General features: G+C 45.3%; 59 protein-coding genes (2 of these 59 cut by a window edge). 38 read left to right on the top strand and 21 right to left on the bottom strand.

What is annotated here, in order from left to right; translation table 11 throughout:
* The 3 genes in view from ACEPPX_RS00885 to glp are tightly spaced (each overlapping or abutting the next) and all read left to right on the top strand, a layout consistent with a single transcriptional unit that may run on beyond the window.
* Window positions 1–271: the 3' portion of a molybdenum cofactor biosynthesis protein MoaE gene (locus ACEPPX_RS00885; RefSeq protein ID WP_416622564.1), read on the top strand. The gene continues 197 nt to the left of window position 1, outside the view; only the last 271 of its 468 coding nucleotides appear in the window; its start codon lies beyond the left edge, outside the window; its stop codon occupies window positions 269–271.
* A complete protein-coding gene (gene mobA, locus ACEPPX_RS00880) occupies window positions 268–849 on the top strand; it encodes a molybdenum cofactor guanylyltransferase MobA (protein WP_416622563.1) in 582 nt (193 codons plus the stop codon). The genes ACEPPX_RS00885 and mobA overlap by 4 nt, the downstream gene beginning before the upstream one ends.
* Window positions 846–2,045 carry a gephyrin-like molybdotransferase Glp gene (gene glp / locus ACEPPX_RS00875; protein ID WP_416622562.1) on the top strand — a complete coding sequence of 400 codons (1,200 nt, stop codon included), beginning with the start codon at window positions 846–848 and terminating at the stop codon, window positions 2,043–2,045. Before mobA ends, glp begins: the two co-directional genes overlap by 4 nt.
* 127 nt (window positions 2,046–2,172) lie before the next feature.
* Here glp and ACEPPX_RS00870 read toward each other — a convergent pair whose 3' ends face one another.
* From ACEPPX_RS00870 to typA, 4 genes are all read right to left on the bottom strand, one after another.
* Window positions 2,173–2,325, bottom strand: coding sequence for a hypothetical protein (locus ACEPPX_RS00870; RefSeq protein WP_416622561.1), 153 nt, complete (start codon window positions 2,323–2,325; stop codon window positions 2,173–2,175).
* A gap of 385 nt (window positions 2,326–2,710) precedes the next feature.
* A complete protein-coding gene (gene bioC / locus ACEPPX_RS00865; RefSeq protein WP_047760151.1) occupies window positions 2,711–3,493 on the bottom strand; it encodes a malonyl-ACP O-methyltransferase BioC in 783 nt (260 codons plus the stop codon).
* Window positions 3,483–4,637, bottom strand: coding sequence for an 8-amino-7-oxononanoate synthase (bioF, locus tag ACEPPX_RS00860; protein WP_416622560.1), 1,155 nt, complete (start codon window positions 4,635–4,637; stop codon window positions 3,483–3,485). The genes bioC and bioF overlap by 11 nt, the downstream gene beginning before the upstream one ends.
* Before the next feature lie 240 nt (window positions 4,638–4,877).
* Complete coding sequence (gene typA, locus ACEPPX_RS00855; protein ID WP_416622559.1) at window positions 4,878–6,689, bottom strand: translational GTPase TypA; 1,812 nt, start codon at window positions 6,687–6,689, stop codon at window positions 4,878–4,880.
* Between the two features lie 398 nt (window positions 6,690–7,087).
* Here typA and bfr (ACEPPX_RS00850) point away from each other — a divergent pair, with 398 nt between their 5' ends.
* The 3 genes from bfr (ACEPPX_RS00850) to recD all read left to right on the top strand — a co-directional run bounded on the left by bfr (ACEPPX_RS00850) (window position 7,088) and on the right by recD (window position 10,044).
* Window positions 7,088–7,552: a bacterioferritin gene (bfr, locus tag ACEPPX_RS00850; RefSeq protein WP_047760148.1), complete on the top strand. Its 465-nt coding sequence runs from the start codon at window positions 7,088–7,090 to the stop codon at window positions 7,550–7,552.
* Between the two features lie 25 nt (window positions 7,553–7,577).
* Window positions 7,578–8,051, top strand: coding sequence for a bacterioferritin (bfr, locus tag ACEPPX_RS00845; RefSeq protein ID WP_416622558.1), 474 nt, complete (start codon window positions 7,578–7,580; stop codon window positions 8,049–8,051).
* A 259-nt stretch (window positions 8,052–8,310) separates the two neighbouring features.
* Window positions 8,311–10,044, top strand: a complete 1,734-nt coding sequence (recD, locus tag ACEPPX_RS00840) for an exodeoxyribonuclease V subunit alpha (protein ID WP_416622557.1) — start codon at window positions 8,311–8,313, stop codon at window positions 10,042–10,044.
* A 183-nt stretch (window positions 10,045–10,227) separates the two neighbouring features.
* Here the strand turns inward: recD and cueR are convergent, their stop codons facing one another.
* Genes cueR through ACEPPX_RS00825 form a run of 3 tightly spaced genes read right to left on the bottom strand, consistent with a single transcriptional unit; the run spans window position 10,228 to window position 12,056 of the window.
* Window positions 10,228–10,620, bottom strand: coding sequence for a Cu(I)-responsive transcriptional regulator (gene cueR, locus ACEPPX_RS00835; protein WP_075968067.1), 393 nt, complete (start codon window positions 10,618–10,620; stop codon window positions 10,228–10,230).
* Between the two features lie 9 nt (window positions 10,621–10,629).
* Window positions 10,630–11,397, bottom strand: a complete 768-nt coding sequence (locus ACEPPX_RS00830; protein ID WP_047760145.1) for a sulfite exporter TauE/SafE family protein — start codon at window positions 11,395–11,397, stop codon at window positions 10,630–10,632.
* 53 nt (window positions 11,398–11,450) lie between these two features.
* The gene (locus ACEPPX_RS00825) at window positions 11,451–12,056 is read right to left on the bottom strand and encodes a CNP1-like family protein (RefSeq protein ID WP_416622556.1); all 606 of its coding nucleotides are present in this window, start codon (window positions 12,054–12,056) and stop codon (window positions 11,451–11,453) included.
* Between the two features lie 155 nt (window positions 12,057–12,211).
* Between ACEPPX_RS00825 and ACEPPX_RS00820 the strand changes: the two genes are divergently transcribed.
* The 4 genes from ACEPPX_RS00820 to ACEPPX_RS00805 all read left to right on the top strand — a co-directional run bounded on the left by ACEPPX_RS00820 (window position 12,212) and on the right by ACEPPX_RS00805 (window position 14,865).
* Entirely contained in the window at window positions 12,212–12,436 is a 225-nt protein-coding gene (locus ACEPPX_RS00820) for a sulfurtransferase TusA family protein (protein WP_047760143.1), read from the top strand.
* 12 nt (window positions 12,437–12,448) lie between these two features.
* Window positions 12,449–13,042 carry an NMCC_0638 family (lipo)protein gene (locus ACEPPX_RS00815; RefSeq protein WP_416622555.1) on the top strand — a complete coding sequence of 198 codons (594 nt, stop codon included), beginning with the start codon at window positions 12,449–12,451 and terminating at the stop codon, window positions 13,040–13,042.
* Between the two features lie 34 nt (window positions 13,043–13,076).
* Window positions 13,077–14,120 carry a dihydroorotase gene (gene pyrC / locus ACEPPX_RS00810; protein WP_416622554.1) on the top strand — a complete coding sequence of 348 codons (1,044 nt, stop codon included), beginning with the start codon at window positions 13,077–13,079 and terminating at the stop codon, window positions 14,118–14,120.
* 127 nt (window positions 14,121–14,247) lie between these two features.
* Complete coding sequence (locus ACEPPX_RS00805) at window positions 14,248–14,865, top strand: lytic transglycosylase domain-containing protein (RefSeq protein ID WP_047760267.1); 618 nt, start codon at window positions 14,248–14,250, stop codon at window positions 14,863–14,865.
* A gap of 216 nt (window positions 14,866–15,081) precedes the next feature.
* On the opposite strand, the gene nadE is transcribed toward ACEPPX_RS00805, so the two are convergent.
* Window positions 15,082–15,873: an NAD(+) synthase gene (gene nadE / locus ACEPPX_RS00800; protein WP_416622553.1), complete on the bottom strand. Its 792-nt coding sequence runs from the start codon at window positions 15,871–15,873 to the stop codon at window positions 15,082–15,084.
* Between the two features lie 224 nt (window positions 15,874–16,097).
* Here nadE and ACEPPX_RS00795 point away from each other — a divergent pair, with 224 nt between their 5' ends.
* The 8 genes from ACEPPX_RS00795 (at window position 16,098) to rho (ending at window position 23,362) form a co-directional block, all read left to right on the top strand.
* Window positions 16,098–17,021, top strand: coding sequence for an AEC family transporter (locus tag ACEPPX_RS00795; protein WP_416622552.1), 924 nt, complete (start codon window positions 16,098–16,100; stop codon window positions 17,019–17,021).
* A 145-nt stretch (window positions 17,022–17,166) separates the two neighbouring features.
* Window positions 17,167–17,397 (top strand): cytochrome b6, encoded by a 231-nt coding sequence (locus ACEPPX_RS00790; RefSeq protein WP_416622551.1) that lies wholly within the window; start codon window positions 17,167–17,169, stop codon window positions 17,395–17,397.
* Window positions 17,394–17,726, top strand: coding sequence for a DMT family transporter (locus tag ACEPPX_RS00785; RefSeq protein ID WP_416622550.1), 333 nt, complete (start codon window positions 17,394–17,396; stop codon window positions 17,724–17,726). Before ACEPPX_RS00790 ends, ACEPPX_RS00785 begins: the two co-directional genes overlap by 4 nt.
* A gap of 2 nt (window positions 17,727–17,728) precedes the next feature.
* Entirely contained in the window at window positions 17,729–18,145 is a 417-nt protein-coding gene (locus tag ACEPPX_RS00780) for a gamma-butyrobetaine hydroxylase-like domain-containing protein (protein ID WP_416622549.1), read from the top strand.
* A gap of 29 nt (window positions 18,146–18,174) precedes the next feature.
* Complete coding sequence (gene ubiE, locus ACEPPX_RS00775; protein ID WP_416622548.1) at window positions 18,175–18,912, top strand: bifunctional demethylmenaquinone methyltransferase/2-methoxy-6-polyprenyl-1,4-benzoquinol methylase UbiE; 738 nt, start codon at window positions 18,175–18,177, stop codon at window positions 18,910–18,912.
* 146 nt (window positions 18,913–19,058) lie between these two features.
* Entirely contained in the window at window positions 19,059–19,883 is an 825-nt protein-coding gene (locus tag ACEPPX_RS00770; RefSeq protein ID WP_416622547.1) for a basic amino acid ABC transporter substrate-binding protein, read from the top strand.
* A 271-nt stretch (window positions 19,884–20,154) separates the two neighbouring features.
* Window positions 20,155–21,840, top strand: coding sequence for a glutamine--tRNA ligase/YqeY domain fusion protein (locus ACEPPX_RS00765; RefSeq protein ID WP_416622546.1), 1,686 nt, complete (start codon window positions 20,155–20,157; stop codon window positions 21,838–21,840).
* A 259-nt stretch (window positions 21,841–22,099) separates the two neighbouring features.
* Window positions 22,100–23,362, top strand: coding sequence for a transcription termination factor Rho (rho, locus tag ACEPPX_RS00760; protein ID WP_416622545.1), 1,263 nt, complete (start codon window positions 22,100–22,102; stop codon window positions 23,360–23,362).
* A gap of 249 nt (window positions 23,363–23,611) precedes the next feature.
* Here the strand turns inward: rho and ruvB are convergent, their stop codons facing one another.
* Window positions 23,612–24,649, bottom strand: coding sequence for a Holliday junction branch migration DNA helicase RuvB (ruvB, locus tag ACEPPX_RS00755; protein ID WP_416622544.1), 1,038 nt, complete (start codon window positions 24,647–24,649; stop codon window positions 23,612–23,614).
* A gap of 196 nt (window positions 24,650–24,845) precedes the next feature.
* Window positions 24,846–25,025, bottom strand: a complete 180-nt coding sequence (locus tag ACEPPX_RS00750) for a protein MIGRI (RefSeq protein WP_416622543.1) — start codon at window positions 25,023–25,025, stop codon at window positions 24,846–24,848.
* 107 nt (window positions 25,026–25,132) lie between these two features.
* Between ACEPPX_RS00750 and metX the strand changes: the two genes are divergently transcribed.
* The 4 genes from metX (at window position 25,133) to ACEPPX_RS00730 (ending at window position 29,729) form a co-directional block, all read left to right on the top strand.
* Entirely contained in the window at window positions 25,133–26,272 is a 1,140-nt protein-coding gene (gene metX, locus ACEPPX_RS00745) for a homoserine O-succinyltransferase MetX (protein WP_047760129.1), read from the top strand.
* On the top strand, window positions 26,269–26,850 hold the full coding sequence (metW, locus tag ACEPPX_RS00740) for a methionine biosynthesis protein MetW (RefSeq protein WP_416622542.1): 582 nt from the start codon (window positions 26,269–26,271) through the stop codon (window positions 26,848–26,850). The genes metX and metW overlap by 4 nt, the downstream gene beginning before the upstream one ends.
* Window positions 26,851–27,258: 408 nt before the next feature.
* Entirely contained in the window at window positions 27,259–28,974 is a 1,716-nt protein-coding gene (locus ACEPPX_RS00735; RefSeq protein ID WP_416622541.1) for a proline--tRNA ligase, read from the top strand.
* 104 nt (window positions 28,975–29,078) lie between these two features.
* The gene (locus tag ACEPPX_RS00730; RefSeq protein ID WP_047760126.1) at window positions 29,079–29,729 is read left to right on the top strand and encodes a fumarylacetoacetate hydrolase family protein; all 651 of its coding nucleotides are present in this window, start codon (window positions 29,079–29,081) and stop codon (window positions 29,727–29,729) included.
* 93 nt (window positions 29,730–29,822) lie between these two features.
* On the opposite strand, the gene ACEPPX_RS00725 is transcribed toward ACEPPX_RS00730, so the two are convergent.
* Entirely contained in the window at window positions 29,823–30,359 is a 537-nt protein-coding gene (locus ACEPPX_RS00725) for an RDD family protein (RefSeq protein WP_416622540.1), read from the bottom strand.
* Window positions 30,360–30,582: 223 nt separating this feature from the next.
* Between ACEPPX_RS00725 and pyrF the strand changes: the two genes are divergently transcribed.
* The 8 genes from pyrF to ACEPPX_RS00685 all read left to right on the top strand — a co-directional run bounded on the left by pyrF (window position 30,583) and on the right by ACEPPX_RS00685 (window position 38,378).
* A complete protein-coding gene (pyrF, locus tag ACEPPX_RS00720) occupies window positions 30,583–31,320 on the top strand; it encodes an orotidine-5'-phosphate decarboxylase (RefSeq protein WP_416622539.1) in 738 nt (245 codons plus the stop codon).
* A gap of 16 nt (window positions 31,321–31,336) precedes the next feature.
* Entirely contained in the window at window positions 31,337–32,299 is a 963-nt protein-coding gene (gene rfaE1, locus ACEPPX_RS00715; protein WP_416622538.1) for a D-glycero-beta-D-manno-heptose-7-phosphate kinase, read from the top strand.
* 56 nt (window positions 32,300–32,355) lie between these two features.
* On the top strand, window positions 32,356–33,357 hold the full coding sequence (gene rfaD / locus ACEPPX_RS00710) for an ADP-glyceromanno-heptose 6-epimerase (RefSeq protein ID WP_416622537.1): 1,002 nt from the start codon (window positions 32,356–32,358) through the stop codon (window positions 33,355–33,357).
* 142 nt (window positions 33,358–33,499) lie between these two features.
* Window positions 33,500–33,997: a ribonuclease E activity regulator RraA gene (gene rraA / locus ACEPPX_RS00705; protein WP_416622536.1), complete on the top strand. Its 498-nt coding sequence runs from the start codon at window positions 33,500–33,502 to the stop codon at window positions 33,995–33,997.
* Window positions 33,998–34,003: 6 nt separating this feature from the next.
* Window positions 34,004–34,420 carry an OsmC family protein gene (locus ACEPPX_RS00700; protein WP_416622535.1) on the top strand — a complete coding sequence of 139 codons (417 nt, stop codon included), beginning with the start codon at window positions 34,004–34,006 and terminating at the stop codon, window positions 34,418–34,420.
* A 242-nt stretch (window positions 34,421–34,662) separates the two neighbouring features.
* Window positions 34,663–35,370 carry a GntR family transcriptional regulator gene (locus ACEPPX_RS00695; protein WP_047760120.1) on the top strand — a complete coding sequence of 236 codons (708 nt, stop codon included), beginning with the start codon at window positions 34,663–34,665 and terminating at the stop codon, window positions 35,368–35,370.
* A gap of 656 nt (window positions 35,371–36,026) precedes the next feature.
* Window positions 36,027–37,280, top strand: coding sequence for a glutamyl-tRNA reductase (gene hemA / locus ACEPPX_RS00690; RefSeq protein ID WP_416622534.1), 1,254 nt, complete (start codon window positions 36,027–36,029; stop codon window positions 37,278–37,280).
* Between the two features lie 300 nt (window positions 37,281–37,580).
* Window positions 37,581–38,378 (top strand): YiiX/YebB-like N1pC/P60 family cysteine hydrolase, encoded by a 798-nt coding sequence (locus tag ACEPPX_RS00685; protein WP_416622533.1) that lies wholly within the window; start codon window positions 37,581–37,583, stop codon window positions 38,376–38,378.
* A gap of 44 nt (window positions 38,379–38,422) precedes the next feature.
* Here ACEPPX_RS00685 and ACEPPX_RS00680 read toward each other — a convergent pair whose 3' ends face one another.
* Together ACEPPX_RS00680 and ACEPPX_RS00675 are read right to left on the bottom strand one after the other, a co-directional pair.
* A complete protein-coding gene (locus ACEPPX_RS00680; protein ID WP_416622532.1) occupies window positions 38,423–38,956 on the bottom strand; it encodes a type IV secretion protein Rhs in 534 nt (177 codons plus the stop codon).
* Window positions 38,946–39,401 (bottom strand): DUF2062 domain-containing protein, encoded by a 456-nt coding sequence (locus ACEPPX_RS00675; protein ID WP_416622531.1) that lies wholly within the window; start codon window positions 39,399–39,401, stop codon window positions 38,946–38,948. Before ACEPPX_RS00675 ends, ACEPPX_RS00680 begins: the two co-directional genes overlap by 11 nt.
* 245 nt (window positions 39,402–39,646) lie before the next feature.
* Here ACEPPX_RS00675 and ACEPPX_RS00670 point away from each other — a divergent pair, with 245 nt between their 5' ends.
* Window positions 39,647–40,582, top strand: coding sequence for a glycosyltransferase family 2 protein (locus tag ACEPPX_RS00670; protein ID WP_416622530.1), 936 nt, complete (start codon window positions 39,647–39,649; stop codon window positions 40,580–40,582).
* A gap of 64 nt (window positions 40,583–40,646) precedes the next feature.
* On the opposite strand, the gene ACEPPX_RS00665 is transcribed toward ACEPPX_RS00670, so the two are convergent.
* The 4 genes from ACEPPX_RS00665 to ACEPPX_RS00650 all read right to left on the bottom strand — a co-directional run bounded on the left by ACEPPX_RS00665 (window position 40,647) and on the right by ACEPPX_RS00650 (window position 43,746).
* On the bottom strand, window positions 40,647–41,432 hold the full coding sequence (locus tag ACEPPX_RS00665) for a glycosyltransferase family 2 protein (protein WP_416622529.1): 786 nt from the start codon (window positions 41,430–41,432) through the stop codon (window positions 40,647–40,649).
* 55 nt (window positions 41,433–41,487) lie between these two features.
* Window positions 41,488–42,441, bottom strand: coding sequence for a nucleoside hydrolase (locus tag ACEPPX_RS00660; protein WP_047760114.1), 954 nt, complete (start codon window positions 42,439–42,441; stop codon window positions 41,488–41,490).
* A gap of 317 nt (window positions 42,442–42,758) precedes the next feature.
* Window positions 42,759–43,226, bottom strand: coding sequence for a type IV pilin protein (locus ACEPPX_RS00655; RefSeq protein ID WP_416622528.1), 468 nt, complete (start codon window positions 43,224–43,226; stop codon window positions 42,759–42,761).
* An 85-nt stretch (window positions 43,227–43,311) separates the two neighbouring features.
* Window positions 43,312–43,746, bottom strand: coding sequence for a type IV pilin protein (locus tag ACEPPX_RS00650; RefSeq protein ID WP_416622527.1), 435 nt, complete (start codon window positions 43,744–43,746; stop codon window positions 43,312–43,314).
* Between the two features lie 402 nt (window positions 43,747–44,148).
* Here ACEPPX_RS00650 and ACEPPX_RS00645 point away from each other — a divergent pair, with 402 nt between their 5' ends.
* The 3 genes from ACEPPX_RS00645 to ACEPPX_RS00635 all read left to right on the top strand — a co-directional run bounded on the left by ACEPPX_RS00645 (window position 44,149) and on the right by ACEPPX_RS00635 (window position 48,728).
* Window positions 44,149–45,318, top strand: a complete 1,170-nt coding sequence (locus tag ACEPPX_RS00645) for an efflux RND transporter periplasmic adaptor subunit (protein ID WP_416622526.1) — start codon at window positions 44,149–44,151, stop codon at window positions 45,316–45,318.
* Window positions 45,319–45,329: 11 nt separating this feature from the next.
* Window positions 45,330–47,267, top strand: coding sequence for a MacB family efflux pump subunit (locus ACEPPX_RS00640; RefSeq protein ID WP_416622525.1), 1,938 nt, complete (start codon window positions 45,330–45,332; stop codon window positions 47,265–47,267).
* Window positions 47,268–47,333: 66 nt separating this feature from the next.
* Entirely contained in the window at window positions 47,334–48,728 is a 1,395-nt protein-coding gene (locus tag ACEPPX_RS00635) for a TolC family protein (RefSeq protein ID WP_416622524.1), read from the top strand.
* An 80-nt stretch (window positions 48,729–48,808) separates the two neighbouring features.
* Here ACEPPX_RS00635 and ACEPPX_RS00630 read toward each other — a convergent pair whose 3' ends face one another.
* The 4 genes from ACEPPX_RS00630 to ACEPPX_RS00615 all read right to left on the bottom strand — a co-directional run bounded on the left by ACEPPX_RS00630 (window position 48,809) and on the right by ACEPPX_RS00615 (window position 53,452).
* Window positions 48,809–49,336, bottom strand: coding sequence for a PqiC family protein (locus ACEPPX_RS00630; RefSeq protein WP_416622523.1), 528 nt, complete (start codon window positions 49,334–49,336; stop codon window positions 48,809–48,811).
* A complete protein-coding gene (pqiB, locus tag ACEPPX_RS00625) occupies window positions 49,336–50,982 on the bottom strand; it encodes an intermembrane transport protein PqiB (protein ID WP_416622522.1) in 1,647 nt (548 codons plus the stop codon). Before pqiB ends, ACEPPX_RS00630 begins: the two co-directional genes overlap by 1 nt.
* Window positions 50,975–52,303 (bottom strand): paraquat-inducible protein A, encoded by a 1,329-nt coding sequence (locus tag ACEPPX_RS00620; protein ID WP_416622521.1) that lies wholly within the window; start codon window positions 52,301–52,303, stop codon window positions 50,975–50,977. Before ACEPPX_RS00620 ends, pqiB begins: the two co-directional genes overlap by 8 nt.
* 129 nt (window positions 52,304–52,432) lie before the next feature.
* Window positions 52,433–53,452, bottom strand: coding sequence for a threonine aldolase family protein (locus ACEPPX_RS00615; protein ID WP_416622520.1), 1,020 nt, complete (start codon window positions 53,450–53,452; stop codon window positions 52,433–52,435).
* Between the two features lie 269 nt (window positions 53,453–53,721).
* On the opposite strand from ACEPPX_RS00615, the gene modA reads away from it, so the two are divergent.
* The 4 genes from modA to ACEPPX_RS00595 all read left to right on the top strand — a co-directional run.
* A complete protein-coding gene (gene modA / locus ACEPPX_RS00610) occupies window positions 53,722–54,471 on the top strand; it encodes a molybdate ABC transporter substrate-binding protein (protein ID WP_416622519.1) in 750 nt (249 codons plus the stop codon).
* Between the two features lie 314 nt (window positions 54,472–54,785).
* A complete protein-coding gene (locus ACEPPX_RS00605; protein ID WP_416622518.1) occupies window positions 54,786–55,373 on the top strand; it encodes an acetyltransferase in 588 nt (195 codons plus the stop codon).
* Window positions 55,374–55,495: 122 nt separating this feature from the next.
* Window positions 55,496–56,185: a molybdate ABC transporter permease subunit gene (gene modB / locus ACEPPX_RS00600; protein ID WP_047760103.1), complete on the top strand. Its 690-nt coding sequence runs from the start codon at window positions 55,496–55,498 to the stop codon at window positions 56,183–56,185.
* On the top strand, window positions 56,175–56,494 hold the 5' portion of the coding sequence (locus tag ACEPPX_RS00595) for a sulfate/molybdate ABC transporter ATP-binding protein (protein WP_416622692.1). The gene runs 334 nt beyond the window's last position; 320 of the gene's 654 nt are visible here — the first part of the coding sequence; the start codon lies at window positions 56,175–56,177; its stop codon lies beyond the right edge, outside the window. The genes modB and ACEPPX_RS00595 overlap by 11 nt, the downstream gene beginning before the upstream one ends.

Here is a 56,494-nt window from a genome sequence, read left to right as displayed (position 1 = left end):
TGCCGATTCCGCCTTCAGCCGTTGGCCGCTTACCGCCTGTACCGTCATCCACAGGGTGGGAATGTTGGCGGCAGAAGAGCAAATAGTCTTGGTATTGGTTGCTTCCGAACACCGCAAAGCCGCATTTGCCGCTGCCGAATACCTGATGGATTACCTTAAAACAGAAGCCCCGTTTTGGAAGCAAGAGCATTTTTCAGACAGCCGTTCTCATTGGGTGGAAGCAAAAGTTACCGATGTGGAAGCCGCCCAAAGTTGGGAAAAGGCGCAATGAATATTACGGCATTGATTTTGGCAGGCGGACAAGGCAGCCGTATGGGGGGCGAAGACAAAGGCTTGATCGAATGGCAAGGCAAAGCTTTTATTGACCATGTGGTCGACTGCCTGCGTCCTCAAGTAAAACATATTGCCATCAGTGCCAACCGCAATTTGGAGCAATACGCACAACGCAGCCCGCATGTATTCTCCGATGCGCGGCGTTGGCAGATGATGGGCCCTTTGGCCGCATTGTGTACCGCTGCCAGCGATTTGCAATTGGCCAGTGCGGATTGGCTGTTAACCGTGCCTTGCGACACTCCCCATCTGCCGCAGGATTTGGTTGCCACATTTTCGGTGGCCGCCCGTAAATCCCCTTTGTGCCATGCGTTTTATGCGCAAACTTCCGCGCGTGCGCATTACAGCATTATGTTTGTCCGTCCGCAGCTTTTGCCTGCCGCAGTCACTTATCTGAATGCCGGTGCCCGTACCATTCGCGGTTGGCTGCAGCAACAGCGCGCCCGAGCAGTGATGTTTCCGCACGAGGCTGATTTCACTAATTACAACTCACCACAAGATATGGAATATCCGACATGATAGATTTCGAAACCGCCCGCCGGCAATTATTCGATACTCATAATTGTACGCTGGAATGCGTTAATCTTGCCTTAGGAGAAGCTGCCAACCGTGTATTGGCAGCTCCGCTGAATGCCCGATATCCAAGCCCTTTGTTTGATAATAGTGCGATGGACGGCTATGCCGTTTGCGATACCGAAGGGGGGGTGAAGCAATTTTCCGTAGTCAGCCGCATTCAAGCAGGGCAAACCGCCGATATGCCGTTATCTCACGGGCAGGCGGTACGGATTTTTACCGGTGCGCCGCTGCCGGCCAATACTACCGCCGTCGTACCGCAGGAGCAAACTACGATAGACGGCGATATTCTTTCGGTTGAGGCCGATATCCGTGCAGGACAGCATATGCGCCTGAAGGCTGAAGAAATCGATGCAGGGCAAGAGTTGTTGCCGGAAGGATGCACCCTGAATGCCGCTGCTTTGGGCTTGGCCGCTTCCCAGGGGTATAAGAATGTTCCCGTGTTTGCACGTTTGAAGGTTATCGTGTTTTCCAGCGGGAATGAATTGACCGAACCGGGCGATGCTTTGGGGGAAAGTAAAATTTATGATGCCAACCGTTACCAATTGATGGCATTGTTGCGCATGATTGGCGCCGAAGTTATGGACGGCGGTATTTTGCCCGATGATTTGGCGCGGACGGAAGCTGCTTTGGGCTTTGCCGCTAAAAAATTTGATGTAATTGTTACCAGCGGCGGTGCCTCCGTAGGGGAAGCCGATTATCTCAAACAGGCAATCGAAAATGTCGGCCATCTGACTACGCACACATTGGCCATCAAGCCCGGCAAGCCTTTCGCGTGGGGCAGTATCGCACGTACCAATGTATTTATCCTGCCGGGTAATCCTGTTGCGACATTTGTAACCGCACATATGTTGCTGTTGCCGGTACTAAACAAAATGATGGGTAAAAACCCCCGTCATTGGCAATTGCCCGTGATCACTGCCAAAGCGGCTTTCAATACTGCCAAACCGATTAAACGCAGGGAGTTTTTACGGGTAATGGTAGAAACAGATGAGGCTGGCGATACCGTGGCCCGTTTGTTACCGAATCAGGGTTCCGCCATGCTCAGTACTTGCGCGCGCGCGCATGCGTTTTGCGAAGTGCCTCCCGGAGAAACCATTTCCGAAGGGCAGAAGGTTAATATTCATTTATTGCCCGATTAATTTTCCTCGTAAAAATGCCGTCTGAAAAATGTGTGGTTTTCAGACGGCATTTTATTTTTGTAATAAAAACTTATAAAGCGCGGATCCGTTGGTTTCGTATGGTTGCCTGCTGGTGTTTTCTAAGCCGTTAGCGGGGAGGGTCAAAGCTTTCTATTTTGGGCAAGCGGCAGATTTTTCCGTGACGGTCGGGATGTGCTTTGCCATCCGTACCGCGTATTTCCAGCGCGCCGTTGCCTACAAAAAATACCATATTATGTGCTGCGGCATCTAATTCAATCATATCGTCTTTTTCCAAAGAAACCTTCCCCGCCTGATTTGCGGCAGCTCGCTTGCCACTCCGCCGACATAGCGGCTTTTGAAAACATAAATTCCCTATGGGCGGAGCGTTAGTTCGGCTTCAATGTAATCGCAGTCCGGTCAGGGCAATTCACCGCGATATAGGCCAGCCTATTGGCTGGCATCTTGGCGGGATACCGATTGTCAAGGTTGCTGGGCGGAGGTTTTTTGCCGTGGTTGGCCTGAACCAGGAGGAGAGCAGGCGGATAGTGCCGCGAGAAGGATGATGCAGCCTGCCGTTTTCCATTTTTGCGCTTTCATGACTTTTTTCCAAGTAATCTTGTTTGGTAATGGGAGGCCGTATCGAAAAATCAGCCATAGGTGTTTTCCTATAAGGCTTTTCGAGCGATAACGTAAACTACATGGTAATCAAGCGGTAGCAAGCCGTTTTCATCCCGCATGGCTTCATAGGCCGTCTGAAATTTCAGCCAACGCTGTTTGCCCGTCAGGCCGCGTTCAGTGCGCTCAAGTACATGATTGGCGCCGACGTGTTTCAAATCACCCAAAAGGCTTTTGAGATCAGGGAAGCGGCGGGTACAGGTTTCACTAAAAATTGTGCGGGTAGCAAAAATATCGAAAGCAGCGGTGATTTCCTCTTGCGGTAGAAAGCGGTTGGTGTGTGCGGCATGGTCTGCCGCTTGCCAAGCATGTGAAAGCTGGCTCAGGCTGCCTTGTGAGAGTGTGGCAACGGCCGCTATTCCGCCCGGTTTTAATACCCTCAGCATTTCTGCGGCGGTTTGAGGAAGATCGCACCATTGTACCGCAAGGCTGCTAAAGCAGATATCGAAACTGTTTTCGGTAAGAGGCAATGCTTCGGCATCGGCCAGGAGGCAGGCAGGGGCATCGGGTGTTTGGCGGATATGGCGCAACATGCCCTCGGCTAAGTCTAAAGCCAGCACGTTGGCGCCTTCTTCGGTGAGAATACGGCTGAAGTAGCCGCTGCCGGCACCGATATCGAGAATGTTTTTTCCGGTTAGTCCGTTTGCTTCAGTGCATTGCAAATATTGCAGCAGGGTATGGCCGACATGGCGTTGGAGTTCGGCCGCGCGGTCATATCCTTGGGCGGCTTGGCTGAATGCGCGGGCGATACGTATTTTTTGTTCAGACGGCATAGTGCAATCCTTGCAAAAGGGCGTCGATATGTTCTGCTTCATGAGCGGCAGTTAATGTAATGCGAAGGCGCGCCTGTCCTTGCGGTACGGTAGGTGGCCGGATAGCGGGTACATACAAACCTTGTGCCGATAGCTTTTCAGCGGCATCCAATGCGGCTTGATTGCTGCCGCATATAAGCGGCTGAATGGCGGTTTGAGAGGGGAGCAGGCGTTCTGCCATACCGAGTTGCCGAATCCCTGCTCGGAAACGGGTAATGTTTTGCTGCAGTTTCGCTCTTAATCCGTCTGCTTCCCGTATCCGTTGGAATGCGGTGCTGAGTGCAACGGCTTGGGCTGGCGGGATAGCCGTACTGTAAATCAGATGCCGGGCAAATTGGGTCAGGTACTCGGCAGTTTCATGGTTGCACAATACGGCGGCTCCCATTGAACCGACTGCCTTTCCGAATGTGATGATCAGGATGTCGGGATGTTCGCCTGCCGCTGCCGCACTGCCCCGGCCTTCTTCGCCGAGTATTCCGATACCGTGCGCATCGTCTAGGAGCAACAAGGCTCCGTAGCGGCGGGAGAGTGCGCATAATTGCGGGATATCGGCACAATCGCCGTCCATACTGAATACGCCTTCACTGGCGATTAAAACAGAGTTATCGGCGTATGTTTCGAGTTGTTGGGCAAGAATGTCGTAACGTTGATGGGTGAAACGGCGGTAAAGCGCCGGAGAGAGTGCGGCGGCTTCCTGCATGGAAGCATGGCAAAGTTTATCGGCCAGAAGAATATCATCTTGACGGAGCAGACCGAGTAATACGGCTTGATTCGCGCTGTATCCGCTGGAAAACAGTAAGGCGCGCTCATAGCCCAACCATTGTTGCAATTGCTGTTCTAGGGTCGCATGCGCTTCGGTATGGCCGCTAACTAGGGGCGAGCCTCCGCTGCCTATACCATAACAGGATAAGGCTTGCTGCCATGCGCAGATGATTTCGGGATCATGGCTAAGGCCAAGATAATCGTTTCCCCCGAAATTCAGGTAGCGTTTTCCGTTGCGCTCGAGGTAAGGCGGTTGAGTTGCACGGCGGGCGATGAGGCAGCGATAAGCCTGCTTGCGCTGTTGTTCGGCTAATGCCTGTTGAAAGCGGGCTGTCCAAGTCATAATGAAAACGGATATATAAAGGTGCTGCGAGTGTGCGTATTTTTAAACGTACTGTCAAATTTTATGAAGGGTTAACTGATATCCGGATAGGAAGAAAGGGATGGAGGGGTTGCAAATCAAATGTTTGCAAAATAAAAAATTTGATTACGGGTATTCCAGTGAATATCCGTAATTGATGGTTTTAATAAAAATGCCGTCTGAAAATATTTTCAGACGGCATTTTCACAAGATTAATGTTAATTAATCAAGTTTTTTGAAATGCTTGCGGCGCTCATGTTCTTGCAGGTAGCGTTTGCGCAAGCGGATGGATTGCGGAGTAATCTCGACCAGCTCGTCGTCATCGATAAATTCTACTGCGCTTTCCAAAGTCAGCTTGATCGGTGTGGTCAAGCGTACGGCTTCATCGGTACCGCTGGCGCGAACGTTGGTGAGCTTTTTACCTTTGAGAGGGTTAACCACCAAATCGTTATCGCGGCTGTGGATGCCGATAATCATACCTTCGTAGATTTTCTCGCCCGGAGATACAAACATACGGCCCCGGTCTTCAAGATTCCACAGGGCATAAGCTACGGCTTCACCGTTTTCTTGCGATACCAATACACCGTTATGACGGCCCGGCATATCCGGTTTTACGGGTGCATAGTCATCGAAAACGTGGCTCATCAAACCGGTACCGCGGGTCATGGTCATGAATTCGCCCTGGAAGCCGATCAGACCGCGTGCCGGAATATGGTATTCCAAACGTGTGCGGCCGTTTCCGTCGCTTTCCATATTGGTCAGCTCGCCGCGGCGGCGTCCCAGCTCTTCCATAACCGCCCCTTGGTTGTCGTCGGGCACGTCTACGGTCAGGTTTTCATACGGCTCGCATTTTTCACCGTTGATCTCACGATATACTACGCGCGGCTTGCCTACGGCCAGCTCATAACCCTCGCGGCGCATATTTTCAAGAAGGATAGTCAGGTGAAGCTCACCACGGCCGGATACGCGGAATACGTCGGCATCATCGGTATCTTCTACGCGCAGGGCTACGTTGGTCAGCAACTCTTTTTGCAAACGGTCGCGGATTTGGCGGGAGGTAACGAATTTACCTTCCGTGCCGGCCAGCGGGCTCGTGTTAACCATGAAGTCCATGGTGAGGGTAGGTTCGTCCACGCTTAACATGGGCAGGCCGACAGGGTTGTCTTTTTCGCAGATGGTTACGCCGATACCGATATCCTCGATACCGGAAATGATTACGATATCGCCCGCTTCGGCTTCTTCCAAAGGCACGCGCTCCAAGCCTTTAAAGCCCAAGAGTTGGTTGATGCGGCCTTGGGCGACTTGTTTGTCGTGATTCATTACGGAAACGACTTGGCCCGGTTTGATGCGGCCGTTAAGGATGCGGCCGATACCCAGGCGGCCGGTATAGTTGTCGTAATCGAGTTGTGAAATTTGCAGTTGCAGCGGTGCGTCCGCACTACCGCTGGGGGCGGGAGTATGTTTCAGAATGGTGTCGAAAAGCGGGCGCATGTTGTCGCTTTCGTCTTCTTCTTCCAATTTGGCAAAACCCGAAAGGCCCGAAGCGTAAACGATGGGGAAGTCCAGCTGCTCGTCTGTGGCTCCGAGATTGTCGAATAATTCGAAGGTTTGGTCGATTACCCAACTCGGACGTGCGCTCGGTTTGTCGATTTTATTGATGACAACAATCGGTTTCAGGCCGAGTGCGAGTGCTTTTTTGGTAACGAAGCGGGTTTGCGGCATGGGACCTTCTTGGGCGTCGACTAACAATACTACACAGTCGACCATGCCGAGTACACGTTCTACTTCACCACCGAAGTCGGCGTGTCCGGGCGTATCAACGATGTTGATATGGTAGCCTTCATATTCGATGGCTGTATTTTTGGCAAGAATGGTAATGCCGCGTTCTTTTTCAAGATCGTTGCTGTCCATTACGCGTTCGTCAACCTGCTGATTGGCGCGGAATGTACCGGATTGTCGCAGTAGTTGGTCAACCAAGGTGGTTTTACCGTGGTCAACGTGGGCGATAATGGCAATATTGCGAATTGCTTTCATGGCTTAAGGGCCTTTATAAATTTCTAAAAAGATAACTGCACATTATAACACGGTTTTTCAGCTAATTTGCGAATCGTTATATGTATGTAAATCTTGAAGGTGGCGGGTGTTGCAATGATATGGTCATTTTTTCGGGTTAATTTTTGTAAATTAACAGGCGGCGTGTGATAGATTATCAATATCATAATTGGTAAAAATCTAAAATAAACAAATATCTAAGCGGGAGTGTAATCATGGAGGTAATGTGGTTACATTTGATAATTGTTTGTATTTTAAATAGAAAGTTGAAAAATATAACCCGGTTGTTACAATGGCGCCATGAATAGAAACCGTGACATGCCGTCTGAATGGCTAGGGCGGTATGGCTGCATATTGTTAATACGGAAAGGAAAGACACAATGCAAGGCAACCCAGAAGTGATTGCTTATATGAACGAACTTTTAGCCGGTGAGCTTGCCGCGCGTGACCAATATTTTATCCATTCACGGATGTATGCCGAGTGGGGGTATAACAAACTCTTTGAGCGCTTGGGACATGAAATGGAAGAAGAAACCGAGCATGCAGAGGCTTTTATCCGCCGTATTTTGATGTTGGGCGGCACACCTAAAATGGTCCCCGCCGCTGTGAATATCGGTGAAGATGTTCCGGCCATGTTGCGCGCTGATTTGAATACGGAATATGAAGTACGCGATGCTTTGAAAAAAGGCATTAAGTTGTGCGAGGAAAAGCAGGACTATGTAACCCGTGAGCTGATGGTGGCACAGTTGAAAGATACCGAAGAAGACCATGCGCATTGGTTGGAACAGCAGCTGCGTTTGATTGAATTGATGGGTTTGCAAAACTATTTGCAAAGCCAACTGTAATCATCACGAAATTAAGGAGAGTGTGATGCAAGGCGACCGTATGGTGATTCGCGAACTGAATAAAAATCTGGGTTTGCTACTGGTAACCATCAACCAATATTTTCTACACGCCCGCATTTTGAAAAACTGGGGCTTGGAAGAATTAGGCGAGCATTTTTACAAACAGTCTATCGTAGAAATGAAATCAGCCGATGCTTTAATCGAGCGGATTTTGATGCTGGAAGGCCTGCCTAATTTACAAGAGTTGGGTAAATTGTTGATCGGCGAAAATACCGAAGAAATCATTGCCTGTGATTTGAACAAAGAGAATGAGAAACATCAAGCTTTAGCGGCGGCAATTGCTTTGTGTGAAGAGAAGCAGGACTATGTCAGCCGTGCGCTGCTTGAAAAGCAAAAAAATATCAACGAAGAACACATTGACTGGCTGGAAACCCAGCAAGAACTAATTGCCAGTTTGGGTTTGCCCAATTACCTGCAAACAGGGGCGCAGGAGAGCTGATACAAGACTCTTGCGCAATATACTTTGGCAGTTTTTCAGACGGCACACCTTATGGGCGTGCCGTTTTTATATGCTAACATTGCTTTTTCCGTATCGAGCAAGATTAGGGGTAGTTTACTGATCGGTTATTTGATTTTGCCGTTTGAAAATATATTTGGCCGGAATGAACGATTTGTTCGGCAGCTTTTTATCATACTGCCTTGCTTTTTGTCTTATTTTTAATATAAATCAATATATTATTTTAGAAATTAACTAAACGATGACAGGCGAAGTTTTACAGATAGACCCTAACCGCGCGGCAGCGGAAGCAGTAGCCGATTTACTGATGCGCCGCAGTCCCGAAATGGCCGGCAAAGTGTTGCCGTATCTGCCGCGTTTGTTTTCTGCGCTTTCAGACGGCCATGCTTTTATTTGGTTGAATGACGAGGAGGCGGAAGAGCTTTCCCTGGCATTTCCGATTGTGGGTAACAGCGGCAATACGCCGCTGATTTTGGAGGGGCGTCGGCTGTTTATCGGCAGAATCTGGCAGCTTGAATACGATTTGGCCAGAGAGATCGTACGTTTGGCTAAGTCTGAAATTGCGCCGGTAGATTGGATGCAAGCGGCACAATTGTTATCCGATTGGTTTATACGTCCGGGTAGTGAAGGGCAGAGAGACGCAGCTGCTTTGGCGTTGCTGAAGCCGTTTATGTTGATTAGCGGCGGCCCGGGTACGGGCAAAACCACTACGGTGGCAAAATTGTTGGGCTTGTTGTGCAGCGGTATTTCTGCTTTGCCGCGCATCGCATTGGCGGCGCCCACGGGTAAAGCCGCGGCACACATGGCGCGCGCTTTATACAGAGCTTTGGATGATTTCGATTTGTCGGAAAAAGTGCGTAATCATCTGCTTCAGTTAGAAGGCCAAACCGTACACCGTTTATTAAAATTGCGCCCTCCGCAGATGGCGCCGCAATTTAATGCCGACCAACCGCTGTCTTTGGATATTTTGGTTGTAGACGAAGCCTCTATGCTTGATATCGCTTTGTTGCGCCAGCTGTTGGCTGCTGTTCCCAGTGGTTGCCGTGTGATATTGTTAGGAGATGAAAACCAATTGCCTTCGGTAGGTGCAGGGGCCGTGTTGGCGCAGTTGGCACAACCCACCATATTAAGCGGCGAGACTGCACAACTATTGCAGAACATGTTGCCGCAACACGGTTTTCAGACGGCCTCTCAGCCGCAGCCTTTATCGGAAAATATCGCCCGCTTGTTGGTGAGCCACCGTTTTGGCGAAAACAGTGGAATCGGCAATTTGGCACGTTCGGTAGTGGCGGAAGATGCCGACAAAGCTTGGGCTCAGTTTGAACGTCATCCCGAAGTATTGTCGGCAAGGCAGGGGACGAGCCGTTTGCAAGCCGAAGAACTGTATGAATTACAGAAGGACTATTGGGCAGCTGTAGACGAAGGTAATGTGGCCAAAGCATTTGCCCGTCAAACCGATGCGGTTGTATTGGCTGCGTGGCGTGATGATGCGATCGAATTTAATGCAACCTATCGCCGCTGCTTGGCGAAATACGGGCGGGTGCGGACCGATACATCATGGTTTGCAGGGCAGATATTGATGGTGGAGCGCAATGATTACAGTTTGGGCGTGTTTAACGGTGATATCGGATTGGTGATGCCTGATGAAAATAATCGCTTAAGCGCTTGGTTTGCTTCGGCAGACGGATATCGTCAGATTGCCTTGAGCCGCTTGCCTGCAACCGTTGAAGCATTTGCGATGACGGTACATAAAAGCCAAGGTTCGGAATACCGCGATGTTTGGCTGCTGCCGCCTTCCGTAACTTTATTGTCCGAGAATGGGGCGGGGTTGAACAAAGCCTTGCTTTATACTGCTATTACACGGGCGCGTGAAAGATTTGTTTTTTGGGGAGAGGAGGCGGCCTTTAAGCGTGCTTGTGTTTTGAACGAACCGCGCCGTAGTGCTTTGCGTGAAATGATAGGGCGTTTGTATTGAAAATAAAATATGGATAAAGAAGAGGCCGTCTGAAAAGTTTCAGACGGCCTTGTATATTTTGTATTTAGGCCCGGGGTAATCATGGTGCTTGATGATTGCGACCAACCTTATGCTATGTTTGAAAACGGGGTTTATAAGTATTTTTATTTTGCAGTATATGCTTCCACGGCTTTTATATCTTTTTTATGTATGATTTGACAGCTGTTCGATAATCGGACAACAGGGATCAAGATTACCTTGGCAGCTGTCGTGCCAACTTTGTAAAGTGGACGTCATGCTTTGTAGGCGTTCGATTTTTTCGCGTAGGTCGAGAATATGCCGGGCAGTCAGCTGTTTTACCTCTGCACTGGTGCGTTGGGGGTTATTTTTCAGCTCAAGCAGGGTTTTGATTTGCGCAAGCGAGAAACCCACATCTCGCGCGTGTTTGATAAAGTGCAGAGCTTCCAGGTCGGCATCGGTATAGCGGCGGTAACCTGATTGGTTGCGTTCCGCTTGAGCGATCAGCCCCATTTTTTCATAATCGCGGATCATTTTTCCGGAAAGCCCTGTACGTTTGGCCGCTTCGCTGATGTTCACGGTTTTTCCTTAAGCATTGAATAAATCCCAGCCGAAACGGCCTATCATAATTACCAGTAAAACCATAAAGCCGTAGCGCAAAAAGCGGCTGCCGCCTTTCAGTGCAACCTGTGCGCCGATAAGGCCCCCCGAAAGATTTGCGGCGGCAAGCGGTAATGCCCATGCCCAGACGATATGGCCATTAGGAATAAAAAAGGTGAGTGCGGCCAAGTTGGTCGTAAGGTTGATCACTTTGGCCGATGCGTTGGCGGTTAGAAAATCATAGGCGAAAAACCTTACGAATATGAAAGCCAGCAGGCTACCTGTTCCGGGGCCGAAAATGCCGTCATAAAAACCGATAAGTGCGCCGAAACCCAAGCCTATATAGTTTTCTTTGCGGCTAAGTGCGGTGGTGCGTACGGTTTGCCCCAAATCTTTTTTGGCGAAGGTGTAAATAAACATAGCCACCATAATCACCAACATAACGGGCTTGATGTATTGCACGGGCAGATAAGCGATTAGTTTGGCTCCGCAATAGGAGGCGGCAAAAGCAGCCGCAGCAGCAGGAAGCAACATTTTCCACGGTACGGCTATGCTGCGTACCAACCGGCCGGTAGCCATGGAGGTTCCGCAAAATGATGCGAATTTATTGATGCCCATTAACGAGGCTACCGGTGTAGAGGAGGGAAGGAAATTGAACAAGCCGGGAATTTGCAGCAATCCGCCGCCGCCGACGGCGGCATCCATCAGGCCGGCTAAAAAGCCGATAATAAGCAGCAGAATAAAATGTTCGTCCATAAAGGGGAGAGTCGTTAAAGAGGCCGTCTGAATATTTCAGACGGCCTGTAAGGTTATTTGGCGGTATTGGTAAGGGTATCGGCATAACGGCCGCTGCGTTGGCGTATGCGTTGTTTCAAGCCTTCTTCGGTACCGGGAACGCCGTCAATACAGAACGCACGGTAAATGACGCTGCGTATGGGGTCGGCCGTATTCAAAATTGCACCGATGGGTTTCCACTCTGCATTACGCGGCCGTATCCAGCGTTGGTTAACAGTATCTGCATAAGCAAAAGTTTTAAAGCTGGAGCGGTTTTTTTCATCTGCAGCCAACGATGTACCCGCGCAGTAAAAGCCTTCTGCGCTCAGGTTGTCGTAATCTTGTGCCGAGCGGGTGTTCAATATATAACGCACACTGCCGTCGGGAGCCAGGCTCAAACTATCCAGAAGTAATAGCGGACTTTTGTTGAAATCATTGTTGATATGGAGTTCGAACCACTCGCCTGTGCGAGTATCCGGTACGGGAGGTAAATCTACTTCGGCTTCTTTAAAACCATTTGCGGCGCGTTCGGCCGCGCTTTCTACATAGCGCGTGTTAACCAGCGTGTCTTTATCGTGGCGGGATGCCGCGACAACCTGGGCGCTTGCGATAATCATAGCCAGCAAACATAAACGGCGCATAGTGTTCTCCAATTGATTTGCGTGCACTATTGTAGGGATTTCGTTTCGGCCGTGCAATATAGGTTAAGGAAAAGGCCGGGTGCAGGCATCCTGTCCGTATTGGTGATTCATTTTATTTGGTTATATAATTAAAAATTATTTAAAGAAGAATATTTATGGATACGCAATTATTGGATGTGACGGGTTTGAAGTGTCCGTTGCCGATTTTGAAAGCCAAAAAAGCACTGGCTGCTATGCAGGCGGGGGAAGTTTTGACCGTATTGGCGACCGATGCCGGTGCTCCTGACGATTTTGCTGCGTTTTGTAAGCAAACCGGACATGTTTTGCTGGAATCCTCAGAAGAAGACGGTACTTACCGCTTAGTCGTTAAGCATAAATAAGGCCGTCTGAAAGTGAAAACATACGGTGTTTTGGGAACAGTATTAACCGTTTCCCTGCTTTCTGCCTGCAACCGGACGGATGAGGCCGGAGCCAATTTGATGCGGCACAATGCGACGACGGCAATTGCTTTTTTTGCCGAAGCCTGTATCGGAACAGGTGCCGATTTGCAAGGCATGGCTGCTTGGGCCCGGCAAAAAGGCTGGCATAAGCTGGAAAAAGCCGAATTGGCCGCTCAGCCGTTCGGATTATTAGCCGCAGATGCAAAAAACGTATGGCTGTTCAGGCCGGATAAAGACACAGCGTATTATTTGAGTGGAGACGGAAACTGCCGTATACAAGTTACCCGTGCCGATGCGGATATCCTGCAGGAGAGCTTCGCCAAGTTGGCTTTACAGGGGCGTAACGGTGTACAGGCGGCTTTGCGTGCGGAAAATTATACTTCGACTCCGTTTCCTTTCACCCAGAAAGTCTATTCTTGGTGGCGCCCCGGGAGTGGAAGCGAAGTGTTATTAACCGCAAATACCTCGGTATCTGATTTTCTGCCTGCACAGGCCGCTTTGGATTATCGGGAAGAGCAGCTCGGAAAAGTAGTCATTAATCATTAACTTAGCTCCATACAAATATCTATAAAGGAATATTATGCAAACACTTACTATAATCCGGCCGGATGATATGCATTTGCACGTACGCGACGGCGAAGCCATGCAGACGGTAGTGCCGTTTACCGCAAGGCAGATGGGACGTGCGCTGATTATGCCGAATTTGAAACCACCCGTAACTTCAGTCGAAGAGGCTTTGGCATATAAACAGCGTATTTTGGCTGCGGTACCGGAAGGAGTAGGTTTTGAGCCTTTGATGACACTATATCTCACCGACCGTACCACACCGGAGTTGGTGCGCGAAGCCAAAGCCGCGGGTATCGTTGCTTTCAAACTTTATCCGGCGGGCGCGACTACTAATTCAGATTCCGGCGTAACCGATTTGTTCAAGCTGATTCCAGTGTTGGAAGAGATGGCCCGGCAGGAAATTTTATTTTTGGTACATGGTGAAGTGACCGATCCGGAAATTGATATTTTCGACCGTGAGGCAGTCTTTATCGAACGCGTGATGAAGCCTGTTTTAGAAAAAGTGCCTAATCTCAAGGTGGTATTTGAGCACATTACCACGGCGGAAGCCGCCCGTTTGGTGTGTGAAGCGGGCGAAAATGTCGCCGCAACGGTAACGCCGCAGCATTTGTTGCTGAATCGTAATGATTTGTTGGTCGGCGGTGTTCGTCCGCATCATTACTGTTTGCCCGTATTGAAACGCGAAAGCCACCGCCAAGCATTGGTTGCGGCTGTAACAGGTGAAAAATCACATAAATTCTTTTTGGGAACGGACAGTGCGCCGCATGCCCAAACCGCAAAAGAAAATGCTTGCGGCTGTGCGGGGATGTTTAGTGCCGTTACCGCTATCGAGCTTTATGCCGAAGTATTCGAACAGGCTGGCGCATTAGATAAACTCGAAGCCTTTGCATCAAAAAATGGCGCCCGTTTCTACGGGCTGCCTGAAAATCCGGGTACGTTAACTTTGCACAAACAAGCCCAACAAGTGCCTGAAAGCTTGCCTTTCGGTAACGGTGAAAAGATAGTACCGATGCGAGCCGGTGCAACGGTTGCTTGGAGTGTGCAATACGAATATTAATTTAAGCGTATTAAATCCAATAGGCCGTCTGAAATACCCCATAAATATCGTTAAGGTTTTTCAGACGGCTTTTAGCGGTATATTTTCAAAAAATCTAATAATGATTATTCACGATACGGAAAAAGAAATGTTTCTACCTCACTTAGATTTCCCCATTGGTCGCCGCCGCCTGTTATTGGCGGGATCTGCGCTTTTATTGCCGGCTTGGGCTCAGGCAGGGGCGCAACGCGAGGAAACCCTTTCGGATGACGTTGCTTCGGTGATGCGCAGTTCGATTAATAATGTCAATCCGCCCCGACTGGTTTTTGCCCGTGCAGAGGATGGTCGGCGCTGGTTGGGTGATATGTCGGCACGGTTGGCCCGTTTTGTACCCGACGAAGGCGAACGCCGCCGCCTGTTGGTTAATATCCAATATGAGTCGGTGCGTGCCGGCTTGGATACGCAGGTTATTTTGGGTTTGATAGAGGTAGAGAGTGCGTTTCGCCAATATGCCATCAGCAGTGTGGGTGCCCGAGGTTTGATGCAGGTTATGCCGTTCTGGAAACGATATATCGGCAAGCCTGAGCACAACCTTTTCGATATCCGCACGAATCTTCGTTACGGTTGCACAATCTTACGGCATTACAATAATGTCGAACGCGGTAATCTTTCCCGCGCACTGGCACGTTTTAACGGTAGTTTGGGTAGCAATAAATACCCGAATGCGGTGCTGGGAGCATGGCGTAACCGCTGGCAGTGGGGTTGATTTGATTAACTAATCTTCGGCTTAATTCTATTGCTTAGTCTGGTAGAAACATTACAGAAGATATGGATAAATATTTAATGCCGTCTGAAAGTTTCAGACGGCATTTTTTATGATAATGCTAGGCTGCTATTCTCAAACGTAAGGTTCTTAATTTTGAACTCTGAACATATGTTGCGGCCGGTAATTAAAAGGATAAGCTGTTTCGATTGCGCAAAACTATTTCAGAAGTTCATCGGGAATATCACATACCGGAATAGGGTTAACCTTATGCTGCATGGCTTTGTGCAGGCGGGTATAGATTTCCAATACTTCACGTTGGCGGCCTTGCAGATCTTCGGGCTTTTGTTTGCCGTAAACGCTCATAGCCCATTCCAATTCGTTATAGCTTGCGCCCATTTGCTGCTCGTCGGTGCGCTCGATATCCCATAATCCGTCTGTGGGAACGGCTTTTTGGATTGATTCGATTACATCGAGTTCTTTAGCTAATTGGTAAACTTGGCTTTTCAGCAGATCGGCAATAGGGCTGATATCAACGCCACCATCGCCGTATTTTGTGAAAAAGCCCACGCCGAAATCTTCAACTTTATTGCCCGTGCCGGTAACCAGCAGGCCGTTGATTTGACCATAGTAGTAAAGTGTTACCATGCGTAGCCGGGAGCGGGCGTTGGCTAATGCTAGATTTTTGGCGGGATAGGCATTTTCATCTACATTTACCGTTTCGGCAAATTGGTTGAAAGTAGGGGTAAGGTCAACACTTAAGCCTGATACGTTGGGAAATTTCTCCGTAAGATTTTTAATATGCTCTTGCGCTCGGCTGACTTGGTCGGCTTGTTGGCGGATGGGCATTTCCAAAAGCAGGGTGGGTATGCCGGTACGGGCGGCCAAAGTAGATACGACAGCAGAATCGATGCCGCCTGAAACTCCCACCACAAAGCCTTTTGCTTTGGCATTTTGGGCGTAGGTTTTCAGCCAATTGACAATGTGGTCGATAACGGCTTGGGTTTGCATAAAACGGCTCCTGGCTGTATGGGGTAAAAATATTAATATAGCGTGATTTGGTGCCGTCTGAAAGAGCGGATGCAGACAGCGTGTGCAAAAGATTGTAGCTGAAGATTTGGCAACAAGATTTGATTACGGGCGTTTTAGGCAGTTTGGACTGGCTGCTTCTGTTAAAATTACGAAATCTGCCATGTAATTTATTTTAAAACCGGCGGATTTTTGAGGATAAAGCCATGCTTGCCGTTTTAACCATTACCGCACCGATATTTGTCGTGATGGCAATGGGATTTTTTGCAGTCCGCTTCGAAATGTTTACCGAAAGCCAATTGGCCGCTTTGGGTAAATTTGTGATCCGTATCGGCTTGCCGATGTTGGTGTTTCATGCCATTGCCACTCGCCCGATTGCCGATGTGTTTAGTCCTATATATTTGGCAGGCTATGGTATGGCTTCGTTGTTAGCATTTGTTGTGGGTTGGGCTGCTAGCCGTTATCGTGGGCAAGAAGCGGTATTGTCCGCTCTTAACGGATTGGCAACGGGAATGTCGAATACCGGCTTCATCGGTTATCCTTTGGCGGTAATGACTTTGGGCACTTCGGCGGGCATATATTTTGCCATGAATGTTTTGATTGAAAATATTTTGATTCTGCCGCTGATGTTTGTATTGATTGATTTGGCAAAGGGTAGTGAAAAAGTCGGGGCAACTTTACGGCGGCTGGCTATTAACCTTTTGAAAAATCCGATTATTTTGGCATTGTTGATAGGGTTGTTTTTTTCTGTATCAGCTATTCCCGTGCCTGCGGTATTGGAGCGGGTATCCGCTATGTTGGCTTCGGCGGCTTCGCCGCTGGCCTTATTTGTGATAGGCGGCGGATTAGTAGGCTTGTCTGTTCAGGGGAATTTGAAAGATATTTTGCCGGTAGTGATCGGAAAGCTTTTGGTATTTCCTTTATTGGTAGTGGCTTGTTTGTGGGGCTTTGGCGCAAGTAAAGAAATAATGTTTGCGGGTGCTTTGCTGGCAAGCGTACCTATGGCCAGTATGTACCCGATTTTCGGTAGGCAATACGGTTTTGCCCGGCAAACTGCGGCGGTAATGTTACTGACAACAGTTATATCGTTTTTTTCTATTTCCTTAGTTCTGTTGTTGGGTCACGGTTAAAGAAAGTTTAAATAGGCCGTCTGAAACTTAGGTAAAAGATTAGGTGGGGAAGCCTATCGGATTACCTTCCTTAATGTTTTAAGAAAAGCTCACAGGCAGTTTCTGCTACAATAAAATAAGATTACAGCTTCTTGAAAGACATTTGATGGACAGCGTGAAAATCCGTAGGGCCACACGCGCCGCGTTTCTCTCTATTGCAGCCATGATGTTGGCTTTTACTTTGGTGGTAACTTTCATGTTACTGCCGATGGGCTTGGATAGTAATGGGTGGCTTTGGGCAGTGCGCTTGTCGCTATATGCATTGGTGTTTTTTGCGCTGATAGGCGGGCTGTTTAGTATTCGCGTATTTTTACTGAAGCGTAAGGATAGCCGGTGAACGTGTGGATTTTATTGGTATTGGCCATCGCTCTGGAAATATGCGGTACATTACTGCTGAAGCTGAGCAATGGCTTTGCTAACTGGCAGGCTGCAGCCGGGGCGCTATTTTGTTATGGTTTGGCTTTTTACTGCCTGTCGGTATTGTTGAAAACCATTCCGCTAGGAATTGCTTATGCCATATGGTCGGGCGTTGGTATCGCCGCTGTTTCAATAATCGGCTGGTTGTTTATGAATCAGAAACTCGATATGGCGGCTTTAATCGGTATAGGCATGATTATTGCCGGTGTTTTGGTAATTAATTTATTTTCTCAAGCAGGAACACATTAACTATGAAGTATCCGACTCCCGAAGAAATCAGGCTGCAAAACAGCCGTGCGGCCTTAACTTTGGTTTATGGCGGTTCGGCAAAATCACTGCCTGCCGAGTTTTTGAGAGTGTATTCTCCTAGTGCCGAGGTGCGCGGCCACGGCGTAGGCCAGGAAGTATTACAAACAGGGAAAGCCGCTGTTTTGATCATGGGATTGGAGCCGGTAGGGCAATATGCTTTGAAAATTACTTTTTCAGACGGCCATGACAGCGGTTTGTACGACTGGGATTATTTATATAAATTGGCTCACGAATACGATACAATGTGGGCAGACTATTTACGCGCAATCGAAGCGGCAGGTGCGTCGCGCATCGCATCTCCGCTAGAAGCCGTGCCGGCTAAAACCGGCTGCGGTTCGGGCGGTTGCGACAAACATTAAAAGCAAAAAACAGAGTGTCAGGATAAAAAATGAGTGACAACAAAACCCATTTCGGTTTCAAAACCGTAGATGAAAGTGAAAAAGCCGGAAAAGTAGCCGAGGTATTCCATTCGGTAGCCAGCAATTATGACATTATGAACGATGTCATGTCGGGCGGGCTGCATCGTGTTTGGAAACATTTCACAATCAATACAGCCCGTTTGAATAAGGGGGATAAAGTATTGGATATCGCGGGTGGTACGGGCGATTTGTCGCGCGGTTGGGCCAAGCGTGTCGGAAAAGAAGGCGAAGTATGGCTGACCGATATCAACTCATCTATGCTTACCGTAGGCCGGGACCGACTGCTTAACGAAGGCTTGATTCTGCCTGTTTCCTTGGCAGATGCCGAAAAGTTACCTTTCCCGGATAATTATTTCAATCTGGTTTCGGTTGCTTTCGGTTTACGTAACATGACTCATAAAGATGCTGCTTTGAAAGAAATGTACCGCGTGCTTAAGCCGGGAGGCACGTTATTGGTATTGGAATTCTCGAAAGTATTCAAACCGCTGGCACCTGCATATGATTTATATTCATTCAAACTGTTGCCGTTGATGGGAAAAGTAATTGCCAAAGATGCCGACAGCTATCAATATTTGGCCGAGTCCATCCGTATGCATCCTGATCAGGAAACATTAAAACAAATGATGTTGGATGCCGGATTTGATAGTGTCGACTATCATAATATGACTGCCGGTGTGGTAGCGCTTCATAAAGGCATCAAATTCTAAAGGTATGTTTGCAGGCATTCTGTCGCACAAATACCCGGAATTTAATGACGGATATGGCTACCGGCGTAGAGTAAATTTCCAGCTCAAAAAATATTGTGTATGATATGCCGTTTTAACGGCATATTATGATTTTATAAGGATTCACCATGTTTAAAAAAACCGCCGTATTGGCAGCTTTGGCTTCTGCTCTTTTTCTGGGAGCATGCTCGAAAAATGAAAGCAGTCAGAAAACTGCAACCGAAGCTCCGGCAGGTAAAACCTATATCGTGGCTGCTGATGCCGCCTATGCACCATTTGAATTTGAAGATAACGGTAAAGTCGTAGGTTTTTCAATTGATATTCTAGACGCCATTGCGGCCAAAGAAGGTATCAAATTCGATTATGTGAATACACCTTGGGAAGGTATTTTCGCCAACTTGAATAAGGGTGATAGTGATGTAGTTTCTTCAAGCGTAACCATTACAGACGAACGCAAAGCTTCATTGGATTTTTCAGACCCGTATTTTGAAGCTTCCCAGCTGATTGTCGTTGGTGAAAAAGGAGATACAATCAAATCATTTGCAGATTTGAAAAACCATACCGTTTCCGTACAAAACGGCACGACCGGTGATTTGGTTGTACAAAAATTACAAGGTGCAAATAGCACGAATATCAAGCGTTTTGAAAATATGCCGTTAGCACTCACGGAGTTGTTGAGCGGAGGTGCTGATGCTTCCGTGGGCGATAACGGTGTGGTACAAAACTTTGTAAACAATAATCCGAACGCCAAACTCCGAACTATTGCTGATCCTTCTTTTGAGAAAGAATACTATGGTTTTGTTGTTAAAAAAGGCCGTAGTGACGAATTGTTGTCTAAAATTAATTCAGGGTTGGCTGCTATCAAAGCAGATGGTACATACCAGCAGATTCAGGATAAATGGTTCGGAGGTGCCAAACAAGCTGCGGCCTCAGAAGCTTCGGCTGCCAAGTAACCATTATTCGCCTAATAAAAAGGCCACCGAAACGGGTGGTCTTTTTTTATTAGGCATAGTTGCCGAGGCGACTCTATCTCCGACGCGATTGGCAACCCATGCCTGACCTTAGTAAAATCTGAAATTTTTTAAATCAAGCAGGCCGTCTAAAACAGGCAGTTGAAATTTCAGGTACAATACACCATTATTACTCAAACGAAGCAACAGGCCTTTCAGACGGCCGCATAATGTTTTCATACACTTACTCGAAATAATCGACCACATTAATATTATGATGAATAAAGAACAATTTGCCGATAATCATTTTATCCGCAATATCATTGATGAAGATCTTGCCAGCAGTAAACATACAGCCATTCAAACCCGCTTCCCGCCCGAACCCAACGGTTATCTGCATATCGGTCATGCAAAATCCATTTGCTTAAACTTTGGTTTGGCCTATATCTATGACGGCTTGTGCAATTTGCGTTTTGATGATACCAATCCGGAAAAAGAGTCGGAAGAATATGTCCGTGCCATTAAAGAAGATGTTCAATGGCTGGGTTTCCAATGGGCGGGTGAACCCCGTTTCGCTTCAAATTATTTTGATCAACTTTTCGAGTATGCGGTCGGCTTGATTAAAGACGGTAAAGCTTATGTAGATGATTTGAGCGCGGAGGAAATGCGCGAATATCGCGGCACATTAACCGAACCGGGTAAAAACAGCCCGTACCGTGACCGTAGCGTTGAAGAAAACCTTGATTTATTCATGCGTATGAAGGCCGGTGAGTTTCCCGACGGCAGTAAAACCCTGCGCTTAAAAATCGATATGGCATCAGGTAACGTTAATATGCGCGATCCGGTAATTTACCGTATCCGCCGCGTGCACCATCACAATACCGGTGATAAATGGTGTATTTATCCGATGTATGATTATACTCATGCTATTTCCGATGCCATCGAACATATTACCCATTCGTTATGCACATTGGAGTTTGAAGCGCATCGCCCCTTATACGACTGGGTGTTGGACAATATTCCGATTGATAACCACCCGCGTCAATACGAGTTTTCCCGTTTGGAGCTGCTTTATTCGATTACATCCAAGCGTAAGTTGAATCAACTGGTTACAGACGGTCATGTAAATGGCTGGGATGATCCCCGCATGCCCACTATTTCCGGTATGCGCCGCCGCGGTTATACGCCGGAAGGCTTACGCCTATTTGCCAAACGTGTTGGTATTTCCAAATCGGAAAATATTGTTGATATGAGCGTACTCGAGGGTGCTATCCGCGAAGAGCTGGAAGACAGTGCGCCGCGCATGATGGCTGTGCTTAATCCGATTAAAGTAGAGCTGATCAATTATGATTCTGCCATTACCCAAAGCCGTAGCGCTCCTTATCATCCGAATCATCCTGAATTCGGCGAGAGGGAAATACCGATTTCTAAAACTATTTATATAGAAGCTGATGATTTTAGTGAAAATCCACCGGCCGGTTGGCAGCGTCTGACTCTGGGCGGCGAAGTCCGCTTACGTTACAGCTACGTTATCAAATGCGAAGAGGTGGTGAAAGATGCCGGTGGCCGTATCGTTTCGCTAAAATGCAGTATCGATCATGATACCTTGGGTAAAAAGCCGGAAGGGCGGAAAGTAAAAGGCGTTATCCATTGGCTTTCGGCAGAGCATGCCGTGCATGCTACTGTACGCTTGTATGACCGCCTGTTTACCGAAGCGCGCCCCGATGCGGTACGCGGAGAAGACGGCGAATACTTGCCGTTTACAGACTTTCTCAATCCGGATTCGATGACGAAAATCGATGCTTGGGTAGAACCTGTTGCAAATACTTTAGTTCCTGAATCCCGTTATCAATTCGAAAGATTGGGTTATTTTGTAACGGATCGCTACGATCATAAGCCAGATGCTCCGGTGTTTAACCGCACCGTTACATTAAAAGATAATTGGCAAGCCAAAAATTAGCCATTCGAAAATAAAGCCGCCTGGAATTTTCAGACGGCTTTAATTATAACCCTTCAATCAATCGAAAACAGATTTTAAATATAATTAAATTTGACAAATACGGAACTAGTCCATAGAATCCGCGTCAGACAAATGCTTTGTCGTCCTATCTCAGCCTAATCGGCAGCAACTCCCTTAAATTTAGTTTCAAATTATTTTTCAGACGGCCTTTCTCAACGGCTTTCAATTTTTCATTATTCAAATCATATAAAATAAAATCATGCACGTTTCCGAATTACAAACCCAGCATATTTCCAAACTTTTAGAAATGGCCGAGCAACACGGTATTGAAAATGCCAACCGCTTACGCAAACAAGATCTAGTATTTGCCATTGTGCGCCAAATGATGAAGCAGGGCGAAAGTTTTACCTGCTCGGGTACATTGGAAATTCTGCCCGACGGTTTCGGCTTTTTGCGCAGTTCCGATACTTCATATTTGGCCGGCCCGGACGATATTTATGTATCGCCCAATCAAATCCGCCGGTTTAACCTGCATACAGGCGACACTATTGAAGGCAGTGTACGTGTTCCGAAAGATAACGAGCGGTATTTTGCTTTGGTACGCCTTGATAAAATCAATGGCGACCATCCTGAGGTTTGCAAACACAAAATTCTGTTTGAAAATCTGACTCCGCTTTTCCCGACACGCCAGCTCAAGCTGGAGCGTGATATTAAAGCCGAAGAAAATATTACCAGCCGTGCCATCGATTTGGTTTCGCCGATCGGCATGGGGCAGCGCGCTTTATTGGTTGCTCCGCCGAAGTCGGGTAAAACCGTTATGCTGCAAAATATTGCCCATGCGATTACAGCCAATAATCCTGAAGTGGAATTGATTGTTTTACTGATTGACGAGCGTCCTGAAGAAGTTACCGAGATGACCCGCTCAGTGCGCGGTGAAGTGGTATCTTCTACATTTGACGAACCGGCAGCGCGCCATGTGCAGGTAGCCGAAATGGTGATTGAAAAAGCCAAACGTATGGTAGAGCATAAGAAAGACGTAGTCATTTTGCTCGATTCGATTACCCGTCTTGCGCGTGCCTACAATACTGTTGTTCCGGCCTCTGGAAAAATTCTGACAGGCGGTGTTGACGCAAATGCCTTGCACCGTCCGAAACGCTTTTTTGGCGCAGCACGGAATATCGAAGAGGGTGGCTCTCTAACCATTATCGCGACTGCTTTGGTAGAAACCGGCAGCCGTATGGATGATGTGATTTTCGAAGAATTCAAAGGTACGGGTAATATGGAACTTCACCTTGACCGCCGTATGGCAGAAAAGCGTGTCTTCCCCGCCATTAATATTAATAAGTCGGGCACGCGCCGTGAAGAATTATTGGTGCCGAATGATCAGTTACAGAAAATGTGGCTGTTGCGTAAATTCTTACATCCGATGGATGATCTGGAAGCTACCGAATTCTTAGTTGGCAAATTGAAAGATTCAAAAGACAACAATGATTTCTTTGAATTGATGAGAGGCAGTAAATAAGGCCGTCTGAAAGTATGAATGACTTTTCAAACTTTGAATGATTTATAAAAAGTAGCGAAGGCTGAACTCTATTTACTGGATTCAGCCTTTAATTTTATTTATTTTTCATTTGTATAAAAAAGAAATATAACCCTGTTTCTTTAAATAGGGATCATTTAAATTTGCCTATAAAAAAATTGCTGCAGTGAAAAGCTAACTAAAATACCTAACTTTTTACTGCAGCAATTTAGTGTTCGGGCAAGCTGATATCTATTCTGAATCCGGCTTGTTTAGGCCGAAATGCAGATATGACCGTTCGGTAGCCATGCGGCCGCGGGGTGTGCGTTGCAAAAAGCCTTGTTGTATTAAGTACGGTTCGATAACGTCTTCTATCGTGTCAGTAGACTCACCGATGGCAGCGGCAACGTTTTCCAAGCCTACCGGGCCGCCGCTGAATTTATGCAAAATGGCATCCAAGAATTTTCTATCCATTAAATCTAATCCGGCCGCATCTACATCAAGCATAGAAAGTGCGGCATCTGCCACGGCCGCATCAATGATACCGCTGTGTTTGACTTCTGCATAATCGCGTACCCGCCGTAACAGGCGGTTGGCAATTCGAGGGGTGCCTCGGCTGCGCTTGGCAACCTCCATTGCGCCTTCTTTACCCATATTCAATTGTAAAAGTTGTGCCGAACGGCTGACGATAGTCGCTAAGTCGGTATGTTCGTAAAATTCCAGTCTAGAAACAATACCGAAACGGTCACGCAGCGGATTGGTCAGCATGCCGGCGCGGGTTGTCGCTCCCACAAGAGTGAAGGGCGGCAAATCAATTTTAACCGACCGGGCGGCGGGACCTTCTCCGATCATGATATCCAACTGATAATCTTCCAATGCGGGATAAAGGATTTCTTCAACTACAGGGCTTAGACGGTGAATCTCATCGATAAACAATACGTCGTGAGGTTCGAGATTGGTGAGTAATGCAGCCAAATCTCCCGCACGTTCTAATACGGGGCCACTGGTTTGGCGTAGATTTACACCGAGTTCTTTGGCGATAATGTGCGCCAGTGTCGTTTTGCCCAGTCCCGGGGGGCCGAATAATAATGTGTGGTCAAGTGCTTCGCCGCGCTTTTTGGCAGCTTGGATGAAAATAGCCAGCTGCTCTTTGGCTTTGGCTTGCCCGATATAATCTTGCAGGGTTTTCGGACGTAAAGCGCGCTCAAGTAGCTCTTCTTGCGAAGAAATATTATGCGAGGTAATGATACGCTGCGATGCGGCAGCCGTGAGGTTATCTGTTTGCAGCATGGTATAAACTTTAAAGAAAATCAGTTCAATGATACCTGAAAACGTAATATTTGGCTTGCGTTAGACAGATCTAAATAGAAAATGGCAGGTGGGTTTTTAAACATCAAAAATTAGTTTTAAAATGAAGGCATAAGATAGAGGCTAGCTATATTTATTGCTGAAAACATAGGCTGTCTGAAAGTGTGGCAGTGGCAGGTTATGAAAGTGATTTATAAAGATACCAGGCTAAAACAATGGCTGAAACGACGAGATAAACCCATGCACTGATAATCATGACACGGCTAATCGCCTGCTTTTGCTTACGGTTGAATAATCGGTTGATAATCAATCCGATAATTCCCAAAAAGAAGATAATTTTTAAGATACGGCCAATCATTTTGATTTTTGCAGGCCGTCTGAACGCCTTATTCCGGCGGCCTTTTATCCACAAAATACCGACAAGCCGCTATAATAACCGTTTTCCGCCGTATTTGTCCGATTGTTATGAGCACAAATCAAAATGTGTGGTTGGTTTCACCGCAAAAAATCTCTTTTGAAACACCATTGTCTTTAGAAAACGGTGAAGTTTTACCACGCTTTGATTTGATGGTGGAAACTTATGGCGAATTAAACGCAGAAAAATCTAACGCCGTATTGATATGTCATGCGCTGTCAGGGCATCATCACGTTGCGGGCAGGCATAGTGCCGAGGATACACATGCCGGCTGGTGGGACAATATGGTGGGTCCCGGCAAGCCGATTGATACTGACCGCTTTTTTGTCGTAGGCCTTAATAATCTGGGCGGCTGTCACGGTAGTACGGGGCCTTTATCGCCTAATCCGCGAAGCGGCCACAATTACGGAGCCGATTTCCCTATGATAACGGTGAAAGACTGGGTTCGTTCGCAGGCTCTGTTGGCCGATTATTTTGGAATCAACCGATGGGCGGCGGTAGTCGGTGGCAGCTTGGGGGGCATGCAGGCTCTGCAATGGGCGATAGATTTTCCTGAGCGTGTAAGCCATGCTTTGGTTATTGCTTCCGCACCGAAGCTTTCTACTCAAAATATTGCTTTTAACGATGTTGCCCGCCAAGCGATTTTAACCGACCCTGATTTTTACGGCGGCCATTATGAACGGTTCAACAAAATACCTAAGCGCGGTTTGAAGATTGCCCGGATGATGGGGCATATTACTTATCTGGCTGAAGAAGGATTGGGTAAAAAATTCGGACGCGAACTGCGCAATGACCGTTATCAATACGGGTATGATATTGAGTTTGAAGTGGAATCTTATCTCCGTTATCAGGGAGACAAATTTGCCGGCAGTTTTGATGCAAACACCTATCTATTGATGACAAAAGCCTTGGATTATTTTGATCCTGCCGCCGAATACGGGCATGATCTGCAAAAAGCCTTGAGTCATACGCAAGCCAAATTTTTCGTAGCCAGCTTTAGTAGCGATTGGCGTTTTTCACCCGAGCGTTCCCATGAGTTGGTCAAGGCATTGATTGCCGCCCGAAAACCTGTTCAATACATCGAAATAGAATCCAATCACGGGCACGATGCCTTTTTGATGGAGGATGAGCCGTATATTCGTGCAGTGCGCACCTATATGAATAATATTGATAAGGAGCTTCGGGCATGAAATTACGCGATGATTTGCAATTGATTTACGAATGGATTCCTGCCGGCAGCCGTGTCTTAGACCTCGGCTGCGGAGACGGCGAATTACTATCTGCTTTGGTTACTTACAAGCAGTGCAGCGGTTATGGCGTGGAGATTGATACGGACAGCGTTATTGCGGCTATCGGCCGTGGGATAAATGTTATTCAGGCGGATTTGGAACGGGGCCTACAGGTATTTGACGACAATAGTTTCGATGTTATCGTATTAAGCCAAACCATTCAGGCTATGCAAAACACGGAAACTATTTTACGCGACCTGACCCGTGTCGCTAAACAGGCCATTGTATCGTTTCCGAATTTCGGTTATTGGCGCAACCGCTTGCAAATCGCATTTGGCGGCCATATGCCTGTATCCGAGCGTATGCCTTATCAATGGTATAACACACCGAATATTCATTGGTGTACTTTGGAAGATTTTGACCGCCTATGTGCCAAAAATAATATCCGAGTATTGGAACGTGCGGTGATGGCTGGTAGTAAAAGAATCGAAAAGCTGCCTAATCTTTTAGGTAGTTTGGCGTTCTACCGAGTGGGATAAATCAACAAGTACTGTCGGATAGCATAAAAATTTCATGTGGAAACGGTATGGCTGCCTGGTTTTTCTTTACATTTTGGCGGGCAGTCATAATTCATACACAATATCTGTGGATAACTTCGTGGATAAGCTTTGGGTAATGTGAAAAAATCAAGAAAACTCCAATCCTCTGCTTAATCTGATTAAAAAATAGTCAATTAAAAATCATATTAAAATCAATTAGTTATTTAAATTTTGATATAAATCTTATTATTTAAAAAAATTATAAGTAAAAACAATGCGGTTGAAAAAGCTGTGTATGAAAGCAGTTGACAACTATCAAAATACGGCGGTTCCGGTGAGAAAAGTATACTTTCGGCACGGTTTCACTGTACAATGCGGCATCATTCTAATGACCAGAATTTACATATTATGAAAGCCAGTCAATTTTTCATTTCCACGCTCAAAGAAGCACCTGCCGAAGCCACTTTACCCAGTCATCAATTAATGATCCGTGCCGGTTTGATTAAAGGTGTCGCATCCGGTTTGTATACTTGGATGCCCATGGGTTTGCGTGTTTTACGTAAAGTGGAAGCTATCGTGCGTGAAGAGATGAACCGCAGCGGTTCGGTAGAATTACTGATGCCGGTAGTGCAGCCTGCCGAATTATGGCAGGAAAGTGGCCGTTGGGAATTTTACGGTAAAGAATTATTGCGCATCAAAGACCGCCACGAGCGTGATTTTTGCATGGGGCCGACTTGTGAAGAAGTGATTACCGACATTGTGCGCAAGGAAATCACCAGCTATAAACAACTACCAAAAAACTTTTATCATATCCAAACCAAATTCCGCGATGAAGTTCGCCCGCGCTTTGGCGTTATGCGCGCCCGCGAATTTGTGATGAAAGACGCTTATTCTTTCCATGCCGACTATGAATCATTAGTTCGTGACGGCTACCAACCGATGTATGATGCGTATTGTCGGATTTTTGACCGTTTAGGTTTGAACTACCGCCCCGTGGCTGCTGATACCGGCAGTATCGGCGGGACAGGTTCGCATGAATTCCAAGTATTGGCAGAAAGTGGTGAAGACGTTATTGCCTACAGTGATACTTCTGACTTTGCCGCCAACGTCGAATTAGCCGCCACCCTGCCGCTAGCGGGCGAACGTGCCGCTGCCGCAGAGACATTAGAGAAAGTGCATACTCCTAATGTTAAAACCATTAATGAGTTGGTAGCATTCCTAAATGTACCGATTGAGCGCACTTTAAAATCCATCGTGGTAGAAGGTGAAGAAGAGGGCGAGTTGGTATTGCTTCTATTGCGCGGAGATCATGAATTCAACGATATCAAAGCCGAAAAACTGGCAGGTGTAAAATCACCGCTTACCATGGCAAATCCTGCCCTGATTCGTGACCAATTCGGTGCGAACGGCGGTTCCTTGGGACCGGTAGGCTTTAAAGGCCGCGTTTATGCCGATTTTGCTACCGAAAAAGCGGCCGATTGGGTTATCGGTGCCAATGAAGACGACTACCACTACACCGGTTTCAATTTCGGTCGTGATGCGGTTGAGCCTGAGTTTGTCGATTTACGCAACGTACTGGAAGGCGATCCCAGCCCCGACGGGCAAGGCCGTCTGAAATTAGCGCGCGGTATTGAAGTCGGACATGTCTTCCAATTGCGTACTAAATATTCGGAAGCCATGAATACCACTTTCTTGGATAACAACGGTAAATCGCAAATCATGGAAATGGGCTGTTACGGTATCGGTATTACCCGTATCGTAGCGGCGGCCATCGAGCAGAATCATGACGAAAACGGTATTATCTGGACAAAAGCCATGGCACCTTTTACTGTGGTGATTGTGCCGATGAATTACAAAAAATCCGATAGTGTACGCGAAGCGGCCGATAAGCTTTATGAAGAGTTGTTGGCTCAAGGTGTGGATGTATTGTTGGACGATAGAGATGAGCGTGCGGGCGTATTGTTGAATGATTCCGAATTATTGGGTATTCCGCACCGCATCGTTATCGGCGACCGTGCATTAAAAGAGGGTAACGTTGAATACCGGGCCCGCGCCGCAGAAGAAAACGAAACTGTGGCTATCGGCGAAATTGTAGGTAAAGTATTGGCGGTATTGGCAGATTGATTAAAGACGCATAGGCCGTCTGAAATTAGCAGATAAATTCCATCTCAAAATACCGTCCGGCTACAACTAGGGCGGTATTTTTATAACTCGAAGGAGAATATGAGATGACACAAATCCACTTAGAGCAAGAAACAGTAAAAGTTAACAATATTTTTTGTATCGGTCGTAATTATGTTGACCATATAGCTGAATTGAAAAATGAAACACCTACCGAACCGGTAGTTTTCATGAAACCGAACAATAGCATTATTGAAAGCGGACAAACTCTAACATTACCCGCATACAGCCAATCCGTGCATTATGAATGCGAGCTGGTATTATTGATAGGACAAGATGCGGACTCCATTAATCAAACCGATCCGCTATCCATCATTTCGGGCTATGGGGTCGGATTGGATTTGACTGCACGCGACATACAAAGCCGTCTGAAAGAAAAAGGCTTGCCTTGGACTAAAGCCAAAGGTTTTCGCGGCGCGGCTGCTTTATCGCGTTTCGTTGAGGCAGATAAACTGGCTGATCCAAATGATTGCGTTTTTACTTTTAAAATCAATGGAGAATTGCGCCAACAAGGACAAACCTCACATATGATTTATCCTTTATCGCATATTTTAAAAGAATTGTCTGAAACCTATGGATTAAGAAAAGGTGATATTGTATTTACAGGTACTCCTGCCGGCGTAGGAGAGCTGAACACCGGCGATAAATTGGAATTAGATTTGGCCGGCATTGTGAAAGCAGATTTTTTGGTAGGCTAAATTGGACAAGTAGTAGCTTTAGCTAAAACAAAAAGATGCCGTCTGAAAGTTTTCAGACGGCATCTTTTTGTTTTATTAAGTTATATGAAAGGTTTATTCTTCAGTCTTTTTCAAATTTACCAAGCGCGTGCCCGATAAAAAATCATACAAAAATTGGCGGTCATCATTAAAAAAGGCAAATCCCCACGGCAGTATCCACCAAATCAATGCCATAAAAAAGGCGTTAACCGGCGGTAGATGGAGCAGATCACGCAATCCTACATAGGCCAATAACGGGATAAACACCACAAATACACAAGCCCACATAAAGCGCAGACGTAATTGGGGCAGAGGCGGGCGGACTTGTTGCTGGTTGGTCAAACCGATTTTCCATACCTTCATAGGCAGCGTTTGGCCTTGGCGGTTCCAGTTTAATTTAAAGTACAACCACCAAGAGATTAGTAAAATAAGAGTAACGCAAATGCTGGAAAGAAAAGGAGATATGGCGTTTAGCACCGTTGCGGCAATACCGGCGGCTATGGCAGCCACGGCGGTTACCGCACCTATCAGCAGGCCTTCGTAAATCAAAGCTGCCAGTCGGCGTTTGAATGAAACGGGAGGTAAAATAATCGGCATAATCGGATAAATCATCAAATAACGGCAGGATGTTAGCAGAAAGCACTTGCTTTGGGCAGCCCGAAGTAGGTTTCGACCTGCTTAAAAACTGATAAAATCATGCTGCAATACTAAAAGTACAACATAGCGTATTTAAAATTTAATAAAACAGCAGGCTTTTATTTGTCGGAAATCTTTTTTCAGACGGCTGGATAATTAAGCATGCCGTCTGAATAGTATTTGATAAGAAAGAGATATTATGAACCCTTTAATTGCCGATTTTCATTCGGAAAACCGCCGTACTCCTGTGATTGTGGCGCTGGATTTTGCTAATGGGCAAGATACGCTCAATTTTGTCCGCCGCCTAAATCCCGATTTGTGCCAGTTGAAAATCGGCAAAGAATTGTTTACGGCTACCGGTAGAAATTTAGCCGAAAGCCTCATTAACCAAGGGTTCAAACTGTTTCTTGATTTGAAATACCATGATATTCCGAATACGGTTGCGTCAGCCTGTAAAGTCGCTGCCGATATGGGGGTATGGATGGTAGATATGCATGTTTCAGGCGGTCGCCGTATGATGGAAGCCGCCGCCGATGCAGTAGCGAATCACCGCCAAAAACCCCTGTTAATCGGCGTAACCGTATTAACCAGCATGGAGCAGGCAGACTTGGCCGAAATCGGCTTGAGCCGCCCTGTAGAGGAACTCGTGGCAAACTGGGCGAAACTGGCACAAAATTCAGGGCTGGACGGAGTGGTTTGTTCAGCTCACGAGGCTGCTACATTGCGCCGTACTTTGGGAGAAGATTTTGTATTGGTCACGCCCGGCATCCGCTTAGATGTTGCCGGTAATAATGATGACCAACGTCGAATCATGACACCTGCACAAGCATTAGCGGCAGGTTCTACTTATTTGGTGATGGGCCGTCCCGTTACCCAAGCTGTTAATCCTATTGCCGTATTGGACGAAGTGAATGCGTTTGCCAATGCAGGTTATTAAATAAGAAAGCCAATCCATGATTGCCCATATCCGTTCAGAAGAATTAAAACAGCGCTTGGCACAGGCACGTGTTTTGGTGGTTGGCGATGTGATGCTCGACCGCTATTGGTTCGGCGATGTTTCGCGTATTTCTCCCGAAGCTCCCGTTCCGGTTGCTAAAATCGGTAAGATTGACCAACGGGCCGGCGGAGCTGCTAACGTTGCGCGTAATATTGCCGCCTTAGGTGGAAAAGCGGCTTTATTGTCGGTAACAGGCGATGACGAAGCCGCCGACGTATTGGAAAATCTGATGTTGCAAGACGGTGTTGCTTCTTATTTGTTGCGTGATAATGAAATTGCAACCACCGTTAAATTACGCGTAGTCGCCCGTAATCAGCAGCTTATCCGCCTTGATTTTGAAGAAATGCCCAATCGAGAAATATTGGACGCCGTGAAACAGCAATACCGCAGCCTGTTGTCGGAATATGATGTAATCGTATTGTCTGATTATGGCAAAGGCGGCCTTACCCACGTTTCTGCTATGATAGATTGGGCGAGAGAAGCGGGAAAGCCCGTTTTAGTAGACCCCAAAGGCGATGATTACGATAAATATACCGGTGCAACCTTACTCACGCCGAATCGTGCGGAGTTGAGGGAAGTAACCGGTAGTTGGCGAACAGAAGAAGAGTTAACCGAGAAAACCCAAGGCTTGCGCCGCCGCTTAGGTTTGGATGCTTTGTTGCTGACACGAAGCGAAGAGGGGATGAGTTTATTTGGAGAAGATCAAATTACCCATCAGCCTACGCGCGCCCAAGAAGTATATGATGTTTCAGGTGCGGGAGATACCGTAATTGCAACTATGGGTTTGGCAATGGCTGCCGGATTCGATACTGCCCAAGCCATGCATTTGGCTAATGCGGCAGCAGGCGTAGTGGTTGCTAAGTTGGGGACTGCCGTGTGCGGTTTTGAAGAGTTAAATAACGCCTTGGCACAAGATTAAATTGAAGTGCCGTCTGAAAGTATTTTCAGACGGCACTAAATAGTAGAGGAAAATATATGACCATCATCGTAACCGGAGCCGCCGGTTTTATCGGTAGCAATATCGTCAAAGCCCTAAATGAGCGCGGCATTACCGATATTATTGCCGTAGATAATTTAACTAAAGGCGAAAAGTTTAAAAACCTTGTTAGCTGCGAAATCGCACACTATCTCGACAAACATGAATTTATCCGTCAAGTGCGTGAGCACACTCTGCTTTACGATGATATCCAAGCGGTGTTTCACGAAGGTGCATGTTCCGACACCATGGAACATAACGGCCTGTATATGATGGAAAACAACTACCAGTACACTCTTGATTTGCTTGATTGGTGTCAAGACGAGCGTATTCCGTTTCTATACGCATCCAGTGCCGCTGTTTACGGAAAGGGTGAAATTTTCAGGGAAGAGCGTGAGTTGGAAGCACCGCTTAATGTATACGGTTATTCCAAGTTCCTGTTCGACCAAATCGTCCGCCGCCGCATGGAACAGGGATTAACCGCCCAAGTTGCGGGTTTCCGCTATTTCAATGTGTACGGCCAACACGAGCAGCATAAAGGCCGCATGGCTTCCGTAGCCTTCCATCATTTCAACCAATACCGTGAAAACGGCTATGTTAATCTTTTTGGCGGGTACGACGGTTACGGCAACGGGGAGCAGTCCCGTGATTTCGTTAGTGTTGAAGATGTGGTTAAAGTTAATCTGTTTTTCTTTGATCATCCTGAACAATCCGGCATCTTTAACCTCGGCACAGGGCGAAGCCAACCATTTAATGATTTGGCGGCTGCTACAGTTAATGCATGCCGTGTAGCAGAAGGCAAGCAGGCAATGAGCTTGAAAGAGTTAGTAGAAGAAGAGCTCATCAGATATATTCCTTTCCCCGATGCGCTCAAAGGCAAATATCAGAGCTTTACCGAAGCCGATATTTCCCGTTTGCGAGAGGCAGGTTATGAAGATGGTTTCCTCGATGTAAACGAAGGCGTAAGCCGTTATGTGCATTGGATGCTGCAAAACCTGTAAGTGTGATTTTGCAGTAAATAATAATTTCAGACGGCCTTCTATTTTATAAGGCCGTCTGAAAAATATTCAAGAAAACGCTTCAAATCAAATGTATTCAGCTTTAAGCAGGTACTTCGATAAAACATGAAATAAGGAGCGCAATATGAGTGAGAAATTTAACTTTTCAACTGCCGACCTAATTGATATCGCCCCTGATACACCATCGTGCGAAACACAATTCAAACATTTTGGCCGCCGAGCATGCTTTTATGGAAAAATCCGTACTGTCAGATGCTACCGCGATAATGGTTTGGTCAAGCAATTGATGAATAGCCCGGCTAACGGAGAAGTTTTAGTGGTAGACGGCGGCGGCTCGCTGTATAGCGCGCTAATGGGAGATTTAATTGCCGGCGCAGGCGCAGCTAATGGTTGGGCTGGAGCCGTGATTAACGGAGCTATCCGCGATACCGAAGCCATCAATATGATGGAATTTGGTGTGAAGTCGCTTGGCAGCAATCCGCGTAAAAGTGCCAAAGACGGATTGGGGGAAACAGATATCGTAGTTAGCTTCGGCGGGGTTGATTTTATCCCCGGTCATTATATTTACAGCGATGCCGACGGAATATTGGTATCGCCTCATCCGATACACGAAAAGGAATAGAACAAGATGCAGATTACCTCTCAATGGCTCGACAATATGTGCTTCGTTGCCACGGCCGAATCAGGCCACAGTGTTATCATGGAAGGATCCGCCGCCGAAGGTAAGGCAAAGCGGGGCCCCAGCCCGATGGAAATGCTGCTTATGGGGGTTGCGGGATGCTCAAGTATTGATGTTGTGATGATTGCCGAAAAACAGCGTCAGAATATCGTTGATTGCCAAGCTACTGTTACAGGCAAAAGAGCAGATGAAACCCCGCGAGTATTTACCGAAATACATATTCATTTCAAAGTAATTGGTTATGATTTAAAAGAAAGCGCCATTGAAAAAGCCGTACAAATGTCGGCAGAGAAATATTGTTCGGCTTCTATTATGCTGGGCAAAGCAGCTAAAATCAGTCACAGCTTTGAAATCGTTGCAGCCTAAACTATAATTTAATTTGTGAAGAGTGCGGAATCTTACCGGGATTCCGCTTTTTTATTAGAATAATCAGGCTATTCAAACTGCCCTGCCTAAGCAGCAGAAATAAACTGTCAACAATATTAGCACTTCGGCTATAATATATTTCATAAATTATTTGGTACTGTAATAAGCTATAAGGCAGGCATTTAAAGCCTGTCTCTCTGAAAATAAAACAAAGCTGCAATATATGCGGTGGAAAAAATATTATGAAAAATGAATTAGAAAATCGTTTAATAGAGGCGCCTGCCGCTTCATCTATGCTTCCTGAAGAGCGGCACGACAGCGAGCTTTTCCGTGTTTACGCCGCTATTTTAGACGCCATTACCGACCGTGTATTACTGCCGGGAAAAAAACTTACGGAATCTGATCTGTGCCGTCAGATGAATTGTTCCCGCAGTACTGTTCGAGGGGCTTTGTCATTATTGGCACATGACAAAATCGTTGATTTGTTGCCTAATCGAGGTGCATTCGTACATGAACCGGATGCTAAAGAAACCAAAGACGTATATGAGCTTCGGATTGCACTCGAAGAAATGGTTATGGAAATGTTACTTGATTTACCTGACTTATCCAGTCGGTTAGGCCCTTTATATGAAATGATCGAGCAGGAAAAAATTGCATTCGAGCAGGGGGATAAAGTTAATTGGGTACGTTTGGTTAATGCTTTCCATGTCGAACTGGTACGTTTGCTAAATAATGATGTTTTAACCGAGATGATGAATTCACTCTGTGCGCGTTCGTCACTTATGATTGCGGTATTCGATAAACCTGTACGTCGCAATGGTTCATATGAAGAACACAAAGAAATCTTGGATTTGTTAAGTGAAGGAAAACGTGCGCGCGTATGTAAAACCATGCGCCGCCATTTGGGTGGATGTCAAGAACGTTTGAATCAACAGTTTTCTAATAATTAATAAGTAAATTTATATCTTTGATTGTTGTTTTAGTTTTCGTAATAATCGCAGCAAAGCTATCCGATTAAAACCATAGAGATGACGGGCGTCAGCTACCGATTATTACGAAAGCTTGTTGAGCAAGAGAATATATTTTTGATTTAATAATTAATATATATAAAAATGCGGCTATTTAATAAAGGCGACTTTAAAACATTCTCCGCCAATTCTTAATTTTATAGTGATGATTTTTATGGATTCACTATAATGCTGAAGAGACTGATGTATTTCTCTGCAGTTTCTACCCGAAAATTTGAGTAATCACAGTATCAGTTGATTTAAGTTTCACATCACAGTAGATTTTCTGATTCGAATTTATCCTAACAGTAAGACAGAAGTACTGTTGGAGCAGTATATATAGATATTTGCTTGATTTATTATTTCTGATAACGATAAATAGATATGCAAATGAGCTATTTGTTTCTATGTAAATAGAATAGAAAATTTGTTAGTTTGTATCTTTTATATGCCTATAGAATTTTCCTCTGGCGCGGTAATAGAGAGGCAGCCGTTTTTAGGTTTATATACTGTTTCGCTATCGGTATATAGCATTTTTTTCAATCGAGATTTGCGATACAATAGCGTGTTTGCTTATTAACAATAAACCAACTTTCATAATGCAACTCACCGCCATAGGCCTTAACCATCAAACCGCACCCCTTAGCATACGTGAAAAACTTGCGTTTGCGGCCGCAGTATTGCCGGATGCCGTTCGTGGGTTGGTTAATAGCCATGCGGCGCAAGAGGCCGTTATTCTTTCTACTTGTAACCGAACCGAGCTTTATTGCATCGGCGATCCGGAGTCTATAGTCGAGTGGCTGGCAGATTACCAACAATTGCCGGTTGAGGAAATCAGACCTTATTTATATATTTACGGTTGCAGCGATACTATCCGCCATGCTTTTAGGGTTGCTTGTGGGCTAGATAGTATGGTGCTGGGCGAGCCGCAGATTCTAGGCCAAATTAAAGATGCAGTCAGGGTTGCTCAAGAGCAAGGTACGACAAGCACTTGGTTGAATGCCTTATTCCAAAAAACATTTTCTGTAGCCAAAGATATACGAAGTGGTACCGCAGTTGGGGAAAATTCGGTTTCCATGGCTGCCGCATCGGTAAAAATGGCCGAACAAATTTTCCCGGATATTTCTGATTTAAATATATTATTTATCGGTGCCGGTGAAATGATTGAGCTGGTAGCCACTTATTTTGCAGCAAAAAATCCAAAAATGATCACGGTTGCTAACCGAACATTGTCGCGTGCGCAAGAGTTGTGCGAAAAATTAGGGGTGAATGCCTCGCCTTGTTTGTTAACTGAGCTACCTGAAATTCTTCACCAGTATGATGTAGTGGTTTCATCTACAGCCAGCCAGTTGCCGATTGTCGGTAAAGGTATGGTGGAACAAGCGTTAAAGCGGCGTCATTATATGCCTGTATTCATGCTGGATTTAGCCGTGCCTCGAGATATTGAAAAAGAAGTTGCCAAACTTAATGATGCTTTTTTATATACGGTTGACGATATGATGGCAATCGTGCAACAGGGAAAAGAAGCGCGTCGAAAAGCTGCTGCAGAAGCGGAAACCATGGTTGAGCAGAAAGTAGGTGAATTCATTGAGTGGCAAAAAAGCCGTCAGAGCGTTCCTTTAATCCGTGCTTTGCGTGACGAAGGCGAGCGTGCACGTCGTTACGTTCTCGAAAATGCAATGAAACAGCTTGCAAAAGGCACCCCACCGGAGGAAGTGCTGGAACGTTTGTCAGTACAGCTTACCAATAAGCTGCTGCATTCACCTACGCGCACCTTGAATAAGGCGAGTGGGCAAGATAACGAGCTGGTGGATGCGGTTGCTCAGATCTATCACTTACACCATCATGATTAAAATAGCATCATAACCGTTGGATAGAAAAGTGCGGTGTTAATCACCTTATGCAAATTAACGTTTTCGAGGCCAGCAGCAAAATCATAACTGTTTTGGGCGATTGATTCGTACCAAGGCATGTAACCATATCTTAGATGACCTCATTCAAGCAGCAGCTTATAAGCAAACCCTTAGCGTATTTACTACCATTTAACCAAATTCGCTAACTCTCAGGCAAACTAAAAATAAAAACACATGGCCAAACGGTAAAATATAGACATTACTGAAAATAAATACACCAAAATCAACATCAGCAGTATTATGAAAAGATTGGTTCTTCTACTACCTGTAATAGGTGCACTTTCAGCTTGTGCTACACAATGGCAGAAAAATGAACACGGTTTAAAACTCAAATACGCGCGCAGCAGCACCTTACCAAAAGCCGAAGCTCGCCCCATTCAAAGCCAAGATTTGCAAGCAGGCGATATTTTATTTTCTGCTAACCGTTCAGTGGTCTCACTAGGTGTACGTCTTTTTAATAACGCTGCCGTCAGTCATGCTTTTATTTATTTGGGTGATGGGCAAATTGCCGAAGCAGTAGGTTCCGGTGTGCGCATTCGACCATTAAAAGAAGCCCTACAAGAGTCTAATTTAATGGCTGCTTTCCGACACCCGGATGTAAATGAAGAAGATATTTTGCAATTACGCCATTTTGCCGAACAGCAGGCAGGAAAAAATTATAATTATCTCGGTATTGCCAAACAAAGCACCTATTCTATCACCCGCAATGTCTGCGAATTACCTATTATGCCGCGTCACATACGCCATTTTTGTCTTAGCTCTATGGCAACTATTTTAATTACACCTTTTGCAGGGCAGGGCTTTTTTTGTTCCCAATTTGTGATAGAAGCATTTAACGCCATTGGTAAACCGCTCACACGAACTCCGGCCGAATGGGTGACACCGCAAGATATTCTACATATGCGAGAAGGTGATATTGCCACCGTTAGAGCTACTGCCAGATTACAATATGTTGGGCATCTTGCTTGCAAAAATTCCATTTGGAACAATGGCTGTAACCGTATTGCCGAAAATCATATTTCATTGAAAAGCGAATAGTTTTCAGACGGCCTTTGCTTGTTTTGCACAAGTAACCCTATAAATCAGGTGTATTGCTTTTGATAGGAAGGCAACAAGGCTTTGCTATTTGGATTGCTTAGAAATTCTTTCAGAATATTTTCAAATAAAGGCAGCTGTTTAACATAGTTCTGCCAACCGAGATACTTACCCGCATAGTAGTGTGCCAGCATATCGGCTTGTTGTTCCATATTTAGATCGGAAAATGAGCGGATGCTTTCAAGATTAGGGTAAGCATAAGCTTTTTTATGTCGGTATCCGCCGCATAAAGCCAGCCATATTCCGGCCAATAATGGTTTAAAGCCGTTTTGATACTGCCAAACATGGGTGAGTTCGTGTATCAACCACATTTGGTGAGATTCGGTTGTACAAGTAAAATCATCAGGGCAATTACTGCGCGGAAAAAAAATACTGTTGCAGGGAGCCACTGCTGTCTTAATGAAAGGTAGTAAGGGAATACCTTTAAAAATACGTACTTTTTGATAATCGATACTATTGCCAAAAATCTTTTTTGCCGTTTCGATTTCAGTATCCGTAAGAGCCCTAAAGCTACTTTGCATTTTTCCCCCTACGTTTGTGCCATTTATGAGTGGTACGTAACCGCCATATCCATAAAACGCCAATATATCCGATGATTGCCAATGTTATGCCCAGTGTAGGAACACCGACCAGGAGGGGTTTACCGGCACCTAACAGCCAATTCCATGATTCGATAATAAAGTTATTATTATCTAAAGAAGGAAATTCCAAGCTTTCTGAAGAATCTTTTCCTAGAATTAATGCGCCGATACGGTAGGCGGCATAGTAAAGAGGCATATAGGTTAGAGGGTTGGTATACAGCGTAGTAAATAAAGCAACCGGTAAGTTTGTACGCAAAAAATAAGCAACCATTAGTGCGCTAAGCATTTGCGTCGGGCCCGGCATAAGTCCGCAAAATAAGCCTACTGCTACAGATACAGCCGCTTGTCTACGGTTAAGTGTCCAAAAATAGGGCTTGTCAAACATAGGCGCAAACGGCTTTGCCCATCGGGATGCGAAAATTTCATCTCGATGAGGGAGTTTTTGGCTCAATTTTTTACGGTGGTTTGGTATTGTCATAATGGTTTAAGTGGGGATACGTGGGAATATTTAAAGAGAGGCGTTATCCTTATCGGGTATAATAAGCGAATTATTAGGCCGTCTGAAAAGAAAGACGAACTGCTACATACAGCAGGAAAATATTCGGCTATGTAAATATAAAAGGATGAAGAATGGATCAGGTTGAACTGATTTTTATTAATTGGAACTCTGCCGACTTATTATTTGCTGCAGTGGCAACACTAAATAAAACTTCTCTACCATATCGGATTTGTGTAGTGGATAACGGTTCGGCTGATGATTCTTGTGCACAGATCAAAGCCCGCTTGCCGGAAGCTAAGCTGATCGAAATGGGTTATAACTCTGGTTTCGCAACAGCTGTGAATGCGGGATTGAATGCTTCGGAAAGCCGTTTTGCATTAATTTTAAATACGGATATTGAGTTTAAAAATGATGTGCCAGCTCTATTGGTTGAAGCTCTAAAACAATTTAATGCTGTTTTGGCTTGTCCGGAGCTTCATCGACCGGACGGTTCTCTACAAGCAGCAGTCGTACCGGAGCCGACACTGGTAACAGAGCTGACTAATCGCAGTGTAGCCCGCAGGCTTTTAGATTACGACCGAAGTAATCCCTCACTGGTAGCAAGTATCGTAGGGCCTTGTATGGCTGTTGATATTGAAAAATTAAAAGCGTTGGGGCTGGGGGCAGACGGACGCTTTTTTGACGAACGTTTTTTCTTCTTTTTTGAGGAAACTGATTTTTGCAAGAGAATCATAAAATCGGGCGGTAAGATTGTTTATCAGCCCAAAGCACAGCTTATGCATATGCAGGGTGAAAGTGCCAATAAACGCCCGATCGGAGCCAGAGTACAGTTTCAAGAATCTCGCTACAAATATTTTTACAAGCATTATGGTATCGGAGCAGTTGTATTATTATTTGTAGGGACTTTAATGCGCACATTAGTAAATGCAGTAGTCCAAACCCTAGTTGCTGTTTTCAGTTTAAGCAAGAAGCAAAATAAAGCTTGGGATAAGGCTTATGTATATTGGGCATTGGTAATTTGGCATATTTTGCTATGTCGCCCAAAGTGGAGTTTTGATAAGCGCTAAGTTGGTATGGTCAAAAAACAAGCCGTCTGAAAAAATTTTCAGACGGCTTGTTTCATTGAAAAAATTATGATTTGCGTGCTAACCATAATGCTGCATATTTATTGAATGCAGATTGTGCGGATAATACGGATAATAACAAACCATGTTTGCCGTCTAAAAATCCCGCTTTCAAAATATACATTTTGATAAAACTTGCGGCGCCATGCAGTAAAGCTTGGCCTAAAGATGATGTTTTACCTTCTGCGAGGCGTTGTTCGGCCCAGATTTTACTATATAAATTCTGCTTTGCTAAAAATTGTTCTAATGTTGTATAGGTATAGTGTAGGGCATCTCCCTTTAATTTTTTTATTTGGGTATGCGCAGGCAGGATTACTTTTTCATGTACCAAATCATTACTATAACGGGCATAGGCAGTAGGATAAAGACGAACGACCCAATCGGGATACCATCCGCAATGCCGGATAAATGCTCCGAAAGTATTACTGAGACGGTTAAATTCAAATGCGGTATGACCATCAGCCGGAGTATTCAGTACGGCATCACGGATGCTTTGCTGTAATTCGTTCGTTAAACGCTCGTCAGCATCCAACCACAACACCCATTCAGTTTGGATATATTGATGGGCACGGTTACGTTGGGAGCCGAATCCGGGCCAGTCTGCATATTGATAGAAGCTTGCATGATAACGCTTTGCAATCTCGGCAGTAGCATCTGTGCTGCCGGAATCAATAATAATGATTTTATCGGTTAAGTCTGATAGGCTTTGTAAACAAGCATCTAAGTTGGCCGCTTCATTTTTAGTAATTAAAGCAACGGTCAAACCTGGTTTTAAATGATTGGATATATTCATAAAATTTTAAAAGGCCGTCTGAAAATATTTTCTTCAGACGGCCTGATAATTAATATTAGGGAAGTTGTTTGATTGATTCGGCCAATTCGTGGAACATCTTATTGGCATTTACTTCGGTTACCCAGTGAACGTTGGCAGGTTTACCGGTTGTCCCCCACCAGTCTACCACGCATGCGCCCATTGTGAGTTCGCTTTGTGTTTCTATGTCAACATGACAGTCTCGACCACTGAAAAACTCGGGGAATACGGCATAAGTGATGGCGCATGGGTCATGCAGAGGGCCTCCCTCCAAGCCGAATTTCTGGGTATCAAAACGCTCATAGCTCTGCAAAATATTGGCTAATCGCATACCATTGGTATTATCCTGTTTACGCAGAATATCCATGCGGGGGGTAGTAATAGTAGCTTTATGTGTAACATCTAAAGGTAAAACAACAATCGGAACTCCGCTTTGCAACACGATTTGCGCGGCATGGGGATCGACATAGAAATTAAATTCTGCCGCAGGGGTAATGTTACCGGCTTCAAAATAATTACCGCCCATCAATACAATCTGTTTGATGGCGCGGGCAATATCGGGAGCCAAGCTTAAAGCTTGGGCAATATTTGTTAGCGGACCTATTGGGCAGATAGTAATGCTTGAATCATCAGCTTTTCGCAGCGTATCGATGAGGTAGGGAACTGCGTGAATAGGTTGGAGCGGACAGGTAGGCACATGTAGTTCCGTTCCATCCAACCCGGTTTTCCCGTGTACCTCTTCGGCAGTAACCAATGATCGCAATAACGGCTTTGATGCTCCGGCATAAACGGGGAAGTTTTTTTCACCAGCCCAATCACAGATAATGCGGGCATTGGTACTGGTATGGTGTAAACCGACATTACCGGCAACTACGGTTAGAGCCATAAAATCAATTAAACCGCGTTTGGCCAAGCCATGAGCCATCAGAATGGCCGCTGCATCGTCTTGACCGGGATCGGTATCGATAATTAGGCGGATTTTTTCAGACATATTTTAATTTCCTGAGGGAAGTGGCTTATTGGTAAAGCAAATACTGTTATGGTATTTGCCTCCGTTATCCAAACATCTGTCTTTGGCAAGAAAGCGTTCAACACAGATACCGAATAGTATGGCGAGGATTAGGCAAAACAAGATGGCAATATGGTTCATTGAAACTGATAATGTATGATACAAAGCGTAAGTGTAACGCAGTAGCCGCATGCATACAATACAATCGCTATCTGAGTAGCATGTTATTTAACGGATTACAGAGTACAGTATTTTACCATTATCTTAAATTACCACCGAACAAGAACGGGCAGATTATATTATTGGTACAGTTTACAGTTTTTATCTACGCGGCTGCCACCTGTGAAAAATGTATTTTTATCCGAGCAGGTAGATGAAGAGGTTTCGCAGATATATGTGGTAAGTGACTCATTAATTTTGATTATGCGTGGTTCATCTTGCTTATTGTAAGCTACGGCTTTCAACATAAATTTATCATCCAGCGCGCCTCTGGCATTGCCTTGTGGGCGAATACAAAAATATTGGGTATGGGTAACCGGTAAGTTAGGCCATGTGGTTGAAGTCTGTTTAAATGTACTATGACGTGAGTAAAAGCGTTCTAAATAGTGGGCATTTTCCAGTAGAGCTGCACGAGCTCTTTCTATTCGGGCTTTACGGGTATGCTGCTGATAGGTGGGGAGCGCCACCATGGTAATAATACTGATAATAAGAATAACAAAAATGATTTGTATGATGGTAAAACCACGGCTATTCATATTAAAGAGCATAATAACTCCAAGTTAATTTAATAACTTTTGTTATTATGCCTTTCAATTTTAAAAATGACAATGTAATTTTATTGTCAGCGTAAAATTAACGGCTAGAGCATTTTAAATTATTAGAAGGACCCTCACAAACAAGGGTACCACTTTCTGTTAGAATAATTGAGAGATCCCCATCTTCCTTACTTTTATATTCATCTTTATAGCTTGCCTTCAACATAAAGCCACAATTTTCAGGAGAATTATTAGTACATTGATTCTTATTATTCGGAGTCTCCAACGAAATGGAAAAATATTTGTTCTGTTGTAAGGCAATATTGTCTTTATCAGTAGGATAACGGGCATGTTGCGCATAATAACGCTCCATTAATTGGGCATTATGCAACAAGTCGGCACGAGCACTTTCTAAGCGCGTATCGCGTATATATTTCTGATATGAGGGGTAGGCTATTGTGGCGAGGATGGCTAATACGACTACCACAATCATCATTTCAATTAGGGTGAAGCCTTTTTGGTATTGTTTCATAAGAAATAGATAATGCCGATGTCATTAGGCATCAATAATATATTTAAAATGTAAATTGTAGCTTACTTTATTGTAAATTTAGTGCAACTTTATCTGAGCGTTGCATAAATGCGACGAGCGCGATATTTGTTAATATTTTCACTAAATAATATGCAATTTTGTAAAATAGTTGCGTTCTATTTGTAAAGATATTTGGAATAATATTTTAAATATCAATGCATTAAATAATATTTTCTGCTACTTTGCGCTTGGCTGGCATTATGAACTCCAGTAAACTTGCGGCTAATTTATTATTAGTCTGTTTGGATTTTAGTATGTTATAAAGTTTCAGACGGCCTGATGATTTGAAACCGGATAAAAAATATATCTTTGAATATTCTCGAATTATGGACTTTGTGATTTATGAAAAAGCCAATCAAATGGTTAATTATTTTAGCTTTTTTAACAGTAATTGCCGCTGGTGCATGGTGGTGGTTAAAACCCAAAAATGAAATCACTTATTTAACTGAAGACGTCAAGCGTACCGATATTGAGCAAACTGTAAGTGCTACGGGTGAAATTTCTGCTGCTCAACTAGTTGATGTAGGGGCGCAGTCGACCGGTCAAATCAACAAGTTATATGTAAAAGTCGGGCAACAGGTAAAAAAAGGCGATTTGATTGCGGACATCGATTCCACTACTCAAAAAAATACCTTGAGTACGCACAAAGCACAGTTGGAAACTTATCAAGCCAAGCTGGTATCGGCTCAAATTGCCTTGAAATCCGCTGAAAATAAATATAAACGCGAACAGGCTTTATGGGCGGAAAATGCAACTTCGAAAGAAGAATTGGAAAGTGTACAGGATGCTTTGGCCGCAGCTAAAGCCAATATTGCGGAAATCAAATCAGCTATTCGGCAAACTCAAATCTCTATCAATACGGCCGAGGCTGATTTAGGGCATACGCGTATTAAAGCACCTATGAGCGGCACCGTGGTTTCGATCGTGGTAGAAGAGGGCCAAACGGTCAATTCAAACCAATCGGCTCCGACTATTGTACAAATTGCCGACTTGACCAAAATGCTTAATAAAATGCAAGTGGCCGAAGGTGATGTAGATAAAGTTAAAGCAGGCTCATCTTTAACGTTTACGACACTGGCTCAGCCCGATAGAGTACGAAAAGGGGTATTGGATTCGGTAGATCCGGGACTGACAACCATGTCGAAAGGCAGCTATACCAAAAGTACCGATACTACGGACTCCGCAATCTACTATTATGCACGGGCATATGTGCCAAATGAAGACCACTCTCTTTATATCGGTATGACTACTGAAAATTCTATTGTGGTTAATTCAGTTAAACAAGTATTAGCAGTACCGACTTTAGCGGTGAAATACAACCATGGAAAAGCGGTTGTGCGTGTGTTGGGAGAGCAAAACCGACCGCAGGAGCGCGAAGTAGTTGTCGGGTTAAGCGATGGTATGTCTACCGAAATCAAGTCGGGTTTGAAAGAGGGTGAAAAGGTTATCGTTTCCGAAGTATCGGCAGATGAAAAAAATACATCGCGCGGCATGGGCCGCCCGCCTATGTAAACGGTGCCGCCATGAGTTTAATCGAATGTAAAAATATTAACCGCTATTTCGGCAGCGGAGATAACCGTGTTCATGTGCTGAAAAACATTAATCTCAATATCGAGAAAGGCGACTTTGTTGCAATTATAGGTCAGTCGGGTTCGGGCAAATCGACACTCATGAATATATTAGGGTGCTTGGATGTTGCCTCTTCCGGCTCTTACAAAGTAGACGGTATAGAAACCTCAGCCATGACCGCCGATGAATTGGCGGGCTTGCGCCGAAAGCGATTTGGTTTTATTTTTCAACGCTATAACTTATTGAGCTCGCTAAGCGCGCGTGAAAATGTCGCTTTGCCTGCCGTATATGCTGGTTTGGATTACGAAGAACGCAGTCGTCGTGCCGATGGTTTGCTGAGTGATTTGGGATTGGCTGGAAAAGAGAATAATAAACCCAGCGAGCTTTCAGGCGGCCAACAACAGCGTGTCAGTATTGCCCGTGCGTTGATGAATGGCGGGGAAATTATTCTTGCAGACGAACCTACCGGTGCATTGGATACCGAAAGCGGAGCCAATGTGATGGAAATCATCCATCAATTGCATGCACAAGGGCATACGGTTATTTTAGTTACGCATGATCCCAATATCGCAGCAAACGCTAATCGTGTCATTGAAATCCGTGATGGTGAAATTATTTCCGATATCAGTAAAAATACTGATATTACTGCCGTAGCTGTGCAGAGTGTACATGAAAATCGCTCATGGTCTTTTTATAAAGATCAGTTTGCAGAATCTTTCCGGATGTCTGTGCAGGCTATCTTGGCTCATAAAATGCGCTCGCTACTGACTATGCTAGGCATCATTATTGGTATTGCCTCGGTAGTTTCGGTTGTTGCTTTAGGACGCGGTTCACAAGAAAAAATATTAAAAGACATTAATGCGATGGGTACCAATACCATCACGATTTACCCGGGTAAAGGCTTTGGCGATCGTAGGTCCAGTCGGGTAAAAACTTTAACCGTAAGCGATGCGAATGTTATCAGTAAGCAAAGCTATATTGAAAGTGCTACTCCGATGACTTCGGGGGGAGGGACGTTAACTTACCGCAATATAGCACTCACGGCCCAGCTTTACGGTGCGGGGGAGCAGTATTTTAATGTTCAAGGCATAAAGCTGAAAGAAGGGCGCTTTTACGATTTAGCCGATGTTAAAGGTAGTAATCAAGTTGTTGTGATAGATGAAAATACCCAAAAGCAATTATTCCGGTCGGGTGAGAATGCTTTGGGGAAAACGATATTATTTAAAAAGCGCCCGTTACGTGTAATTGGTGTCGCAATGAATGAAGATTCAAGTTTCGGTTCAAATGACCAGCTACAGCTTTGGGCCCCTTACACAACGGTTATGCAGCAAATTACCGGTGCGCGTCACATCAGTTCGATTTCGGTGAAAGTAAAAGACAATGTTAACTCTAAAGCAGCTGAAAAAAGTCTGACAGAGCTATTGACTGCACGCCATGGAAAAGAAGATTTCTTCATGAATAATATCGACAGCATCAAGCAAACTATTGAAAGTACTACTAATACACTCACTCTTTTAATTTCCAGTATTGCTTTGATTTCATTATTGGTTGGTGGTATAGGTGTGATGAACATCATGTTGGTATCGGTAACCGAACGCACAAAAGAAATCGGTGTCCGTATGGCAATCGGCGCCCGGCAATTCAATATATTGCAGCAATTTTTGATTGAAGCCGTATTAATCTGTCTGATCGGCGGTTTGGCAGGCATATTGTTTTCGGTTTTAATAAGTATTGTGTTCAATCATTTCACGACCAATTTTGCTATGTCGTTTTCTACCGTATCGATTATTGCAGCGGTAACTTGCTCAACTGTTATCGGTATCATATTTGGCTTTATGCCTGCTAAGCGTGCTTCCCAACTTAATCCGATAGATGCATTAGCCCATGACTAAGCCATTAGCTTTAAAGTAACTATCCGGTTTGAATTCTGAGTATTCTTATCAGGTGCGGAAAATTAAATGAATCGAAAAAATATTTTTCAGACGGCCTCTATCGTAGCGGCTGCTTTGGCACTAAGTGCTTGTGCTACCCATAAAGTAGCAGAACCGCTGACATTAGAATCAAGCGGCCAAGTATTGTCGGCAAAACAAACTACCGAAAGTTATGATGTCAACGGCGATTGGTGGCAGATTTACCAAGACGAATCCTTAAACAGCCTTATTAACCAAGCTCTGCAAAATAATATCAACTTGCGTCAGGCAGCATTGAATGTCAATAAAGCACTGTATCAAGCAAATATTATCGGTGCGAACCTTACCCCATCGTTTAACTCATCATTAGGCGCTTCTGCTTCTAAAAATCTTAAGACAGGCGGTTCGAGTAGTAATAGTTTCAGCAGCCAGATGGGATTAAGTTATGAACTGGATTTATGGAAGAAGCTCAGTGCTCAGACTGACGCACAAGTTTGGGAATATCAGGCAGGCCGTAAAGATTTGGCCGCAGCACGTCTTACTCTGATTAATAATGTCGCCGATGCTTATTTTAATATCGCTTATTTGAATGAAGCGATTGCGCTTACGCAAAAATCAGTTAACCAATACCAAGACATTGATAGAATTGTGCGTGCCAAATACCGGTATGGGAAAGTTTCTTCTGCCGAACCTAATCAATCCGAACAATCTTTATTGACCCTTCAAAGTACTTTGTTAAATTTAAAAAGCAGCCGTGAAAATCTTGAAACTACCTTACGAAACCTATTGAACCTAAAGCCGTCGGAAAATCCGGTTGTAACCTCAGAACATTACCGCCTACCTAAAAAAGTGGGAAATGTTGATTTAAATGTGCCGATTACAGTTTTAGCCAACCGTCCGGATTTGCGTGCCGCTGAATACCGATTACAGTCATCTTTAAGAAGTCTGGAAGCACAAAAGCGTAGTTGGTATCCGAGTATTACTTTAGGAGCTTCTTTAAACACTGCCTCAGATAAGGCTTCATCGTTGTTTAAAGTGCCTGTTTTAGGCGGCTCGGTACAGATAAATTTACCGTTCCTAAATTGGAAGGTTTTGAAATGGGAAGATAAAACGGCCGAAGCTAATTTTGAAAGTGCACGGTTAAGCTTTGAAGAAGCTTTGACTACGGCATTAAATGAAGTGAATAGCCATTACCGGCTTTATCAAACCGGCTTGCAAACACTTTCCAACTTAGAGAGGCGGTATGCTTTGGATAAGAAAAACAGCCGCTATTACCAAGTACGCTACCAATACGGTAAAAACGAATTGAAATCTTGGCTGGAGGCGCTTAACAGTGAGTATGGCTCGGAGCAAAATGTACTCAGCCAACGCTATGAAGTTTTAAAATACGAGAATATGATTTATAAAGCGATGGCCGGACGTTATACTCCGAAAGACTATTAGTTGATAAAAGCTTTCAGACGGCATCAATCAAATAACCCCCTTGCTTCAAACAATAAGCAAGGGGGTTATTTGATTTCAGTTTAGCGGCTGATGGTGGCGGCAGCAGCATACACACCGCGATCAAGTGATTCAATCATAGCCGGATAACCATCTTGTTCCTGAGGTGTGTCAATTTGAAAATTGCGACTACGGCCATCGGGCCAAACCGCATAACCGTTAATTTGTGTACTACCTTGGTATGTACCCTGAAACGCTTCGATATATATTTTCAAAATTAGGCTGCTTTGGCTGCGTCCTGCAGGAACGAATACATAGCGCGCATTACCGATACGGTTGAGCTTATTGCTGAAACTTGCGTTCAGAGCTTGATTCAGCGGGGCAGCCCAAAGATGATTGCGGGCGAAGTTCAAACTGTGCGCATCAGTTTGGTAAACCAAGCCGCCGTTATTGAGAGGATCAGCCAAAATGGTTTGCACGGCAATTTCTTGCCCGTGTTGATCCGGCAGGCTGAATTGGCTGTCGGGCAGGGTAAAGTATCGGGTTTGCTGTGGTGTACTGCAAGCGGTGAGGGCGGCGGCAGTCAGCAAAAGATAAAGCAATCGGCGCATCAGCGGCTTCCTTTTGGTATCGGATCTTTAAGGTTACTGTTGAAAATCAGAGCATTCGGTTTTTCTTTCAGCGTGTTGATGACAGGGCGGGCCTCTTGCAGGGTTTTATCGATATTTTGCAAGGTAGCTTGGACATCAGCGTAAATCGGTGATTGCGGCGAAACTCCTGCCAATACGGTTCTTAATTCAGCCAATGTTTTATTCAGCTCTTGCGGAATATTTTGCGTATGCGGTTGGCTGAGGAGTTTGTTGGCCGAATTCAGGGTACGCTGTAACTCTTTTAATGAACTATTCAGCTCGCCCACTGTTTTTTCGATAGGTAAGCGGTTAAATTTCTCTAACAGGTTGCTTAGCTGTACTTGCAATTCATCTAAGCCGCCGCCACGGGTGGCAATAACAGTATTGCCACCGTAGTTCGGATAGGGGCGTAATACAGGCGTATCCGAGGGTTTATCCGACAATTCGATAATTTTACTCCCGGTTACCAAATTATTGCTGGCCAATGTGGCATATAGCCCGCGGCTTAATGCCGTCTGAAATTGGGTTTGCCAGTATTCCCGGCTTTGTTGTTTGGCGTTGATTTCCAAACGTTCCGGCTCGATACGGATGCGTACCGGAATCCAGCCGTTTTCAAAGATTTTCAGACTGTCGTTTTCAGCAAAATACGGTGCGTCTGCTACGGAGCCTATGTTAATACCTTTATACTCTACGGGAGAGCCGGGATTTAAGCCGCGGATACTTTGTTTGAAAAAAGTAATGTAATACAGGGCACGGGAACCGGGTAGGTTATCGATTTGGTTGCGGTCATTATAAATGGTAAAAGTATCTTCATTGCGAACGGCTTGGCTACCTCGGGAGCCCGAAGGGGAATCAAAAGCGATAGCACCGGAAAGCAGGGCTGGAAGAGGGGCAGAGTCCACCCGAATACCGCTGCCGGTTGCTTCCACACTGATACCGCTGTCTAGCCAAAAACGGCTGTCGGTGCTAACCAAATGGTCGTTGGGACTTTGGATAAAGATGGTGTAGTTTACGGTTTGCTGTTTGGGATCGAAATGAGCGCTTTCGATTTGGCCGACCGTGAAGTTTTGGTATAAAACCGGGCTGCCGACACTCAGCATTTTATTGTTTTTGCCTACCAGTTTCAGACGTAGTCCGACTTGGCCGATGGCGGTAATCGGGGGAATATCATGAACGGTAAAGGTATCTTGGGTTTCTTCGCTTTTACCGGGTGTAAAGGCAATATATGAGCCTGATACCAAAGTGTTCAGGCCGGTAATGCCGCTTTGGTCGATACGCGGTTTGACTACCCAAAATTGCGTATCTTTTCGCATCATGTTTTTTGCATCCGCGTTGAGCAGTGCGGTAACCTCAACGCCTTTTTGGTCTTCACGCAACTTGATTCGCGTAACGCGCCCGACATCTACACTTAGCACTTTGATAACGGTATTGTTGACTTCAATACCGTCTGCGCTATCCATCAGCAGGGTAATTTCAGGGCCGGTGTTACGGATATTCTGCATCAGAAGCCAAATTCCGGTAATCAATGCAATCAGCGGAATCAACCAAACCACCGAAGTAAAAACATTGGTTTTACGGACGCGGGCAGGTACGGTAGCAGAGTTTTTTTTGTTGGGCGTGTCAGTCATATTGCGTATGTAAGATATCCGGGATTTCAGACGGCCTGTTTTCGGCGGCTTTATCCCACAGTAGGCGGGGATCGAAAAAGTAAGCGGCAAACATGGTCAGCACGGCCACCAAGCAGAAATAAGCGGCGGCCGGTCCGGGGGTGACGCGTGCCAAAGGAGTATGAAACGCGCTCATCAAAATGATGATAACGAAAATATCAATCATCGACCATTTCCCAACTGCCTCCGTCATGCGGTAAAGCCGCGATAATGTATGTGCCGATAAGGGCAGTTTGCTTGAAGCGGCAGCAATTTGTAAAAAAAACAAGGAAGCTATTTTAGCACCCGGTACCAAAATACTGGCACTGAAAATAATGGCGGCGATAAGTTTGTCACCATCTTTCCACATATAAATAATACCGCTCATAATGGTGCTGATTTCCGTATTGAAAGGATTTGAGGAAATCATAATCGGAAGCAGGTTGGCAGGAATATACAATATTGTGGCGGCCAGCAAAAAGGCCAGGGAAACACTCAGACTTTTAGGACGGCGGCTGAAAAGTGCCGAGCCGCATACCCCGCAGGTATTTTCATCGGCCTGGCGAAAATACAAACAACGGCTGCAACAAATAAGACCGGCTGCCGGAGCTTGTATGGTGTTTCGACCGCTGATTTTATGGATACGGTAATACACCCAATGCTGGGGGATCGATACCGAAGTACGGATTAGCATTACGGCCAAAACAAACATCAGATAGAATGCCGCGCCGAATTCAACCTCCGCCACGGAAGTCAGTTTGATATAAGCCACCAATGTAGAAATAAAAAACACATCTACCATTATCCAATGGCGCAGCCGTACCAAAGTGCGCGTAGCATAAAACAAGGCCGGATACATTTTTTCACGCAGCAATGCCGTGTAAACATATAAGCACAGCAGTAAAAACAGCAGTGGTGTTCCGAAGGTTAGAACAAACATTACTTCGGCCAGAAAACCGAAATCCTGCACAATTAAAATTTTCATCATGGCAGGCAGGGATAATATTGAGGTAACGCTACTGAACGACACTGTTATAAACATCATGCCGTATACGAATACCATCAAAATCAGCGAAGTTACCGCATATGCCAGCGGAGCGATATAAGGGTTCTTTTCCACTTCGACGATTTCATGGCTGCAGCGCGGGCAATGCGCCTCCTGCCCTTGAAGCAGGCGTGGAATATCAATACGCAACCCGCATTCGGGACAATCGACAGTATGGGCAGGCAGCGTTGCATCATGACGGTGGGCTTTGTAACGCCACCAGCGCCGGTAGGTACGGATAGGCCGGTAAGACGGCATAAGCAAAGATATGATTAATAATGGAGTTGGGAATTATAACGGAAAATCGTACGGCTTAATGACTTGAAAACGTAAAGGCCGTCTGAAAAAGTATTTCAGACGGCCTGAAAATATATTTTTGACAGCAATTTATTCTAATGCCGCAACAAACTGATCGACTGCACTTTCAGGTGTTGCCCACGAAGTAATCAAGCGTATCGCTGCATGGTTGTTATCAATTGCTTGCCAAATATAAAAATCAAAATCACTTTTCAGTTTTTCAATCAAACTATAGGGAAGAATCGGAAATATTTGATTGGTAGTGGAATCTGTTAAAAAATTATAACCTTTTCCGCGTAAAGCAGCCGTAATTTTAGCAGCCATTGTATTGGCATGACGAGCCAACTCGAAATAAAGGCCGTCTGAAAAAAGTTCGAAATATTGGATACCCAGTAAACGGCCTTTGGAAAGCAAAGCGCCGTTTTGTTTGACGATATAATCAAAATCATTTTGCAAATCAGGGTTGGCAATTACCATGGCTTCACCGAGCAAGCCGCCGTTTTTAGTGGCTCCGATATAGAAAGCATCGGTCAGGCGGGCTAAGTCGGGCAGTGTAACATCGCACCCTTCCGCCATTATGGCGCTCCCCAAACGTGCACCATCGATGTAAAAATATAAGCCATGATTACGGCAATAATTTGAGAGAGCCTCTAATTCGGCCAAGTTATAAACCGTACCAACTTCGGTTGCCTGCGAAATATATACCAGCTTCGGTTTTACCATATGCGGAGCGAGGCTGTGATTTTTCACAACGGCTTCGATGGCTGAAACAGTAAGCTTTCCGTGTTCCGCCAGGGCGGTAATGACTTTATGGCCGCTTGCTTCGATGGCTCCGGCTTCGTTAGTTGCAATATGACCGCTTGAAGGAGAAATAACTGCTTCGTGCGGACGTAAAAAAGCAGTCATGGCCAAACGGTTGGTTTGTGTGCCGCCGCTTAGAAAGTGGATGGCGGCGGATTTGTTTTGGATCAAGCCGCGTAGGATTTCTTTGGCTTTAATACTGTAAAAATCAGCTCCGTAGCCTTCGTGTTGCTCTAAATTGCTGGCAAGCAAGCGATTCAGAATATTCGGATGGGCGCCTTCGGCATAATCGTTTTTAAAATTGTACATAATGATTTTCTCAATGAATGTGTATCTATGAAAAAGTAAATATTTTCATAATGTCAGCATAACATCAGCATAGGCCGTCTGAAAATATCTGCCGTAAGCGTAAATAATCGACATAAGCATTTTGGCGGCCTCTTAGCATAAATTTATCGGATATAATGCCTACATTAATTTGTAAAAAATACTACTTTAGCGGCAGTTATTCTGTTGTCTTGTTTTTTCTAATCGATAAAAGCCAAAATTCTGTTTACATTTAATTTTGGAAAATAGTTATGAAATTGCGCTCTCTTATATTGGCCTCTGCATTATTGTGTTGCCAAAGCTCTGTTTGGGCAGCAGAAATTACCGTATCTGCTGCTGCAAGTTTGTCGAATGCTTTCAAAGATATTGCCGGGCAGTATCAAAAACGTTATCCGGATGCCGTAATCCGTTTAAATACGGCAGGTTCGGGAACATTGCTGCAACAGGCGATACGGGGAGCACCTGTAGATGTATTGGCGTTTGCCGATGATGAAACGATGGATAAGGCGCAAGTGGCCGGTATTGTTGATAAGGCGGCTAGAAAGATATTTGCACGTAATACGCTGGTATTGGTTGTGCCTGTGAAAAGCCGTTTGAATATCCGCAGTATAAACGATTTGCCATCTCCCGATGTTCGCCGAATCGCGTTAAGTAATCCGGCTTCAGTTCCGGCAGGCAGGTATGGGAAGGCAGCATTGGAAAGAAGCGGGCAGTGGCAGAAGGTTCTTCCGAAGATCATTCAAACCCAACATGTACACCAATCTTTGGATTATGTGGCAAGGGGAGAGGTAGATGCGGGTTTTGTTTATCGTACGGATGCTGCTTTAATGCCGGGTAAAGTCAAAATTGCTGCAACGGTGCAAACAGACAAGACGGTATCCTATCCGGCGGCAGTAGTAAAAGACAGCCGGCAAGCCACTGAAGCACGGAGATTTACTGACTATCTGGCCTCTGCCGAAGCGCAAAATATTTTAAGAAAGTATGGTTTTGGTAAACCATAAAAATTTCTGAAACTGCCAGCGGTTTAATTTGTCAATTAACCTATACCACGTCTGCAAAGGAATGTTGGTATGGTAGCTAATATTTAATTAGATAAATTATTTTTTTCGGTATTATTTTTGCTTTCAAATTAAAAAGCCGGCCGACTTAATTTCTAATTTCTTATTATTTAATATCGGGTTAGATAATTCAAACATCATATTGATCGTTTGTCAAAATTTATCGGCGTACAAGTTTTTTTATTGCTATAATGCGCGCCGCTTTTTTAATAAAAATATGATGCTTTGATTTACAGCTTAATAACATAGAGTTTTTGATGAATTCAACGCTGCTTTATATCTATGGTGCAGGCGGGCATGGCAGGGTAGTAGCCGATATTGCCGGATTTTTTAATTATAAAAACATTGTATTTCTTGATGATGCCAATGGTACGCCTTTTCATGAATCGTTACCGCCGGGTGATATGGTTATCGGCGTAGGTAATAATACAACACGGCAAAAACTAAGTGAAAAAGTCATTGCAGCAGGCTTTTCACCGGTTAGCTTGATTCACCCCCATGCGGTGGTTTCGCCCGGCGCCGAGATAGGTCCGGGTACAGTGGCAATGGCTGGGGTAGTGGTGAATGCCGGAGCTAAAATTGGTTCGGGTGTCATTCTCAATACCGGTTCCATTGTCGAACATGATTGTATTATTGGTGATTATGCGCATATTGCGCCAAAAGCAGCCTTAGCCGGCAGCGTAACTGTTGGCGCGCGTACCCAAGTAGGCATTGGCAGTTGTGTTATCCAAACCGTAGAAATCGGGGCCGACTGTATGATCGGTGCAGGCAGCGTGGTGGTACGCGATATTCCGGCCGGAGTAGTTGCTTTCGGTAATCCGGCGCGAGTACACCGCAGCTTGTAATAAAACGATCTTTTATCCATACTTCAAAGTGCTTAAGCATTTTTATAGAATACGTGTAAAATAGCGAAACGATACAATTATGCCGTCTGAAGTTTTCAGACGGCCTTTTTATAAGTTCGAATATGGAAGAAGCTTCTGCATTAACCGCATTATGGTTGTCGCTCAAAGTTGCCGGTATCGCCACTTTCTGTAACCTGCTGCTTGGCACTGCAGCCGGATTTGTTTTGGCACGTTGGCGTTTTTTCGGCCGGGAGCTGTTGGATACGCTGCTGACCTTGCCGATGGTGATGCCGCCTACAGTGCTGGGTTATTACTTATTGGTGTTGCTCGGTAGAAACGGAGCTTTCGGCACATGGTTACAGGATACCTTCGGTATTAACTTGATTTTTACTTGGCAGGGTGCGGTTATCGCCGCCATGGTGGTTACTTTTCCGTTGGTATTCAAGCCCGCACGCTCCGCATTCGAAAGTGTGCCGCCACAGCTTGAACAAGCGGCCAAGGTATTGGGCTTGGGTTCGCTTTCTGTTTTTTTCAGAGTAAGTCTGCCCCTGGCTTGGCGCGGCATTTTGGCAGGAATGTTGCTTGCTTTTGCCCGTGCCTTAGGCGAGTTTGGGGCAACTTTAATGGTAGCGGGCAGTATTCCGGGGCAAACACAAACATTGTCAATTGCCGTTTATGAAGCTGTTCAAGCCGGTAATGATATATTGGCCAACCGTTTAGTATTATTGATTTCGATTGTGTGTATCATAATTTTGTTGGTCTTAGGCAAACTAGCCAAGGCAAAAGACGGAAGTGCGCGTGATGCAGTTTGATATTGATATTGAAAAAAATTTTTCCGGCTTTTCTTTGGCAGTAAAATTGGCAACCAATGCCGAAAAGCTAGCTTTGATCGGAGCCTCCGGTGCCGGTAAAAGCCTGACTTTGCAAATTTTGGCCGGACTGCTTGCTCCGGATGCCGGTCACATCAAAATCGACGGTGAAATCTGGTTTGATTCGGAAACCAATATCAATTTACCGATACAACAGCGCAAAGCAGGCTTGGTATTTCAAGATTATGCGCTGTTTCCTCACCTAACCGTGGCTCAAAATATCGGTTTCGGGTTGCGGCAAGGATGGCGTAA

The sequence above is a fragment of the Neisseria sp. S1 genome, from assembly GCF_048060015.1.
In the GTDB taxonomy this organism is placed as follows: domain Bacteria; phylum Pseudomonadota; class Gammaproteobacteria; order Burkholderiales; family Neisseriaceae; genus Neisseria; species Neisseria arctica.
The sequence above is the reverse complement of the archived record's forward strand: the minus strand, read 5'-3'. Positions and strand labels throughout refer to the sequence as shown.

Bases quoted from the DNA above. Each gene is read 5' to 3' on its own strand.
- modB (WP_047760103.1), top strand. From the start codon at position 55,496: ATGGAAGAAGCTTCTGCATTAACCGCATTATGGTTGTCGCTCAAAGTT.
- ACEPPX_RS00605 (WP_416622518.1), top strand. From the start codon at position 54,786: ATGAATTCAACGCTGCTTTATATCTATGGTGCAGGCGGGCATGGCAGG.
- pqiB (WP_416622522.1), bottom strand. From the start codon at position 50,982: ATGACTGACACGCCCAACAAAAAAAACTCTGCTACCGTACCTGCCCGC.
- rfaD (WP_416622537.1), top strand. From the start codon at position 32,356: ATGACCATCATCGTAACCGGAGCCGCCGGTTTTATCGGTAGCAATATC.
- mobA (WP_416622563.1), top strand. From the start codon at position 268: ATGAATATTACGGCATTGATTTTGGCAGGCGGACAAGGCAGCCGTATG.
- rraA (WP_416622536.1), top strand. From the start codon at position 33,500: ATGAGTGAGAAATTTAACTTTTCAACTGCCGACCTAATTGATATCGCC.
- ACEPPX_RS00645 (WP_416622526.1), top strand. From the start codon at position 44,149: ATGAAAAAGCCAATCAAATGGTTAATTATTTTAGCTTTTTTAACAGTA.
- ACEPPX_RS00795 (WP_416622552.1), top strand. From the start codon at position 16,098: ATGCTTGCCGTTTTAACCATTACCGCACCGATATTTGTCGTGATGGCA.
- ACEPPX_RS00635 (WP_416622524.1), top strand. From the start codon at position 47,334: ATGAATCGAAAAAATATTTTTCAGACGGCCTCTATCGTAGCGGCTGCT.
- ACEPPX_RS00675 (WP_416622531.1), bottom strand. From the start codon at position 39,401: ATGTTTGACAAGCCCTATTTTTGGACACTTAACCGTAGACAAGCGGCT.
- ACEPPX_RS00640 (WP_416622525.1), top strand. From the start codon at position 45,330: ATGAGTTTAATCGAATGTAAAAATATTAACCGCTATTTCGGCAGCGGA.
- hemA (WP_416622534.1), top strand. From the start codon at position 36,027: ATGCAACTCACCGCCATAGGCCTTAACCATCAAACCGCACCCCTTAGC.
- ACEPPX_RS00725 (WP_416622540.1), bottom strand. From the start codon at position 30,359: ATGATTTATCCGATTATGCCGATTATTTTACCTCCCGTTTCATTCAAA.
- ACEPPX_RS00825 (WP_416622556.1), bottom strand. From the start codon at position 12,056: ATGCGCCGTTTATGTTTGCTGGCTATGATTATCGCAAGCGCCCAGGTT.
- rho (WP_416622545.1), top strand. From the start codon at position 22,100: ATGCACGTTTCCGAATTACAAACCCAGCATATTTCCAAACTTTTAGAA.
- ACEPPX_RS00630 (WP_416622523.1), bottom strand. From the start codon at position 49,336: ATGCGCCGATTGCTTTATCTTTTGCTGACTGCCGCCGCCCTCACCGCT.
- ACEPPX_RS00650 (WP_416622527.1), bottom strand. From the start codon at position 43,746: ATGAAACAATACCAAAAAGGCTTCACCCTAATTGAAATGATGATTGTG.
- bfr (WP_047760148.1), top strand. From the start codon at position 7,088: ATGCAAGGCAACCCAGAAGTGATTGCTTATATGAACGAACTTTTAGCC.
- ACEPPX_RS00750 (WP_416622543.1), bottom strand. From the start codon at position 25,025: ATGATTGGCCGTATCTTAAAAATTATCTTCTTTTTGGGAATTATCGGA.
- nadE (WP_416622553.1), bottom strand. From the start codon at position 15,873: ATGCAAACCCAAGCCGTTATCGACCACATTGTCAATTGGCTGAAAACC.
- ACEPPX_RS00620 (WP_416622521.1), bottom strand. From the start codon at position 52,303: ATGCCGTCTTACCGGCCTATCCGTACCTACCGGCGCTGGTGGCGTTAC.
- modA (WP_416622519.1), top strand. From the start codon at position 53,722: ATGAAATTGCGCTCTCTTATATTGGCCTCTGCATTATTGTGTTGCCAA.
- metW (WP_416622542.1), top strand. From the start codon at position 26,269: ATGAAATTACGCGATGATTTGCAATTGATTTACGAATGGATTCCTGCC.
- rfaE1 (WP_416622538.1), top strand. From the start codon at position 31,337: ATGATTGCCCATATCCGTTCAGAAGAATTAAAACAGCGCTTGGCACAG.
- metX (WP_047760129.1), top strand. From the start codon at position 25,133: ATGAGCACAAATCAAAATGTGTGGTTGGTTTCACCGCAAAAAATCTCT.
- ACEPPX_RS00780 (WP_416622549.1), top strand. From the start codon at position 17,729: ATGAAGTATCCGACTCCCGAAGAAATCAGGCTGCAAAACAGCCGTGCG.
- ACEPPX_RS00730 (WP_047760126.1), top strand. From the start codon at position 29,079: ATGACACAAATCCACTTAGAGCAAGAAACAGTAAAAGTTAACAATATT.
- ACEPPX_RS00665 (WP_416622529.1), bottom strand. From the start codon at position 41,432: ATGAATATATCCAATCATTTAAAACCAGGTTTGACCGTTGCTTTAATT.
- ACEPPX_RS00700 (WP_416622535.1), top strand. From the start codon at position 34,004: ATGCAGATTACCTCTCAATGGCTCGACAATATGTGCTTCGTTGCCACG.
- bioF (WP_416622560.1), bottom strand. From the start codon at position 4,637: ATGACTTGGACAGCCCGCTTTCAACAGGCATTAGCCGAACAACAGCGC.
- ACEPPX_RS00695 (WP_047760120.1), top strand. From the start codon at position 34,663: ATGAAAAATGAATTAGAAAATCGTTTAATAGAGGCGCCTGCCGCTTCA.
- pyrF (WP_416622539.1), top strand. From the start codon at position 30,583: ATGAACCCTTTAATTGCCGATTTTCATTCGGAAAACCGCCGTACTCCT.
- ACEPPX_RS00735 (WP_416622541.1), top strand. From the start codon at position 27,259: ATGAAAGCCAGTCAATTTTTCATTTCCACGCTCAAAGAAGCACCTGCC.
- ACEPPX_RS00790 (WP_416622551.1), top strand. From the start codon at position 17,167: ATGGACAGCGTGAAAATCCGTAGGGCCACACGCGCCGCGTTTCTCTCT.
- typA (WP_416622559.1), bottom strand. From the start codon at position 6,689: ATGAAAGCAATTCGCAATATTGCCATTATCGCCCACGTTGACCACGGT.
- ruvB (WP_416622544.1), bottom strand. From the start codon at position 24,649: ATGCTGCAAACAGATAACCTCACGGCTGCCGCATCGCAGCGTATCATT.
- ACEPPX_RS00660 (WP_047760114.1), bottom strand. From the start codon at position 42,441: ATGTCTGAAAAAATCCGCCTAATTATCGATACCGATCCCGGTCAAGAC.
- ACEPPX_RS00615 (WP_416622520.1), bottom strand. From the start codon at position 53,452: ATGTACAATTTTAAAAACGATTATGCCGAAGGCGCCCATCCGAATATT.
- ACEPPX_RS00870 (WP_416622561.1), bottom strand. From the start codon at position 2,325: ATGATTGAATTAGATGCCGCAGCACATAATATGGTATTTTTTGTAGGC.
- recD (WP_416622557.1), top strand. From the start codon at position 8,311: ATGACAGGCGAAGTTTTACAGATAGACCCTAACCGCGCGGCAGCGGAA.
- ACEPPX_RS00670 (WP_416622530.1), top strand. From the start codon at position 39,647: ATGGATCAGGTTGAACTGATTTTTATTAATTGGAACTCTGCCGACTTA.
- ACEPPX_RS00820 (WP_047760143.1), top strand. From the start codon at position 12,212: ATGGATACGCAATTATTGGATGTGACGGGTTTGAAGTGTCCGTTGCCG.
- ACEPPX_RS00685 (WP_416622533.1), top strand. From the start codon at position 37,581: ATGAAAAGATTGGTTCTTCTACTACCTGTAATAGGTGCACTTTCAGCT.
- ACEPPX_RS00680 (WP_416622532.1), bottom strand. From the start codon at position 38,956: ATGCAAAGTAGCTTTAGGGCTCTTACGGATACTGAAATCGAAACGGCA.
- pyrC (WP_416622554.1), top strand. From the start codon at position 13,077: ATGCAAACACTTACTATAATCCGGCCGGATGATATGCATTTGCACGTA.
- ACEPPX_RS00765 (WP_416622546.1), top strand. From the start codon at position 20,155: ATGATGAATAAAGAACAATTTGCCGATAATCATTTTATCCGCAATATC.
- ACEPPX_RS00830 (WP_047760145.1), bottom strand. From the start codon at position 11,397: ATGGACGAACATTTTATTCTGCTGCTTATTATCGGCTTTTTAGCCGGC.
- glp (WP_416622562.1), top strand. From the start codon at position 846: ATGATAGATTTCGAAACCGCCCGCCGGCAATTATTCGATACTCATAAT.
- ubiE (WP_416622548.1), top strand. From the start codon at position 18,175: ATGAGTGACAACAAAACCCATTTCGGTTTCAAAACCGTAGATGAAAGT.
- bioC (WP_047760151.1), bottom strand. From the start codon at position 3,493: ATGCCGTCTGAACAAAAAATACGTATCGCCCGCGCATTCAGCCAAGCC.
- ACEPPX_RS00770 (WP_416622547.1), top strand. From the start codon at position 19,059: ATGTTTAAAAAAACCGCCGTATTGGCAGCTTTGGCTTCTGCTCTTTTT.
- ACEPPX_RS00805 (WP_047760267.1), top strand. From the start codon at position 14,248: ATGTTTCTACCTCACTTAGATTTCCCCATTGGTCGCCGCCGCCTGTTA.
- bfr (WP_416622558.1), top strand. From the start codon at position 7,578: ATGCAAGGCGACCGTATGGTGATTCGCGAACTGAATAAAAATCTGGGT.
- ACEPPX_RS00655 (WP_416622528.1), bottom strand. From the start codon at position 43,226: ATGCTCTTTAATATGAATAGCCGTGGTTTTACCATCATACAAATCATT.